At 68.7% G+C, this 54,715-nt stretch carries 60 protein-coding genes (2 of these 60 running past the window's edge); 38 read left to right on the top strand and 22 right to left on the bottom strand.

The window, feature by feature from the left end; all coding sequences use genetic code 11:
* On the top strand, positions 1–617 hold the 3' portion of the coding sequence (locus ACZ5BU_RS08340; RefSeq protein ID WP_465696733.1) for a TrmH family RNA methyltransferase. Its footprint begins 10 nt before the window's first position; 617 of the gene's 627 nt are visible here — the last part of the coding sequence; its start codon lies beyond the left edge, outside the window; the stop codon is at positions 615–617.
* Here the strand turns inward: ACZ5BU_RS08340 and ACZ5BU_RS08335 are convergent.
* Positions 599–1,021 carry a MarR family winged helix-turn-helix transcriptional regulator gene (locus ACZ5BU_RS08335; protein ID WP_465696611.1) on the bottom strand — a complete coding sequence of 141 codons (423 nt, stop codon included), beginning with the start codon at positions 1,019–1,021 and terminating at the stop codon, positions 599–601. The two genes, ACZ5BU_RS08340 and ACZ5BU_RS08335, sit on opposite strands and share 19 nt — an antisense overlap.
* A 289-nt stretch (positions 1,022–1,310) precedes the next feature.
* Between ACZ5BU_RS08335 and ACZ5BU_RS08330 the strand changes: the two genes are divergently transcribed.
* The 3 genes from ACZ5BU_RS08330 (at position 1,311) to ACZ5BU_RS08320 (ending at position 3,539) form a co-directional block, all read left to right on the top strand.
* Positions 1,311–2,096 carry an FUSC family protein gene (locus ACZ5BU_RS08330; RefSeq protein ID WP_465696609.1) on the top strand — a complete coding sequence of 262 codons (786 nt, stop codon included), beginning with the start codon at positions 1,311–1,313 and terminating at the stop codon, positions 2,094–2,096.
* Positions 2,086–3,258, top strand: coding sequence for an alpha-amylase family protein (locus ACZ5BU_RS08325; RefSeq protein ID WP_465696607.1), 1,173 nt, complete (start codon positions 2,086–2,088; stop codon positions 3,256–3,258). Before ACZ5BU_RS08330 ends, ACZ5BU_RS08325 begins: the two co-directional genes overlap by 11 nt.
* A gap of 134 nt (positions 3,259–3,392) precedes the next feature.
* Entirely contained in the window at positions 3,393–3,539 is a 147-nt protein-coding gene (locus ACZ5BU_RS08320; protein ID WP_465696605.1) for a hypothetical protein, read from the top strand.
* On the opposite strand, the gene ACZ5BU_RS08315 is transcribed toward ACZ5BU_RS08320, so the two are convergent.
* Genes ACZ5BU_RS08315 through ACZ5BU_RS08305 form a run of 3 tightly spaced genes read right to left on the bottom strand, consistent with a single transcriptional unit; the run spans position 3,528 to position 7,219 of the window.
* On the bottom strand, positions 3,528–5,258 hold the full coding sequence (locus tag ACZ5BU_RS08315; protein WP_465696603.1) for an FAD-dependent monooxygenase: 1,731 nt from the start codon (positions 5,256–5,258) through the stop codon (positions 3,528–3,530). The genes ACZ5BU_RS08320 and ACZ5BU_RS08315 overlap by 12 nt on opposite strands.
* Positions 5,255–6,094: an intradiol ring-cleavage dioxygenase gene (locus ACZ5BU_RS08310; protein ID WP_465696602.1), complete on the bottom strand. Its 840-nt coding sequence runs from the start codon at positions 6,092–6,094 to the stop codon at positions 5,255–5,257. Before ACZ5BU_RS08310 ends, ACZ5BU_RS08315 begins: the two co-directional genes overlap by 4 nt.
* A 9-nt stretch (positions 6,095–6,103) precedes the next feature.
* On the bottom strand, positions 6,104–7,219 hold the full coding sequence (locus ACZ5BU_RS08305; RefSeq protein ID WP_465696600.1) for a maleylacetate reductase: 1,116 nt from the start codon (positions 7,217–7,219) through the stop codon (positions 6,104–6,106).
* 64 nt (positions 7,220–7,283) lie between these two features.
* On the opposite strand from ACZ5BU_RS08305, the gene ACZ5BU_RS08300 reads away from it, so the two are divergent.
* Together ACZ5BU_RS08300 and ACZ5BU_RS08295 are read left to right on the top strand one after the other, a co-directional pair.
* On the top strand, positions 7,284–8,066 hold the full coding sequence (locus tag ACZ5BU_RS08300; RefSeq protein ID WP_465696598.1) for an IclR family transcriptional regulator domain-containing protein: 783 nt from the start codon (positions 7,284–7,286) through the stop codon (positions 8,064–8,066).
* 45 nt (positions 8,067–8,111) lie between these two features.
* Positions 8,112–9,260 (top strand): GNAT family N-acetyltransferase, encoded by a 1,149-nt coding sequence (locus ACZ5BU_RS08295; protein ID WP_465696596.1) that lies wholly within the window; start codon positions 8,112–8,114, stop codon positions 9,258–9,260.
* Between the two features lie 67 nt (positions 9,261–9,327).
* Here the strand turns inward: ACZ5BU_RS08295 and ACZ5BU_RS08290 are convergent, their stop codons facing one another.
* On the bottom strand, positions 9,328–9,744 hold the full coding sequence (locus ACZ5BU_RS08290; RefSeq protein WP_465696595.1) for a VOC family protein: 417 nt from the start codon (positions 9,742–9,744) through the stop codon (positions 9,328–9,330).
* 80 nt (positions 9,745–9,824) lie between these two features.
* Positions 9,825–10,871, bottom strand: coding sequence for an SIS domain-containing protein (locus ACZ5BU_RS08285; RefSeq protein ID WP_465696593.1), 1,047 nt, complete (start codon positions 10,869–10,871; stop codon positions 9,825–9,827).
* Between the two features lie 112 nt (positions 10,872–10,983).
* Between ACZ5BU_RS08285 and ACZ5BU_RS08280 the strand changes: the two genes are divergently transcribed.
* Entirely contained in the window at positions 10,984–11,703 is a 720-nt protein-coding gene (locus ACZ5BU_RS08280; protein WP_130388014.1) for a GntR family transcriptional regulator, read from the top strand.
* A gap of 216 nt (positions 11,704–11,919) precedes the next feature.
* Positions 11,920–12,945 carry a class II fructose-bisphosphate aldolase gene (gene fbaA / locus ACZ5BU_RS08275; protein WP_465696592.1) on the top strand — a complete coding sequence of 342 codons (1,026 nt, stop codon included), beginning with the start codon at positions 11,920–11,922 and terminating at the stop codon, positions 12,943–12,945.
* A 94-nt stretch (positions 12,946–13,039) separates the two neighbouring features.
* Here the strand turns inward: fbaA and ACZ5BU_RS08270 are convergent, their stop codons facing one another.
* Both ACZ5BU_RS08270 and ACZ5BU_RS08265 read right to left on the bottom strand, forming a co-directional pair.
* The gene (locus ACZ5BU_RS08270) at positions 13,040–13,987 is read right to left on the bottom strand and encodes a type IV toxin-antitoxin system AbiEi family antitoxin domain-containing protein (RefSeq protein ID WP_465696590.1); all 948 of its coding nucleotides are present in this window, start codon (positions 13,985–13,987) and stop codon (positions 13,040–13,042) included.
* Positions 13,988–14,090: 103 nt separating this feature from the next.
* Complete coding sequence (locus ACZ5BU_RS08265) at positions 14,091–14,540, bottom strand: HNH endonuclease (protein WP_465696588.1); 450 nt, start codon at positions 14,538–14,540, stop codon at positions 14,091–14,093.
* A gap of 143 nt (positions 14,541–14,683) precedes the next feature.
* Here ACZ5BU_RS08265 and ACZ5BU_RS08260 point away from each other — a divergent pair, with 143 nt between their 5' ends.
* From ACZ5BU_RS08260 to ACZ5BU_RS08250, 3 genes are all read left to right on the top strand, one after another.
* The gene (locus ACZ5BU_RS08260; protein WP_465696586.1) at positions 14,684–15,091 is read left to right on the top strand and encodes a DUF3151 domain-containing protein; all 408 of its coding nucleotides are present in this window, start codon (positions 14,684–14,686) and stop codon (positions 15,089–15,091) included.
* 43 nt (positions 15,092–15,134) lie between these two features.
* Complete coding sequence (locus tag ACZ5BU_RS08255; protein WP_465696585.1) at positions 15,135–15,893, top strand: 2-phosphosulfolactate phosphatase; 759 nt, start codon at positions 15,135–15,137, stop codon at positions 15,891–15,893.
* Between the two features lie 154 nt (positions 15,894–16,047).
* The gene (locus ACZ5BU_RS08250; protein ID WP_465696583.1) at positions 16,048–17,253 is read left to right on the top strand and encodes an MFS transporter; all 1,206 of its coding nucleotides are present in this window, start codon (positions 16,048–16,050) and stop codon (positions 17,251–17,253) included.
* On the opposite strand, the gene ACZ5BU_RS08245 is transcribed toward ACZ5BU_RS08250, so the two are convergent.
* Positions 17,240–18,058 (bottom strand): DUF6597 domain-containing transcriptional factor, encoded by an 819-nt coding sequence (locus tag ACZ5BU_RS08245; protein ID WP_465696582.1) that lies wholly within the window; start codon positions 18,056–18,058, stop codon positions 17,240–17,242. The two genes, ACZ5BU_RS08250 and ACZ5BU_RS08245, sit on opposite strands and share 14 nt — an antisense overlap.
* Positions 18,059–18,115: 57 nt before the next feature.
* On the opposite strand from ACZ5BU_RS08245, the gene ACZ5BU_RS08240 reads away from it, so the two are divergent.
* Together ACZ5BU_RS08240 and ACZ5BU_RS08235 are read left to right on the top strand one after the other, a co-directional pair.
* Entirely contained in the window at positions 18,116–18,601 is a 486-nt protein-coding gene (locus tag ACZ5BU_RS08240) for a VOC family protein (RefSeq protein WP_465696580.1), read from the top strand.
* A 304-nt stretch (positions 18,602–18,905) separates the two neighbouring features.
* Positions 18,906–20,186: an adenylosuccinate synthase gene (locus ACZ5BU_RS08235; protein WP_465696579.1), complete on the top strand. Its 1,281-nt coding sequence runs from the start codon at positions 18,906–18,908 to the stop codon at positions 20,184–20,186.
* A gap of 17 nt (positions 20,187–20,203) precedes the next feature.
* Here ACZ5BU_RS08235 and ACZ5BU_RS08230 read toward each other — a convergent pair whose 3' ends face one another.
* Positions 20,204–22,048, bottom strand: coding sequence for a serine/threonine-protein kinase (locus tag ACZ5BU_RS08230; RefSeq protein ID WP_465696578.1), 1,845 nt, complete (start codon positions 22,046–22,048; stop codon positions 20,204–20,206).
* Positions 22,049–22,138: 90 nt separating this feature from the next.
* Between ACZ5BU_RS08230 and ACZ5BU_RS08225 the strand changes: the two genes are divergently transcribed.
* The gene (locus ACZ5BU_RS08225) at positions 22,139–22,471 is read left to right on the top strand and encodes a DUF1330 domain-containing protein (protein ID WP_465696576.1); all 333 of its coding nucleotides are present in this window, start codon (positions 22,139–22,141) and stop codon (positions 22,469–22,471) included.
* Positions 22,472–22,508: 37 nt separating this feature from the next.
* Here ACZ5BU_RS08225 and ACZ5BU_RS08220 read toward each other — a convergent pair whose 3' ends face one another.
* Positions 22,509–23,210 (bottom strand): SDR family oxidoreductase, encoded by a 702-nt coding sequence (locus ACZ5BU_RS08220; protein WP_465696574.1) that lies wholly within the window; start codon positions 23,208–23,210, stop codon positions 22,509–22,511.
* An 87-nt stretch (positions 23,211–23,297) separates the two neighbouring features.
* Between ACZ5BU_RS08220 and ACZ5BU_RS08215 the strand changes: the two genes are divergently transcribed.
* Both ACZ5BU_RS08215 and ACZ5BU_RS08210 read left to right on the top strand, forming a co-directional pair.
* Positions 23,298–23,882: a TetR/AcrR family transcriptional regulator gene (locus ACZ5BU_RS08215; protein ID WP_465696572.1), complete on the top strand. Its 585-nt coding sequence runs from the start codon at positions 23,298–23,300 to the stop codon at positions 23,880–23,882.
* 171 nt (positions 23,883–24,053) lie between these two features.
* Complete coding sequence (locus ACZ5BU_RS08210) at positions 24,054–25,223, top strand: alginate lyase family protein (protein ID WP_465696570.1); 1,170 nt, start codon at positions 24,054–24,056, stop codon at positions 25,221–25,223.
* Here the strand turns inward: ACZ5BU_RS08210 and ACZ5BU_RS08205 are convergent.
* A complete protein-coding gene (locus ACZ5BU_RS08205) occupies positions 25,220–26,026 on the bottom strand; it encodes a siderophore-interacting protein (RefSeq protein WP_465696569.1) in 807 nt (268 codons plus the stop codon). The two genes, ACZ5BU_RS08210 and ACZ5BU_RS08205, sit on opposite strands and share 4 nt — an antisense overlap.
* A 114-nt stretch (positions 26,027–26,140) precedes the next feature.
* On the opposite strand from ACZ5BU_RS08205, the gene ACZ5BU_RS08200 reads away from it, so the two are divergent.
* From ACZ5BU_RS08200 to ACZ5BU_RS08190, 3 genes are read left to right on the top strand one after another with little or no spacing between them, the layout of a single operon-like run.
* Positions 26,141–27,208: a FecCD family ABC transporter permease gene (locus tag ACZ5BU_RS08200; protein ID WP_465696567.1), complete on the top strand. Its 1,068-nt coding sequence runs from the start codon at positions 26,141–26,143 to the stop codon at positions 27,206–27,208.
* Positions 27,205–28,242, top strand: a complete 1,038-nt coding sequence (locus ACZ5BU_RS08195; protein ID WP_465696565.1) for a FecCD family ABC transporter permease — start codon at positions 27,205–27,207, stop codon at positions 28,240–28,242. The genes ACZ5BU_RS08200 and ACZ5BU_RS08195 overlap by 4 nt, the downstream gene beginning before the upstream one ends.
* A gap of 18 nt (positions 28,243–28,260) precedes the next feature.
* On the top strand, positions 28,261–29,133 hold the full coding sequence (locus ACZ5BU_RS08190) for an ABC transporter ATP-binding protein (RefSeq protein WP_465696563.1): 873 nt from the start codon (positions 28,261–28,263) through the stop codon (positions 29,131–29,133).
* A gap of 13 nt (positions 29,134–29,146) precedes the next feature.
* On the opposite strand, the gene ACZ5BU_RS08185 is transcribed toward ACZ5BU_RS08190, so the two are convergent.
* Together ACZ5BU_RS08185 and ACZ5BU_RS08180 are read right to left on the bottom strand one after the other, a co-directional pair.
* Entirely contained in the window at positions 29,147–30,199 is a 1,053-nt protein-coding gene (locus tag ACZ5BU_RS08185) for a glycosyltransferase (RefSeq protein ID WP_465696731.1), read from the bottom strand.
* A 327-nt stretch (positions 30,200–30,526) separates the two neighbouring features.
* Entirely contained in the window at positions 30,527–30,898 is a 372-nt protein-coding gene (locus ACZ5BU_RS08180; RefSeq protein WP_465696562.1) for an FKBP-type peptidyl-prolyl cis-trans isomerase, read from the bottom strand.
* Between the two features lie 129 nt (positions 30,899–31,027).
* Between ACZ5BU_RS08180 and ACZ5BU_RS08175 the strand changes: the two genes are divergently transcribed.
* Together ACZ5BU_RS08175 and ACZ5BU_RS08170 are read left to right on the top strand one after the other, a co-directional pair.
* Positions 31,028–31,888: an alpha/beta fold hydrolase gene (locus ACZ5BU_RS08175; RefSeq protein ID WP_465696560.1), complete on the top strand. Its 861-nt coding sequence runs from the start codon at positions 31,028–31,030 to the stop codon at positions 31,886–31,888.
* An 11-nt stretch (positions 31,889–31,899) separates the two neighbouring features.
* Entirely contained in the window at positions 31,900–32,583 is a 684-nt protein-coding gene (locus ACZ5BU_RS08170; RefSeq protein WP_465696559.1) for a hypothetical protein, read from the top strand.
* Between the two features lie 17 nt (positions 32,584–32,600).
* Here the strand turns inward: ACZ5BU_RS08170 and ACZ5BU_RS08165 are convergent, their stop codons facing one another.
* Entirely contained in the window at positions 32,601–32,825 is a 225-nt protein-coding gene (locus ACZ5BU_RS08165) for a hypothetical protein (RefSeq protein WP_465696558.1), read from the bottom strand.
* 172 nt (positions 32,826–32,997) lie between these two features.
* On the opposite strand from ACZ5BU_RS08165, the gene purD reads away from it, so the two are divergent.
* Complete coding sequence (gene purD / locus ACZ5BU_RS08160) at positions 32,998–34,275, top strand: phosphoribosylamine--glycine ligase (RefSeq protein WP_465696556.1); 1,278 nt, start codon at positions 32,998–33,000, stop codon at positions 34,273–34,275.
* Between the two features lie 58 nt (positions 34,276–34,333).
* Here purD and ACZ5BU_RS08155 read toward each other — a convergent pair whose 3' ends face one another.
* On the bottom strand, positions 34,334–34,918 hold the full coding sequence (locus ACZ5BU_RS08155; protein ID WP_465696555.1) for a hypothetical protein: 585 nt from the start codon (positions 34,916–34,918) through the stop codon (positions 34,334–34,336).
* 260 nt (positions 34,919–35,178) lie between these two features.
* Here ACZ5BU_RS08155 and ACZ5BU_RS08150 point away from each other — a divergent pair, with 260 nt between their 5' ends.
* The 9 genes from ACZ5BU_RS08150 to ACZ5BU_RS08110 all read left to right on the top strand — a co-directional run bounded on the left by ACZ5BU_RS08150 (position 35,179) and on the right by ACZ5BU_RS08110 (position 42,748).
* Positions 35,179–35,667, top strand: a complete 489-nt coding sequence (locus tag ACZ5BU_RS08150; RefSeq protein WP_465696553.1) for a SigE family RNA polymerase sigma factor — start codon at positions 35,179–35,181, stop codon at positions 35,665–35,667.
* Positions 35,660–36,274, top strand: coding sequence for a hypothetical protein (locus tag ACZ5BU_RS08145; protein ID WP_465696551.1), 615 nt, complete (start codon positions 35,660–35,662; stop codon positions 36,272–36,274). Before ACZ5BU_RS08150 ends, ACZ5BU_RS08145 begins: the two co-directional genes overlap by 8 nt.
* A 24-nt stretch (positions 36,275–36,298) precedes the next feature.
* The gene (purB, locus tag ACZ5BU_RS08140) at positions 36,299–37,726 is read left to right on the top strand and encodes an adenylosuccinate lyase (RefSeq protein WP_465696549.1); all 1,428 of its coding nucleotides are present in this window, start codon (positions 36,299–36,301) and stop codon (positions 37,724–37,726) included.
* A 3-nt stretch (positions 37,727–37,729) separates the two neighbouring features.
* Positions 37,730–38,086 (top strand): hypothetical protein, encoded by a 357-nt coding sequence (locus ACZ5BU_RS08135; RefSeq protein WP_465696547.1) that lies wholly within the window; start codon positions 37,730–37,732, stop codon positions 38,084–38,086.
* A 1-nt stretch (position 38,087) separates the two neighbouring features.
* Positions 38,088–38,480, top strand: a complete 393-nt coding sequence (locus tag ACZ5BU_RS08130; RefSeq protein WP_465696545.1) for a hypothetical protein — start codon at positions 38,088–38,090, stop codon at positions 38,478–38,480.
* Positions 38,481–38,543: 63 nt separating this feature from the next.
* Entirely contained in the window at positions 38,544–39,761 is a 1,218-nt protein-coding gene (locus tag ACZ5BU_RS08125) for a bifunctional glycosyltransferase family 2/GtrA family protein (protein ID WP_465696543.1), read from the top strand.
* Positions 39,762–41,795, top strand: a complete 2,034-nt coding sequence (locus ACZ5BU_RS08120) for a glycosyltransferase family 39 protein (protein ID WP_465696542.1) — start codon at positions 39,762–39,764, stop codon at positions 41,793–41,795. It abuts the gene before it with no gap.
* A gap of 2 nt (positions 41,796–41,797) precedes the next feature.
* Positions 41,798–42,196: a hypothetical protein gene (locus ACZ5BU_RS08115; protein WP_465696540.1), complete on the top strand. Its 399-nt coding sequence runs from the start codon at positions 41,798–41,800 to the stop codon at positions 42,194–42,196.
* Between the two features lie 129 nt (positions 42,197–42,325).
* Positions 42,326–42,748, top strand: coding sequence for a hypothetical protein (locus ACZ5BU_RS08110; protein ID WP_465696538.1), 423 nt, complete (start codon positions 42,326–42,328; stop codon positions 42,746–42,748).
* Here ACZ5BU_RS08110 and ACZ5BU_RS08105 read toward each other — a convergent pair.
* Positions 42,732–43,304 (bottom strand): TetR/AcrR family transcriptional regulator, encoded by a 573-nt coding sequence (locus tag ACZ5BU_RS08105; protein WP_465696536.1) that lies wholly within the window; start codon positions 43,302–43,304, stop codon positions 42,732–42,734. The genes ACZ5BU_RS08110 and ACZ5BU_RS08105 overlap by 17 nt on opposite strands.
* A 53-nt stretch (positions 43,305–43,357) precedes the next feature.
* Between ACZ5BU_RS08105 and ACZ5BU_RS08100 the strand changes: the two genes are divergently transcribed.
* Together ACZ5BU_RS08100 and ACZ5BU_RS08095 are read left to right on the top strand one after the other, a co-directional pair.
* Positions 43,358–44,455 carry an FAD-dependent oxidoreductase gene (locus tag ACZ5BU_RS08100; RefSeq protein WP_465696534.1) on the top strand — a complete coding sequence of 366 codons (1,098 nt, stop codon included), beginning with the start codon at positions 43,358–43,360 and terminating at the stop codon, positions 44,453–44,455.
* Between the two features lie 135 nt (positions 44,456–44,590).
* Entirely contained in the window at positions 44,591–45,466 is an 876-nt protein-coding gene (locus ACZ5BU_RS08095) for a phosphoribosylaminoimidazolesuccinocarboxamide synthase (RefSeq protein ID WP_465696532.1), read from the top strand.
* Here the strand turns inward: ACZ5BU_RS08095 and ACZ5BU_RS08090 are convergent.
* The 5 genes from ACZ5BU_RS08090 to ACZ5BU_RS08070 form a co-directional block, all read right to left on the bottom strand.
* A complete protein-coding gene (locus tag ACZ5BU_RS08090) occupies positions 45,463–45,954 on the bottom strand; it encodes a hypothetical protein (RefSeq protein ID WP_465696530.1) in 492 nt (163 codons plus the stop codon). The two genes, ACZ5BU_RS08095 and ACZ5BU_RS08090, sit on opposite strands and share 4 nt — an antisense overlap.
* 79 nt (positions 45,955–46,033) lie before the next feature.
* Positions 46,034–46,654, bottom strand: coding sequence for a CDP-alcohol phosphatidyltransferase family protein (locus ACZ5BU_RS08085; RefSeq protein ID WP_465696529.1), 621 nt, complete (start codon positions 46,652–46,654; stop codon positions 46,034–46,036).
* A complete protein-coding gene (locus ACZ5BU_RS08080; protein WP_465696528.1) occupies positions 46,654–47,976 on the bottom strand; it encodes a hypothetical protein in 1,323 nt (440 codons plus the stop codon). Before ACZ5BU_RS08080 ends, ACZ5BU_RS08085 begins: the two co-directional genes overlap by 1 nt.
* On the bottom strand, positions 47,976–48,650 hold the full coding sequence (locus ACZ5BU_RS08075) for an ABC transporter ATP-binding protein (protein WP_465696526.1): 675 nt from the start codon (positions 48,648–48,650) through the stop codon (positions 47,976–47,978). The genes ACZ5BU_RS08080 and ACZ5BU_RS08075 overlap by 1 nt, the downstream gene beginning before the upstream one ends.
* The gene (locus tag ACZ5BU_RS08070; RefSeq protein WP_465696524.1) at positions 48,650–49,168 is read right to left on the bottom strand and encodes a helix-turn-helix transcriptional regulator; all 519 of its coding nucleotides are present in this window, start codon (positions 49,166–49,168) and stop codon (positions 48,650–48,652) included. The genes ACZ5BU_RS08075 and ACZ5BU_RS08070 overlap by 1 nt, the downstream gene beginning before the upstream one ends.
* Positions 49,169–49,282: 114 nt before the next feature.
* Between ACZ5BU_RS08070 and purS the strand changes: the two genes are divergently transcribed.
* The 5 genes in view from purS to ACZ5BU_RS08045 are tightly spaced (at most 55 nt apart) and all read left to right on the top strand, a layout consistent with a single transcriptional unit that may run on beyond the window.
* Entirely contained in the window at positions 49,283–49,534 is a 252-nt protein-coding gene (purS, locus tag ACZ5BU_RS08065; protein WP_141855837.1) for a phosphoribosylformylglycinamidine synthase subunit PurS, read from the top strand.
* Positions 49,531–50,199 (top strand): phosphoribosylformylglycinamidine synthase subunit PurQ, encoded by a 669-nt coding sequence (gene purQ / locus ACZ5BU_RS08060; RefSeq protein ID WP_465696522.1) that lies wholly within the window; start codon positions 49,531–49,533, stop codon positions 50,197–50,199. Before purS ends, purQ begins: the two co-directional genes overlap by 4 nt.
* Positions 50,199–52,292, top strand: coding sequence for a hypothetical protein (locus tag ACZ5BU_RS08055; RefSeq protein ID WP_465696520.1), 2,094 nt, complete (start codon positions 50,199–50,201; stop codon positions 52,290–52,292). The genes purQ and ACZ5BU_RS08055 overlap by 1 nt, the downstream gene beginning before the upstream one ends.
* Before the next feature lies 1 nt (position 52,293).
* Positions 52,294–54,555 (top strand): phosphoribosylformylglycinamidine synthase subunit PurL, encoded by a 2,262-nt coding sequence (gene purL / locus ACZ5BU_RS08050; protein ID WP_465696518.1) that lies wholly within the window; start codon positions 52,294–52,296, stop codon positions 54,553–54,555.
* Between the two features lie 55 nt (positions 54,556–54,610).
* On the top strand, positions 54,611–54,715 hold the 5' end (the start) of the coding sequence (locus ACZ5BU_RS08045) for a DUF1707 SHOCT-like domain-containing protein (protein ID WP_465696516.1). 390 nt of this gene lie beyond the right edge of the window; 105 of the gene's 495 nt are visible here — the first part of the coding sequence; its start codon is at positions 54,611–54,613; its stop codon lies off the right edge, out of view.

Raw genomic sequence — 54,715 nt, 5'->3', positions numbered from 1 at the left:
CGAGCGAGGTCGGCGTCGGGCCGTGGGCGGGCGACTGGCCCGACGACCCGCGGCTCGATCCCGAGCTGCTCGCGCAGGGGGACCGGCGGAATGTCGTCGACAAGTACCGGTACTGGAAACTCGAGGCGATCGTCGCGGACCTGGACGAGCAGCGGAACCCGTTCCACGTCGCCATCGAGAACTGGCAGCACGACCTGAACATCGGCTCCGTCGTCCGTACGGCGAACGCCTTCCTGGCCGCCGAGGTCCACATCGTCGGCCACCGGAAGTGGAACCGCCGCGGCGCGATGGTCACCGACCGCTACCAACATGTCCGCCACCAGCCGACCCTGGCCGACTTGGCTTCGTACGCCGCTGAGCTGTCGTTGCCGATCATCGGCATCGACAACCTGCCCGGCTCCGTGCCCCTCGAGACGTTCGACCTGCCTCGGGCCTGCATACTGCTCTTCGGTCAGGAGGGTCCTGGGCTCACAGACGAAGCCCACAAGGTCTGCACGTCTGTCCTCTCGATAGCCCAGTTCGGATCCACCCGCTCGATCAACGCCAGCGCGGCAGCAGCAATCGCTATGCACGCGTGGATCCGCCGGCACACCTTCGGTCAGCCGTCGAGCAGCTGATCCAAGATCCCCGCAGCCAGCTGCAACACGGCCTGCTCGGTGGGACTGAGCTGCTGGGCGATCGCCTCGGCGAGCCAGTCGTCCGAGCTCTTCATGTGCTCTGTGAGCAGCTCTCGACCTGCCGCCGTGAGTTCGATGGTGTGCCGACGACGGTCCTGGGCGTCTTGAGATCTTCTGATGAGGCCTTGTTCTTCAAGGCTCGCCAGCACTCGGGTGAGCGACTGCGGTTGCACCCGCTCGGCTGCCGCGATCTCCGTCGCCGTCAGACTGCCCCGCCGATGCAGCTGCCCCAGCACGGCGACTCCAGTACTACCGAGCCCGTCCCCGGTCCGCTCAGCCCGCAACCGCAACGCCAGCCGCGTACTGGCTCGCCGGAGCGCGACGGCCGTTTCATACGCTTCCACTTACTACTCCTCGGTCGACTGAGCTGAAGAATGCTAAGCTAAGCTTACTATGACCGTGCATGTCGTCCAGTGGTCCCGAGAGACACCAGTCCCGCCGGCTCGCCTGATCACCGCAGCTCTGGCCATGGCCGCCCCGATCACCTACGGCGTCACCACCAACCACCTCGCCCACGCCTCCTTCGCGGCACTCGGTGCCCTCGCCCTCGCGGTGCCTCCGCGACGGGACTTTGTGCACCCACCAACCGTTTTCGGGCGGCTTTCGTGGTTGGTGCGTGCACAAGGTGGCCTTGTGGGGCTTGGGGTGGTCGTCACGGCGGCCGCGCTCGGCGGGGTGTGGTTGGGAGGACACGGGTGGCCCGGCGCGGCGGGGGTGGTTGGGCTGGCGGCGGTTGCTGCTGTGGTTGGTGGGTTCAGCCGGTGGACGGCCGACGCGTCGACGCGTTTCATCACGTTTCTGGTGATGGCGACCGGGTTGGGTGGTGTGGACGCCTGGGAGGTCACCCGGTGGTTCGCGGCCGGCGTGTTGTGGGCGATGTTGCTCGCTCTGTTCACCACGGCCCCGCCACCTCGGGCGGCACCGACGTACCGGCAACTGTGGCGACGATGGCGGGGCAGGCTGCACACCTTCGACGGTTGGCAGTACGCCGTACACCTCCTGCCACCGTTGGCGGTTGCGGCGGCGATCGGTGAGCTCTGGCACCAGGAGAAGTCGTACTGGATCGCCCTCGCGGTGGTGATCGTGGTCCGCCGCCGTGGCGACTCGTTGCTCCGGGCAACCGAACGTTGTCTCGGCACCTGCGCCGGAGTGCTGATCGGCGGCGCCCTCGTGCTTTGGATACCGCCGTCCTGGGCGATCGTCGTCGTGGTGAGCCTGCTGGCAGGACTCCGCCCGCTGCTGAAGGAACGCAACTACGCCGCCTACGCCACGATCATGACCCCGCTGGTGGTCCTCCTGCTGGACCTGGGCCGTACGCCGGAACTCTCGACCGTCGGGTACCGCCTGGTCGACACCGTGCTCGGCTGTCTGCTCGCGATCATCCCTACCCTGATGCTGAGGAGGCGAAATGTGGCCTGACCACGCGATCTGGTGGCAGCTCTACCCACTCGGCTTCACTGGCGCCGAACCCACCGCGGTGCCGGCTGTCGTCCACCGCCTGCCCCAGTTGGAGAACTGGCTCGACTACGCGATCAACCTCGGCTGTTCGGGCCTGCTGCTCGGCCCGGTCTTCGCCTCGGAGACGCACGGGTACGACACGATCGACCACCTCCGGATCGACCCGCGGCTCGGTGACGACGCCGACTTCGACCGGCTGGTCGAGGCCGCGCACGCCCGCGGCCTGCGGATCGCGCTCGACGGTGTCTTCAACCACGTCGGCCGGTCGTTCACGCATCCGGAGTGGTTCCGCGGTGACGACACGTTCGAGGGACACGAGCATCTGGTCGCGTTGGACCACGGCAACCCCGAGGTCGCTTCCTATGTCGGCGACGTGCTGCGGTACTGGAACGACCGTGGCGTCGACGCGTGGCGCCTGGACGCCGCGTACGCCGTACCGCCGGAGTTCTGGCGCACCGTGCTGCCGCGGGACCGCGACGTCTGGTACTTCGGGGAGGTGATTCACGGCGACTATGCGGCGTACGTCGAGAAGAGCGGCCTGGATTCGGTCACGCAGTACGAGCTGTGGAAGGCGATCTGGAGTTCGCTGAACGACCGCAACTTCTTCGAGCTGTCGTACGCGCTCGGCCGGCACAACGCGCTGCTCGACACGTTCGTACCGCAGACGTTCGTCGGCAATCACGACGTGACCCGGCTCGCGACGCGTCTCGAGGACGAGCGGCACCTGGGTCACGCGCTGGCGATCCTGTTCATGGTCGGTGGCGTACCGAGCGTGTACGCGGGGGACGAGCAGGCGTTCCGTGGTCTGAAGGAGGAGCGGGTCGGCGGCGACGACGCGATCCGGCCGGCGTTCCCGGACGGGCCGGACGAGCTCGCGCCGTACGGGTGGCCGACGTACCGCCTGCACCAGGAACTGATCGGCGTACGACGGCGTCATCCGTGGCTCGTCCGCGCCCGGACGACGGTGGAGCACCTGACGAACTCCGAACTAGCCCTACGGAGTACGCACGGTGACGAGTGGGTCCTCCTGCTGCTCAACGTGTCGGACCGGGAGCGGCAGTTTCCGCTCGCCGACACGCCGGTGGTCCCGGCGAACGGATGGAAATTCTTGACGAGTTCGTAACCTTCGGCGGCGTGCTCCCGTTGTTCCTGGTGACAGAAGTGAGGCCTTCCCGTCGTCCTGCGTTGGTGACGGGGAACATGGGGGTTTTGTCGATGAACGCGTTATGGGACGAACTGATACATGAACTGGGCACCGTGCGCGCGCTGAGCGCGGCGGCGCTGGAGGCGCGCTCGGAGACGTCGCGGGTCGCGCTGATCACGCTCCTGGACGCCGAGACCGCGGAGATCTCGGCGATCCTGGACAAGCTCCTCCGCTCATCACAGGCGACGTCAGCGGCCTAGCAGCGCGCTGACTGCCTGTCGGAGCGTTGCGGTCGGGTCGTCCGGCTGCTCGAACGCGCGGTACGCGATGTGCGCATCCGGACGGACGAGCAGGCAGCCCGCGTCCGGGATTACGCGGACCCGCGCCCAGTCGCCGTACAGGTCATCCAGCTCGCGACCGGGCCCGATCACGAGCGGTTCGATCGGTAGGCCGAGCTGCTCGGACACGGACTGCGCCGCCTTCACCCACGCGTCGCCGCCGATACCGGTGAGCAACGTGAAGCGGCCCTTGCCGACCACGTCCAGCGTGCTCACGGCCTCGGATCCGCGGGTCAACCAACAATGCGGAATGCGCGCGCCCGGCCAGGTCGTCGGGTGGTAGTACAGCTCGGGATCCTGCTCGTACGGCGGTTCCGGCGTACCGTCCGCGACGACGGCCGACGACTGGTAGCGCTGGCCGAGTTCGACCCCGTGCGCGTTGAACTCGTAGTCCTTGAGCTCGATCGCCTTCCGGAGCTCCTCGCGTTGCGCGGCTCCGGCCGCTGTGTCGTCCTTGCGCGACTCGATCGTCCACCCGTCCGGCGCGTCCGGCGTCATCCCGAGTGCACGGAAGATCTGGCCGAACTGGTTCCGGCTCTTGTTGGCGCGGTCAACGATCTGCCGCGCGATCGGAGTCCGCTCCGCGTCGTAGCTGTCGAGCAGACCAGGCGCGGCCTGTCTCTTGACGACCAGGGCGAGCTTCCAGGCCAGGTTGTACGCGTCCTGGATCGACGTGTTCGAGCCGAGGCCGTTGCTCGGCGGGTGCCGGTGGATCGCGTCACCCATACAGAAAACGCGGCCCTTCGAAGCCTTCTCGGCGTACATGTGGTTGACGCTCCACACGGACGTGCCCTTCAGCTTCACGTCGATCGTGTCGTCACCCACCAGGTTGTGCACGATCTCGGTCGCCATCGCCTCGTCGACGACCGGCGCAGGCTGGGTGATGTCGTACCCCCAGACGATCAGCCACTCGTTCCACGGGCGCACCATCCGGACCAGGCCGGCGCCGATGCCGCCGATCTGCGCGCCGGGCTGCAGGACCCAGTACAGGACGCTCGGGCGATGGGCGACGTACCGGCTGAGGTCGGCCTCGAACACGATGTTCATCGATCCCTCGATGTCCATCGCCCCGGCCATCGGCAGTCCGAGGTCCTGCGCCACCTTGCTACGCCCGCCGTCGGCACCGATCAGGTACTTCGCCCGGATCTGGTACGTCGTGTCGCTCAGCCGGTCGCGCACCGTCGCGGTGACGCCGTCATCGTCCTGCTCCAGGCTCAGGTACTCCGTGTTGAAGCGGAGACGCGCGCCGCGGGCGGCCGCCGTACTGACGAGAATCGGCTCGAACAGGGTCTGCGGGAGGTCCATCGGCAGACAGGGACTCGCCTCGGTGTAGTCGGCGAGGCGGCGCGGATGCGTGCCCCAGGTGCGGATCCGGCCGATCTCCTCGCCCGCGAGGCTGGTGCAGAACGCCGTCTGGCCCATCAGGTGGTGGGCCGTGCCCTTGCCGGTGACCTCGTTCTCGATGCCCATGTCGCGCATCAGTTCGACCGTGCGCTGGTTGGTGATGTGGGCGCGGGGCGTGTTGGCTGTCCAGCCGTACCGGGTGAGGACGAGGTTGTCGACGCCGTACGTGGACAGGAACAGCGAGGCTGCGCCGCCGGCGGGGCCGCTGCCGACGATCAGCACGTCCGTCGTGATCATTGCCGGGCCTCCTCGTCGGTCGCGAGTACCAGGTCGTAATCGACTGTGTAGAAGGTCTTTCCGTCTTCCTGGTGTTCGATGAAGTCGGCGATCAGGGACTGCTTGACGCCGAAGACCGCGTCCGTGTCGAGGTAGGGGTCGCCGCTGGCGAACACATGCGTGATCAGGCGGGCGTATCCGGGTGCCGTGACCATGAAGTGGATGTGCGCCGGGCGCATCGGTCCACGCTCACCGGCGCGCAGCAGTTCGCCGACCGGGCCGTCGTCCGGGATCGGGTACGCCACCGGCTTCACCGACCAGAACCGGTAGTTGCCGTCGGCATCAGTTGTCAGGTGCGCCCGGTTCTGCGGCTCGTCGAGCTCCTTCTGTACGTCGTAGAACCCGTCCTCGTCGGCCTGCCAGGTCTCCACCAGAGCGCCGGCGACCGGCTCGCCCTTGGTGTTGAGCACCCGCCCACTGACCAGACACGGCTGTCCCGGCGCGCCGTTGGAGATGTCGTCCCCGAGCTGCACCTCCGGCGACCCTTCGACGAAGAACGGCCCGAAAACGGTGGACTGCGTAGCCGCTGCCGGCTTCCTGTTGCCCAAGCCGACGGTCAACATCGACAACCCGAGGACGTCGGCCAGCAACACGAACTCCTGCCGGGTCCCGGTGGAGATCTGCCCGGTCCGGGTCAGGAAGTCGATGGCGGTGAAGTACTCGTCCTCGCTCAGGTCCACGTCCCGCGCGAACGCGTGCAGATGCCGCACCAGGCTCCCCATCACCTCCCGATACCGCGTACTGCCACCGAAGCTGCGTACCACCGCATCAGTCAGGTCATCACCCTGCAGATCCATCCACCCTCCTCAAGGCCGCACACCGTCCAACGCCCGCCGCAAGATCTCCCGAACCTCTTCCTTGCCCACCGCGACCGGATTCGCCACCACCGAGAACCCAGCCGCAGCCTCGTCCGCCTGCCCCTCCGTCAATCCGAACTCCCGCAGACTGACAGCCACGCCGGCCCCCTGAAACAGGTCGAACAGCTGCGCCGCGAGCCCTGCGTCCGTTGCCGCTTCGTCGGATCCGGCCAGTGCGGCCGCCAGGCGCGCGGCGCTCTCCGGGACTGCTGGGGCGTTGACTCGTACTACCTGCGGAAGCACTGCGGCGTGGGTCTCCGCATGTGGGAGGCCGTAGGTGCCACCAAGCAAATGGCACAGCTTGTGATGCAATCCGGTCCCCGCCGTCGCCAGCGCCGACCCCGCCAGGCAGGCCCCGTACAAAAGCTTGCCTCGAGCATCTAAATCCATCGGGTCCACCAGCGCCGCCCGCAGACCGGCGCTCAGCGCCCGCAACCCGTCAACCGCAACCAGCTCGGTGATCGGGTCGGCCTTCGGCGTCCAGACCGCCTCCACGCAGTGCGCGATCGCGTTCGCCACACTTGCGGCAGTCACCTTCAGCGGCAGGTGCTGCGTCAGCACCGGGTCGTACACGACCACCCGCGGCAGCACCCGCGGATCCACTCCGGTCGTCTTGCCCCTGCCGGCGGTCTCGCCCCAAACCGGGGTCATCTCCGAGCCCGCGTACGTCGTCGGCACCGCAACGATCGCCAGGTCCCGCTTCATACCGGCGGCCTCTGACGTCAAGGCGACGGCCTTCGCTAGCCCGACGGCCGACCCGCCGCCGATGGCCACGATCCCGTCGGCATCGGCGTCCCGCGCCTTGGTGCGCGCGTCGTCCGCGACCTCGGTCGGCACGTGCTGCGCCACTCCGTCGATCCGCCCGGCGAACCGGTCACCCAGTTGCAGTTCGACCAGATCGGCGGCATCCCGCGCGGAGTTGGTCGCGATCACCAGAACTCGCCGTACGCCGAGCGCCGCGACCTCGTCGGCCACCCGCTCGAGCGCACCGGCCCCGAACACCACCCGACCCGGCCAGAACGTGTGCACGAACGAGTCCGGCGAACGGTCGTCTGGACGAGGCATCGGCTGCTCCGCTACGATTTCGCTCAGCGAATAGTTCTTCTTTCAACGAAAAGCAGGCTAGTCGATGCCGGGTGACGCGTCTACGGGCACGTTTCTGCAGGGGCTCGAGCGCGGCCTCGCGGTGATCCGGGCGTTCTCGGCCGAGGCGCCGACGCTGACGCTCAGCGAGGTGGCTCGCGCGGTCGGCATCACCCCCGCGACGGCTCGCCGGATCCTGCTGACGCTGGAGGAGCTGGGCTACGTACGCAGCGACCAACGCCGCTTCTCCCTCACTCCGCGGGTGCTTGCCCTCGGCTGGGCCTACCTGTCCTCGCTGGATCTCGGCGAACTCGCCGGCCCGTTCATGGAGGAGCTGAGCGCGAAGACCCGCGAGTCCTGCTCGATCGCGACCCTCGACCTGCCCGACATCGTGTACGTCGCCCGCGTACCCACGAGCCGGATCATGACGGTCGCCCTCGGTGTCGGCGCCCGCCTCCCGGCGTACCCGACCTCGATGGGCCGCGTACTGCTCGCCGGCCTGCCCGACGACGAGCTCACGTCGTACCTCGACTCCCTCCGGGCCGAAGCGCTCACCGACCGCACGCTCACGTCCGCCGCCGACCTCCACGCAACGATCACCAAGGTCCGCACCGACGGGTACGCCTTGGTCGACCAGGAGCTCGAACTCGGCCTCCGCTCGATCGCCGCTCCCATTGGCAACTCGCGCGGCCGTGTCATCGCCGCCCTGAACGTCTCCGCGCATGCCTCCCGCTCGACCCCGGCCTCACTCTGCGAGGAAGTCCTGCCGCCGCTGCGCGCGGCCGCCGACCAGATCACCCTTGCGCTGACCCAGCGAGGCCATCTCTGAGTTTCCGGAAGCGGTTCTTCCGGAATCAGGTCTAGCGTCGAATCCATGGACCATACGTTCGCCGGCGAGGTCATCGAGTGGCGCGGCCCGGCGCCGTACTACTTCCTGACCGTCCCGCCCGAAACCGGCACCGCTCTCCGAGCTGCTTCCTCCGCGGCCGGCGGGTCCTGGGGCACGGTCCCGGTCCGGGCCGTGCTCGGAGGTACGGAGTGGACGACGTCGCTCTGGTCTAGGGACGGCGACTACCTGCTCCCGTTGAAGGACGCAGTACGCAAGCCCGCAGGTCTTGCTGTGGGTGACACGGTGGAGATCCACGTCAGCTTCCAGCCGCGCAAGCAGAGTCGCTCACCACAGGCGGACCGGGTGCGGTCGCGGCGGGTGCCGGCGAGGCCGATGCCGCGGACCGCCGGCTCCCGTGAGCCCGTGACACCTTCGCAACTCACCATCGTGCCGGCGAATCGGGCGACCTGGGACGACCTGGAGGCGGTCTTCGGCACAACCGGCGCTACCGGCAGTTGCTGGTGTCAGCGGTTCCGCATGCTCCCGAAGGAGTCCTGGGCGTCCGAAGGCCCCGAAGAACTCGCCGCCCGCCTCCGAGACCAAACCGCCTGCGGCAAACCGCGAGCGACCATGACGACCGGCTTGATCGCCTACCTCGCAGACACAGACGCAGACCGAGACGCCGATGCCGACGCCGGTGCCGGTGCCGGTGCCGGTGATGAAGCCGGCGCTGATGCCGGTGCTGAAGCCGACGCCGACGCCGGTGCCGGTGCTGGTGGTGGTGCCGGCAATGCCGGGGGCGGTGGCGGTGGCGGTGGCGGTGATGCTGGTGCTGGTGCTGGTGCTGGTGAGCCTGTGGGGTGGTGTGCGGTGGCGCCGCGAGCGGGGCATGCGCGGTTGCTCCGCGACTATCGGGTGCCTTGGCTGGGACGGAACGAGGACAAGACGGACGCGTCCGTCTGGGCGGTCACGTGCTTCGTCACTCGGGTAGGTTTCCGCCGGCGCGGGATCAGCAGGCTGCTTGCGCAGGCCGCCGTCGAGTTCGCCAAGGAACGCGGTGCGGGCGCGATCGAGGGGTACCCAGATCTTGTCGACGGCGGATCCGTCGGAACCGTCGCCACCTTCGCCGATGCCGGGTTCGCCGAGGTGAGCCGGCCCGGCAACCGCCGCGTCGTCATGCGCATCGACTTCTGAGCCCCTCCTGACGGCTACGCGGACCTCGGCAGTCGTTGAACGGGAACCGGGAGCGGGCGCGCCGCCCTCAGGCCTTCAGCTCTTCGAGGACCTGCAGGTAGTGCGGGTTGTTCATGACACCGAGCAGGTTCCCGAACGGATCCACCACCGACGCCGTACGGAATCCCGTGTTGTTGCCACGGTCAACGATGTTCTCGTTGACCGTCGCGCCCAACTCGATCAGCCGCGCCAGCGTCGCCTCCAGGTCGTCGACATGCCAGTACGTGATCGCTCCCGCGCCGGTCCCGACCTGATGCGGCGCGTACCTGGCGTCGATGATGCCCAGCTCGCACTGAAGATCCCCGAACCGGAACTCGACGTACGCCGGAGCCTCCACGCTCGGCACCGCGTAGTACGCCTCGATCCCCAGCAACTGCTCGTACCACTCCCGCGCCGCCTTCACATCCGCGGCGTAGAAACTGACGGTCGCAAATCCTCGCAACATCGTGGTGGCCCTCTCTCGGTCGTTCCCGGTTGACGACCACCACGATTCCACCCAAAGTGCTCACCGAATGAGCACTTTGTTCAGTCGGTCTGGGTGACCTTGCGGAGGCCTCGTGGGGCGTCCGGGTCCAGGCCGAGTTTGCGGGCCAGGAGTTCGATGGCTCGCTGGGCGGGGATGACGAGTGCGAGCGGGGCCAGCGTCTCGGGGAGGTCCGGACCGGCGAGGTTCACGTCGCAGCGGGAGGCGAAGGCGGGGTCGCCGCCGATGCCGAGGATCTTGCTGCCCTTCTCGCGGACAATGCCGGCCAGCTCGGTCATGCCGGGCAGCGCGGGGCCTTCGCCGGCCGCGACCAGGATCGTCACCAGGTCGGAGTCGACGACCGCGATCGGGCCGTGCTTGAGGTCGGCGTACGAGAGGCCGCGGACCGGCTGCAGGCAGGTCTCCTCGAGCTTGAGGGCGACCTCGAGCGTCGTGCCGAAGGTCAGGCCGCGGCCGCTCGCGAGTACGTCGTGAGCGCCCGCCAGCAGGTCCGCCGCCGCCTCGACCGAACCGGACAGCATCTTGGTCGCCGCGTCCGGAACCCGGGCGATGTCCGCGTCCAGCGTCCCCGGCCGCGGCGCGAGCGCGTCCACGGCGACCGTGATCGCGGCCAGCTGGGTCGTGTACGTCTTGGTGGCCGGTACGGCGAGCTCCTTGCCCGCCTGCGTGATCAGCGCGACGTCGGCCGTCGACGCCAGCGGGCTGTTGCCGTCGTTCGTGATGCCGACGATCGCGGCGCCGTTCCGCTTCGCCCACTCGGCGGTGTCGACGATCTCCTGGGTCGCACCGGACTGGCTGACCGCCACGACCAGCGAGTTCGAGAGGTCGAGGTTCGCGCCGTACAGCGTGGCCACCGACGGCGCCGCCAGCGACGCCTGCCGGCCGGCGTGGATCTCGGTCAGGTACCGCCCGTAGACGCCCGCGTTGTCGGAGGATCCGCGGGCCACGAAGATCACGTTCCGCCGCCCGGCGGCCAGCCGGGTGATGTCGTGCCGCAGCGGCAGGACGTGCTCGAACGTCGCGGCCAGGGCGGCCGGCTGCTCGGCGATCTCGGCCGCCATCCGGGTTTCCTGGGTGGGGACAGACACCACTGGGATCACTGGTCCTATCTGGTCTTAACAGGTATGCTGCGCACGATAGCAGTGAGCGGCGCCCCGGGGCACCCCCGAGGCCCGCCCAGGTCTGGAGGATCGAGATTCCATGGTGGCGACCAAGCGGGCCCAGGTCCGATCGGTACTGGAACGGCTGATCGACGTCGAACTGCATCCCGGGGACCCGATCCCCTCCGAGCGGGCCCTGGTGGACAAGCTGAACGTCTCCCGGGTGACCGTCCGGCAGGCGATCAGCGACCTGGTCGAGTCCGGCGCCCTGGAACGGGTGCACGGCAAGGGGACCTTCGTCACCGGGCCCCAGGTCGACTCGCAGCTGCACCTCACCTCGTTCTCCCGGGAGATGCGGGCCCGCGGGCTCGAGCCCGGGACCGTGGTGCTGTCGGCGAGCGAGATCGAGGCCTCCGACGAGACCGCGAAGGGACTGCGGGTCGCCAAGGGCACCAAGGTGATCCGGGTCGAGCGGCTCCGCACCGCCGACGCGTCGCCGATGGCGTACGAGGTCGGCTACTACCCGTCCGCGCTCTTCCCAGGCCTGCTCGGCCGTGAGCTCGGCACTCTGTACGACGTCTTCGCGAGCGAGTACGACGTCGTCGTCACCTCCGGTGAACAGACCGTCCGGGCGGACAACGCCGACGGTCATGTCGCCCGGGTGCTCGGCGTGGCCCGGCGGGCACCCCTGCTGGTCCTCGAGCGCACCACGTTCGCCGGCCGCAAGGTCGTCGAGCTGTCCTGGTCGGCGTACCGCGCCGACCGCTACCGGCTGCACATGGCCCTGACCCCGCGCGGCCCGCGAACCGGGTCCGCCTGACCTGCCCCGGTGAACCGGCCGCTCCGTCAGCTCCTGGCGGAAACCAGGACGCAACGAACTGGATCGGTCCTGTTCATCAACTGGTCTGCATCCCTGCCGATCGCTCCCCGGCCACCGGGCCGGTTCGGCAGGTGGGCCGCTGGTCACGACGAAGTGCCCGGCGGCAATACTGGAGCCGAACCCACAAGAACTGTGTTGTGAGGAGTACCGCGAGACATGCCTATTGCAACCCCTGAGGTCTACGCCGAGATGCTGGACAAGGCCAAGCAGAACCGCTTCGCCTACCCGGCCATCAATGTCAGCTCCTCGCAGACGCTGAACGCCGCGATCCGCGGTTTCGCCGAGGCGGGCTCGGACGGCATCATCCAGGTCTCCACCGGTGGTGCGGAGTACCTGTCCGGTCCGACGATCAAGAACATGGTGACCGGCTCGGTCGCACTCGCCGCCTACGCGCACGAGGTCGCCAAGAACTACCCGGTGAACATCGCGCTGCACACCGACCACTGCCCGAAGGACAAGCTGGACGGCTTCGTCCGGCCGCTGCTGGAGATCTCGGCCGAGCGCGTTAAGCGCGGCGAGACCCCGCTCTTCCAGTCGCACATGTGGGACGGCTCGGCGGTGCCGCTGACCGAGAACCTGGAGATCGCCAAGGAACTGCTGGCCAAGACGGCCGCGGCCAAGATCGTCCTGGAGATCGAGGTCGGTGTCGTCGGTGGCGAGGAGGACGGCGTCGCCAACGAGATCAACGAGAAGCTCTACACCACCGTCGAGGACGGCCTGGCCACGGTCGAGGCGCTCGGCACCGGTGAGAACGGCCGCTACCTGACCGCGCTGACCTTCGGCAACGTGCACGGCGTCTACAAGCCGGGTGCGGTCAAGCTGCGTCCGGAGATCCTGGCCGAGATCCAGGAGCAGGTCGGCGCCAAGCTCGGCAAGGACCGTCCGTTCGACCTGGTGTTCCACGGTGGCTCCGGCTCGACGCTCGAGGAGATCCGGGCCGCGGTCGACAACGGCGTCATCAAGATGAACGTCGACACCGACACGCAGTACGCGTTCACCCGGCCGGCAGCGGTGCACATGTTCACGAACTACGACGGTGTGCTGAAGGTCGACGGCGAGGTCGGCAACAAGAAGGCCTACGACCCGCGCGCGTGGGGCAAGGCGGCCGAAGAGGGCATGGCGAAGCGCGTCGGCGAGGCGTGCGAGAACCTGCGCTCGACCGGTACGTCGCTGAACGCCTGACTTTCCGAAAGCTGTTCCGAGCAGGCCCGTCCGGGGGAGTTTCCCTGGGCGGGTCTGCTTGGTGTTGTGGGGGTGCATGGGGGACTCCTTCTCGTCAGCGCACCCTGGCCTGGCTGAAGTGCCGGACGCCGGTGCGGCGGGCTGCTCGGGCGAACGTGGTTCGGATGCGGTCGGCCACGGTCGCCGGGTCGTTGAGATCGGTCCAGGAGATCCAGCAGTGCTCTACGGGATGCGGTCCTTCGAAGGTTGACGGGTCGGGCAGCGGGTCTTCGGTGGAGGGCTCTGATTCCTCGCTGTAGAAGGGGAATCGCGGTTCGAACTCGACCACGGTGCGGTCTTCGGGGAACCACAGCGCCTCGGCTGCGACGTCGTCGGGATCCGGTTGGTCGAGGTTCGGTGGCGGGTATGGGCTGGGCGCGGGAAGGCCCGCAGTGGCCAGGATGTGACGCAGGCGGGACTCGGCGATCGACGCGGCGCCGGTGAGCTGCTCGAGTACGTCGAGGGCGCGCTTGTGGCCGTGGTCAAGGAACGTGATCGCCTGCTTGAGGGCGCGGCGGTCGACTGTACCGGTGTAGAGCGCGGCGTCGGCGAGGACGACGGCCGGCATCGGCGGCGCGGTCGCGGCCACCTCGGCGATCGCGCGGGCGGGGGAGACCATGCGGAGGTTGTTCCACAGCTGGAGCCCAGGGCCGACTGGATCGCGAATGTGGCGGTGGACGCCGCGTAGCCGGCCAGATCGCCCGTCCGGCGCGGTCACGTGGACCCGCATGAGGTCGAGACCCCAGACCGGCAGGGCATGCAGAGCCGCGGCGGACTGGTGGCTGGCGAACACGTTCGGACCGCTCGCGCGCAGCACGCGGTAGATCCGCCGGAGGTGCAGCACCTCGTCGGTCACCAGCCTCAGTGACCGCTGAGCGGCATACGTCCCGCGCCGGATCCGGCGCCACCGCCCGGACCCGAGCAGCGCGTCGATATCACCGTCGGCGTACCCACAGGCACGCGCGTCGGCCCGGGTGAACACCCCACCCCGAATCGACGCCATCACAGCAAGCTGAGGATTCATGCCCTAGAACTTGCCGCGTTTCGACTGTTCCGGAGACGCTGATTTCAGATCTGTGGAGAACTCCGGGCACAAAAAAAGCTCGTCATCTTTCTATGACGAGCTCGGCGCGGGTTGGTATCCAGGGTTGCCAGAGGAGGGGCATGCCGGCCTCGGACGGGGTGCGGTTGCCTTTGCGTTCGTTGCAGGACGCATGGGCGGCGACGGCGTTGAGCCACTCGGTGCGGCCGCCTCTGGACCTGGGTTGGACGTGGTCCATGGTGTCGGCGTTGTCGAGGCCGCAGTACGCGCAGCGGAACTTGTCGCGGCGCAGCACGCCGTGCTTGCTGTACTTCATCCGGCCGGCCGCGTAGCGCCAGTGCGTGACGACGTAGCGGACCAGACGGAGGACGCGAGGGACCGGGAACGGGCCGATTGTTCGCTCTCCGTGCGCCTCTTCGACCACTGCGACCTCGCGAACCAGCATCCGGATGGCGTGCTGGATCGAGACGGTGTGCAGCGGTTCGTACGACGCGTTCAGGACGATGACGCTCATCCGGTGCCTCCTTCCGGCCGTAGCTGGGAACCACGGCGGTTGACGCAGGGTCTCAAGCATCCGTGGCCGCCGGGTGAACGGTCAACGGATTTCGTCAGACGGTCACGTGCCGGTACGGCTGCGTGATCGGCGAAGATGTGCTTATGGAATTGAACAATCTGCTGTCCGGTCCACCCGAGACACTACTACCGGTCGACCCCGCCGCGGCGGAACTCGCCGACGGGGCCGCTCCGGCGGACGTCGCGGCGAAGTACCCGACGTCCTCCCTGGCCTGGGCGGTGCTTGCCGAAGGCGCCCTCGCGGACGGCCGGACCATCGAGGGGTACGCGTACGCGCGCACCGGCTACCACCGGGCGCTGGACCTGCTCCGGCGCAACGGCTGGAAGGGCCACGGGCCGGTCCCGTGGGAGCACGAGCCGAACCGCGGCTTCCTCCGCGCGCTGGCCGCGCTCGGCAAGGCGGCCGCCCTGATCGACGAGAAGGACGAGGCCGAGCGTTGTGCCACGTTCCTGCGTGACAGCTCGCCGACGGCTGCCGACGAACTGAGCTGAAACCCGCTTGTGGGGCCGGTTTCCCGGCGGGATGATCTGCCGGGTGACCAGCCCTTACGCGCAGGCCGGATTCGCTGCCGGGTTCGACTGGGGACCGGTCGGCGCCGAGGTCGTTGCCGGTGACATCGTCGCGGTCGTCGACGTGCTGTCGTTCACGACAGCGGTGACGGTGGCGGTGGATCGGGGCATCGACGTGTACCCGTACCGGTGGCGCGACGAGACGGCGGTCGCGTACGCCGAGGAGTGTGGCGCGACGCTGGCGGTCGGGCGTTCCGCGGCCGGTCCGGGCGAGGTCAGTTTGTCGCCGGCGTCGATCCGTGGCGTGACCGGAATCACCAAACTGGTTCTGCCCTCGCCGAACGGGTCGACGATCGCGAAGCAGCTGAGCGACAGCGGCGCGACAGTGATCGCGGTGTCGCTGCGTAACCGGCTGGCCGCTGCGGACTGGGTCACCAAGCAGGCCGCGGACGGCGCTGACGAGGGGCGGCGGCCCAGGGTGGTCGCGATCGCGGCGGGGGAGAGATGGCCCGACGGGTCACTCCGGCCGGCCGTTGAGGATCTGTGGGGCGCCGGCGGGTTCCTCAGTGCGCTCGGCAGCGACGATCTGTCGCCGGAGGCGCGGGCCGCCGTGGCGGCGTACGAGGCGACAAAGGACGAGCTGCCCAAGTACCTGCACGAGTGCGCCGGCGGCCGAGAGCTCACGCAGTACGGCTTCGCGGAGGACGTTGCGATTGCGGCCGAGGTGGACGAGAGCGAGGTGGTCCCGGTGCTCGTGGACGGTAGACTGTTCCGGTCAACCTGAAGCACTCGAGGTTTCTGCCCGTTGACAGTGCCGGCAGGCGGCGAGCGTCCCCGCTTCTTGCCGAACATGGACGGTTCTAGGCGGACGGACAGACCGGCGAAGCTGGACGCCCACGGTCGGGTCCCCGTCCCTTCGGGCAGCGGAAGGTAACACCGTGCCGGCTCTCACCGGACGGATCCCCGCGCCCAGCAACGCCTACACGGCGGTACTGCGTACTCCCGGCGCGTGGAAGTTCTACTTCGCGGCGGCCCCGGCCAAGGTCGGGATCGCGATGACAGGTCTCGGCATCGTCTGGCTGGTGCACGGATCGACCGGCTCGTACGCGGCCGCAGGTACGGTCACCGGCGGATTCGCGGTGGCCGAGGCGGTCGGTGGGCCGCAGGTGGCGAGGTTCATCGACCGTTTCGGTCAGACCCGGATGCTGCCCGTCACGCTGCTCACGCACGCCACGATGATGGCGCTGCTGATCGGGCTCGCGGTCGCCAACGCGCCCCTGTGGTCACTCGTAGTGGCCGCTGTGCTCGCGGGTGGATCGCTGCCGCAGCTGGGTGCGCAGACAGGAGCTCGCTGGGCGTACGCGCTCCGTGAGAGTCCACTGCTGTCCTCGGCGTTCACACTCGAAGCTCTCAGCGTCGGCGTCGCGTTCATGGTCGGCCCTGGTCTCGTAGGCATTGTGAGCTCCTCCAGCAGTCCTGCAGCAGGCTCGCTACTCGCTACAGGCCTTCTGCTGGCCGGGGGCTTCTTGCTTGCAGTACAACGAGGCACGGCACCACCACCGGCAGCACCTGGTCGGCGCGGCGAATCGAAACGCCTGCTACACAAGCGATTCGTAGGCCTGGTCGGTACGAACGTCGGCATCGGCCTGTTCTTCGGCAGCATGCAGGTGTCCGTCACAGCCTTCGCAGTCTCCAGAGGTACGCCAGGACTCGCCGGACCGCTGTACAGCATCACCAGCTTGGTGAGTCTGATCGCCGGATTCGCCTACGGTGCAAGGCGTTGGCGGACCGCTCCGGAGACGCAGTTCGTCATCGCGTTCAGCTGGTTGGCGGTGAGTTGCCTGCCGCTGATCGCCGTACACACGCCGCTGACCGCAGCGCTCGCGTTGACGTTGCCCGGTCTTGCGATCGCCCCGTTCCAGACGTTGTCCGCCGTACTGACCGAGTCGGCGGTCGACTCCGCCGTACTGACGCAGGCCTTCACCTGGCTGAACTCGGGTGGTGCGGCAGGTATCGCGCTCGGCTCCGCGTTCGCCGGGTGGGTCGTCGACGGGCACAGCGCGCAGTACGGCTTCGTGGTCGCACTCGCCGCCGCAACGACTGCTCTCGCGATGGCTGTGACGGTGAAGCTCAGCGATAGGTGATCTGGCGCTCGGCCGCGGCGCGGGTGGCGTACTCCAAGGGGGTCAGGCCGATCTGCTGCTTGAACTCCTTGGAGAAGTGGGCCTGGTCGAAGTAGCCGAGGGACGCGGAGAGATCGGCCAGCTCGGCGACATCGCCCTGGGCCAGCAGTTCGGCGCCGTCGTGGAGGCGGAAGCGGCGGAGCACCCATTTGGGACCTACCCCCACATAGCGGCGGAACAGGCGTTGGAGCGTGCGGATCGGTACATCGAACCGCTCGGTGATCTCGTCGACGCGGGCGACGGAGCGGTCCGCCGCCATCGTCGACACGATCTCCCGGACCAGCTCGTACGACGGGTCGGGCGGAGCGACGTGATCACGCAGGAACGCCTCGAACACCGCGCGCCGCCGGACGTCGGACTCGGCCGCGAACACCAGGTCCGCGAGCCGGTCGCCGTCCGGGAACACCGCGGTCAACGGCAGCACCTCGTCCCGGAACGAGCCGACGTCCAGCCCGGTGATCGCCCCGAACCCGCCGGCCCAGAACTTCACCCCGAACACCCGCCCGCGCCCGCGCAGCTCGCGCGCGAACTTCCGCGTGGAGACACCGTTCACGAACGCACCACCCGGCTGCTCGAACGTCACGTTCACGGCCGGGAACGGCAGCACCTCCGCGGTGTACGGCTCGTCGAGGTCCCACTCGACGATCCAGTACCACTCCACGAACCGGCCGGCCTCCGACCCCGGCGCGAGCCGGCTCAGCGACCGGTGCCGGGCCTGCTCCCGCGGGTGCAGGATGCCCTTCTCGCTGTCGGGTGGATGGGTCAACTCCGGCTGTCGCTTTCTTACAAGACCGCTCGGCGGTCGGCGGATTGACTAGGAGGCATGACGACGAACACCGTAAACCCCGTCCCGGACAGTTATCACTCGCTGACCCCGTTCATCGCCGTCGCGGACGGTGCGAAGGCGATCGACTTCTACACGTCGGTGTTCGGCGCCGAGGTGATCAGCCGGCAGGACCTGCCGGACGGCCGGGTCGCGCATGCCGAGCTGAAGTTCGGTAACTCGATGCTGCAGCTGAGTGACGAGATGCCACAGATAGGGCTGCGCGCGCCGACCGGTGAATGGGTGCACTCGTCGCTGGTGCACTACGTGCCGGACGTCGACACCACGTACGCGAAGGCGATCGAAGCCGGTGCGAAGCCGGTGGAGCAGGTGCAGACTTTCCTGACAGGCGACCGGTTCGGCACCGTGATCGACCCGTTCGGGCACCGCTGGGCGATCATGACCCGGGTCGAGGACGTCTCCCGCGAGGAGGCCGAACGGCGGATCAACGACTGGCTCGCATCGGGTGCCGCGGGGATCGATTAGCCCGGGCATGAGGAAGCGGCCCGCCGGAACCGTCCCCTGCGGCAGTTTCGGCGGGCCGCTGACTAAGAGTGTGCACGTGATCACGCAAAATGGCAACCCGTCAGTTGATGAAACAGTGACTTGAAACGGTCGCTGGAAGGTTGTGGACAGGCCCGAAACGGCCATGCCCGTCCTCCGGTAGGCTTTGGTCGCAAGAGCCTGGATGCATCGCCGGATGAACGACCGGTGAATGTCTCCGGGCTTCACCGTTTCCAGCACCGACCGCCACGGGGTGTGAAGTTGGTGCGTGAAGAGGAGGGCTGAGATGCCCGCAATCGTGCTCGTCGGCGCCCAGTGGGGCGATGAGGGCAAAGGCAAGGCGACCGATCTGCTCGGCAACACGGGCGAGGTCATCGACTACGTGGTGAAGTTCAACGGCGGCAACAACGCCGGCCACACGGTCGTGATCGGATCCGAGAAGTACGCGCTGCACCTGCTCCCGAGCGGCATCCTCACACCGGGCGTGACGCCGGTGATCGGCAACGGGGTCGTGGTCGACCTCAGCGTGCTGTTCGAGGAGCTCGACGCGCTGCAGGCGCGCGGAGTGGACACCTCCCGGCTGGTGATCAGCGCGAACGCGCACGTGATCCCGCCGTACAACCGGACCCTCGACAAGGTCGCCGAGCGGTTCCTCGGCAGCCGCAAGATCGGTACGACCGGACGCGGTATCGGCCCGACGTACGCCGACAAGATGAACCGCATCGGCATCCGGATCCAGGACCTGTACGACGAGAAGATCCTCGAGCAGAAGGTCACCGGCGCGCTGGAGCAGAAGAACCAGCTGCTGGTGAAGGTGTACAACCGGCGAGCGGTCGAGATCCGCGAGGTCCTCGACGAGCTGCTCGCGTACGCGGACCGCCTGAAGCCGATGGTCGCGGACACCAGCCTGCTGCTGAACAAGGCGCTCGACGACGGCAAGACCGTGCTGATGGAGGCGGGTCAGGCCACGCTGCTCGACGTCGACCACGGCACGTACCCGTTCGTCACCTCCTCGAACGCGATCTCCGCCGGCGCCTGCACCGGTACCGGCATCCCGCCGACCCGGATCGATCGCGTGATGGCCGTCGTGAAGGCGTACACGACTCGCGTCGGCGAGGGGCCGTTCCCGACCGAGCTGCTGGACGCGGACGGCGAGTGGCTTCGTCAGCAAGGCTTCGAGTTCGGTACGACGACGGGCCGGCCACGGCGCTGCGGCTGGTACGACTCGGTCATCGCCCGGTACGCCGCTCGCGTCAACGGCGTCTCGGACTTCGTACTGACCAAGCTCGACACCCTCACCGGCCGGGAGAAGATCCCGGTCTGCGTCGCGTACGAGGTGAACGGCGTCAGGTACGACGAGATGCCGATGACGCAGACCGACTTCCACCACGCGGTCCCGGTCTACGAGGAGTTCGACGGCTGGGCGGACGACATCTCCGGCTGCCGGACGTTCGAGGACCTGCCGAAGGAGGCGCAGTCGTACGTGCGCGCCGTCGAGTCGCTGAGCGGAGCGCGGATCTCCGCGATCGGTGTCGGCCCGGAGCGCAGCCAGATCGTCCAGCTCTGACCCGGTGGACCTCCCCGTCAGCGACCGATGACGGGGAGGTCCCGGATGAACGGTGCGTTCCGCAGGTCGCCGATGGTCGGACGGTGGATGTTCGGCGTCTCGATCGGCTTTCGCGCCCAGTCCGCGCCGCCACCCTGCGCGGCCCGGAAGAACAGGATTCCGCCGATCACCAACAGGACAACGGCGACGAGCGCGGACAACCAATGCGCGCGGAAGGTGTTGCGCGCGGCGATGTGAGCACCGCGGCGTAGTGAGCTGCCACCAGGGCCCCACCAGCTGCAGAACAGTGCGGTCAACGCCGCCGTACCGAAGCCGACCGCGGACAGGGGCGTCCAGCCGAGTCCGTACGTCGACGCGGCAACGCCTGTGACTACTCCGCCGACCACTACTGCTGTGAGTAGCGGCAGGATCAGGCAGGGGACAGTGATGAGCGCCGCCGTGGCCAGCTGCACTGGGCTGGCTGCCGCGGCTACGAGACCGTCGGACTTGCCCGAGCGGCCGCGGATCTGACGCCGTCGCATGAGCGCAGTGCTCGAGCGGTCCACCGTCCGCGCGAGCACCAGCAGGATGATGGCAACAGTTGCACCGAAGCCTGGCATGAAAGTGACCAGCCCTGTCAGCAGCAGCATGAAGCCGACGATGACCGCCGTACGACGACCAGTCGGCGGAGACTTGACCGGCGCCTGGACGGGCGGCTGGACGGGCTGGACAGGTGCCGGCGGAGACGGTTGCTGGTACGGCGCCGGAACGTAGGGGTTCGCTGCATAAGGAGTGAAGGGCTCCGCGGGGTACGGCGTCTGCCCGTACGGGGGCGGGGGTTCCTGCTTCTTCGCCGTGGCTTCGCGGAGCTTGTCGCGGATCGGGGCGAACGCGGACAGCGGCGGAATCACCGGCGGTACCAGCTCGGCCACCTGGGTCGGTGTCGGCCCGTCGTCGACCTCAGGTCCCACCGACGGCATCAGCTTCGTCACCAGCCTGGTCGGCGGTACGGCGGCCATCGTCGGGGCCTCACGCGGCGGGAGCGCGTCGCGGCCCTCCGCGTACCGGCTGAGGCCCGTCATGATCTCGTCCTGTGTCGGCCGGTCGGCCTTGTCGGGCGAGAGCGCGGCAGCGAGCAGCGACTTCAGTCGCGGGTCCAGGCCGTCCAGGTCGGCCTGACCGGAGTGCACGCGCGCCAGCACGGCCTCGAACGGTCCCTTGCCGAACGGGCGGCGTCCGGTCGCGGCGAACGCCACCGTGGCGGCCCAGCCCCACCAGTCGGCGGACTGCGACACCATCTCGCCCGCGATGAGCTCCGGCGCCAGGTAGCCCGGCGTACCGATCACCAGGCCGGTCTGGGTGAGCCGCAGGTCGTCGGCGGCCTGGGCGATGCCGAAGTCGATCATGATCGGCTTGCCGTTGCACATCATCACGTTGCCGGGCTTGAGGTCGCGGTGGATCACTCCGGCCGCGTGGATCGCCTGCAGCGACTCGGCCAGGCAGCCGGCCAGCGGGAGCCACTTGCGCGGAGTCAGTGGGCCGCGTTCGTCCACCTGCTCGTCCAGCGGGCGACCAGGGACGAAACGGGTCACCAGGTACGGCTGGTCGCCCTCCAGGTCGTGGTCGAGGATGCCGGCCACGCCGGGGTGGTTGACCTTCTGCAACGTGGTGGCCTCACGCTGCAACCGGGCCCGCGCGATCGGGTCGTGCGCGACGTGCGACCGCAGGACCTTGAGCGCGACCTCCTGACGCTCGGGTCCCTCGGCGAGGTAGACGACCCCCATGCCGCCCTGCCCGAGCCGCCGGATCAACCGGTACGGCCCGACCCGCTCCTCCTCCACCTCCTCTTCGTGGGTGGAAGGCGGTCCCCCTGTGACTGACATGCCATCTACGGTACGTCCCCGGCAGACCAAGCAATCCCGATGACGTCAGAGGTAATCGTCTGTATTCACCGCGTCTCCGAAGCTGGAGCCATGGGACAGAGAATGAAGGCTTACGCGATCGCCTACCTGCGCAACGTCCGGATGGGCGCGGACATCGTCGAGTACCTCGAACGCATCGACGAGACCCTCGCTCCGTACGACGGTCACTTCATCGTGCACGGCGCGGCGCCCGAACGGATCGAGGGCGAGTGGGAGGGTGCGCCGATCGTGATCGAGTTCCCCGACTACGACCACCTACGGGACTGGTACGAGTCCCCGGAGTACCGCGAGATCCTGCCGCTACGGACCGAGAACTCCGACGGTGTGGTGATCTTCGTCGAAGGAGTAGACCGCACCCACAAGGCCACCGACGTACTTGCCTGACCCTGTTGGCCGGATCCTCGCGAGGAGAGGTCCGCGGTCAGCCGGCCAGTTCGGGGTAGAGGGCGGTCAGGTCGCCGGAGACTGCTGCCTTGGCGCCGCGGGCGGTGTCGTCGGCGAGGACCTCGTACGTGCCGGTCTCGATGCCGTCCAGGGCGGCCTTCGCGATGTCCTCGGGGCGGGCCTTCGGCGCGGTCACGCCGGTCGTCATGTCGGTGTCGACGTACCCCATGTGCAGGCCGGTGACGCCGATGCCACGGTTCAGCAGCTCGAGCCGGATCGCGTTGGTCTGCAGCCAGAACGCGGCTTTGGTAGCGGCGTACGCGCCGCCCCGGGCGACCCAGGACAGGGCCGAGTGCGCGTTCAGGATGTGGCCGCCGCCGTTCTTCTCGATGATCGGGACGAACGCCCGGGTCAGCTGCAGAGGTCCGAAGAAGTTCGCGTCGAAGACCGCGCGGACGTCGTCGATCGTGCTGTCCAGGTAGGTGGCGGGCGAGCTCGCGCCGGCGTTGTTGATCAGCACGGTGACGTCCGGCGCGGCCGCGGCGAGCGCGTCGATCGACGTCTGGTCGGTGACCTCGAGCGGCAGCGGTACGACCCGGGGGTCGTCACTCGGCTTCGGGTCGCGGGCGGTCGCATACACCTTCGCGACACCGCGGGTGAGCAGGTCGTCGACGATCGCCTTGCCGATCCCGCGCTGCCCGCCGGTGACCAGGACGACTGCGCCTTCGAGTGTGGTCATGAAAACTCCTCAGAGGAAACTGATCTGTTTCCATCACCGTAAACCGATCGGTTTCTCATTTCAAATCCAGCCGGTACCCTCGATGCCATGAGCACTTCCGCGACTCCCCGTGAGCGGCTTCTGGACGCCGCGGGCGAACTCTTCTACCGCGACGGCGTCAACATCGGAGTGGACGCGCTCTGCAAAGCGGCCGGGGTGTCCAAGAAGTCGATGTACCAGCTGTTCCGGTCGAAGGACGAGCTGATCGCGGAGAGCCTGGCGAGTCGCGGCCCGGCGTACCAAACGTTGCTCCAACCGGGCGCGGAGGACGAGCAGTCGCCGCGGGAGCGGATCCTGACCGTGTTCGAGCGGCAGGACGCGATTGTTGCAGCGGGCAACTACCTCGGCTGTCCGCTGGTGAGTACCGCGGTCGAGCTGAAGAACCCGGAGCACCCGGGGTCGGTGGTCGCGCGGCACTTCAAGCAGCAGCTCACCGACTCCTTCCACCGCGAGCTGGTCAAGGCCGGCGCCGACGACCCGGCCACGCTGGCGATCCAGCTGACGATGATCTTCGACGGCGCCAGCGCTCGCGCGGTCGTCCGCGCCCAGCCCCTCGGCGGCATCGGCGCCGCGACCGCCGCCGCCCTGCTGGATGCCGCCGGGGTCCGCGCCGCCGAGCTGGCCCTGCACTGAGCCCGCGTACCCGTGGGACGGAATCGCCTTTTGTTCCACGGGAAATGGGACAGTCACGCGATCTGTTCCACTGAAGTTCCGGTACCGGCGAGGTCTTGACCCTGGTCGTCGTACGTCGTGACACTGCGTGGAAACCGCTGTCCTACCGCCCCCGAAGACAGGACACCGCCCATGCGAAAGCTTCCTCTTGTCCTGGCCGCCGCGCTGCTCGCCGGGACCCTCGTCTCTCCAGCCGCGCAGGCCGCCGATGCCCCGGCAACGTTCACCCATCCCGGCGTCGGGGTGAGCCAGGCCCAGCTCGACTTCGTCCGGGCCAAGGTGCAGGCCGGCGCCCAGCCGTGGACCGACGCGTTCAACCAGGCGAAGAACAGTTCGTACGCCTCCTTGTCCCGTACGCCGAAACCGCGCGCGATCGTGGAGTGCGGCCCGTACTCGAACCCGAACTACGGCTGCACCGACGAACGCGAGGACGCGATCGCGGCCTACACCGACGCCCTGCTCTGGTACCTCACCCGCGACGACCGCTACGCGCAGAAGTCCATCCAGCTGATGGATGCGTGGTCGGCGACCATCCAGGACCACACCAACAGCAACGCCCCGCTGCAGACGGCCTGGGCCGCGTCGTCCTGGCCGAAGGCCGCGGAGATCATCAGGTACGAGTACGGCAACTGGCCGAACGCGGGCCGCTTCGCGACGATGCTCCGCAACGTCTACGTACCGAAGATCATCAACGGCTCCAACTCGAACGGGAACTGGGAGCTGAGCATGACCGAGGCCCTCCAGGGCATCGGCGTGTACCTCGAGGACAAGACGATCTACGACAAGGCGATAGCGCTGTACAGGCTGCGGGTGCCGGCGTACGTCTACCTCGAGTCGGACGGTGCGCTGCCGAAGACCGTGCCGAGTCAGAACCTCGACACCCGCGACAAGATCGTCAGCTACTGGCAGGGCCAAGGGACGTTCGTCACCGGTCTGACGCAGGAGACGTGCCGCGACTTCACTCACACGGGCTACGGCATCTCCGCGATCTCACACGTGCTGGAGACGGCCCGTATTCAGGGCGTCGACATGTACCCGGAGTTCGGCGAGCGGCTACGGCAGGCGCTCGGTTTCCAGTCCAAGTGGGAGCGCAACCTGGAGCCGGTGCCTTCTTGGCTCTGCAACGGCACGCTGAACCGGGGGCTCGGTCCGATCACCGAGGTGGGCTACAACGCACTGCACACCCGCCTGGGCATCGCGATGACGAACACACAGGCCCTGACCGAGTCACGCCGTCCGGCAGGCTCCAACAACCTGTTCGTTGCCTGGGAGACCCTGACCCACGCAGAGAACCCGTCCTAGCAGTGTGCTTCGCCGCGCTTCCAGTAGCCCTGGAACGAGATGGCCGACTTGGGCATCCCGACAGCGTTCACGAGGTGGCGGCGTACCTCTTTGATCATTGACGACTCACCGGCGACCCACGCGTAGTCAGGGTCGAACGGCAGCGCTGCTGACTTCACTGCGTCCAGTAGGGATCCCTCGGTGACCCACGTGACGTCAGCAGCACCCGCCAGAGGGCGTACGTCGGCCACATCCGGTACGGCGACGAAGACGGTGGCATGTACTCCAGCCGGAAGCTCTTCCAGGATCCCGGCCAGGGCGGGGAGTGCGGTCTCGTCCGCCACGAGCACCCGGCGAACACTGGTTGCCGGCGGCACGTAGTCGACGCCGGAGTGCAGCAGGCCCTTCGTGCTGGTCATATCGACCGCGAACGGCAGCAGCAGACCCACCTGGCCGCCTGGCTTCGCTGAGCTCGCCCAGGCCGACGCCGGCCCGTTCACCCCGTGCAGGACGAACTCGACGTCCAGTTCGGCCACCTCGGGCCGGAGCGCGCGCACGGTGTACGTCCGCATGATGAAACGCTCGTCGACGGGCTGTGCGCACCAGTCGGCGTACCACTCGGGTCCTGAGGGCAGCCGGATCGTACTGCCGTTCGGAGGAGTCAGGAGGACCTTGATGCGCTGGTCCGGGCCGGCCGTGACCGCCTCCTTGATCCGCGGTGCGACGAACGTCACGCGACGCAGGTGCAGGCTCAGATCGTCGACCGCTGCCACGGTGGCCAGGAGCGAGTCGAAGACGATCGGGCGCTCGAGCACAGTCGTCATGGCTTTGGTTTCTCCATAAACTTCGCAGGGGGAGGAACGTGCGGACCCGGGGGCGGCCGGGTTAAGGTGAGGCGTCTAAAGGTTAGCCTTACCTAAGAGGATCCCGAAAGTCCAATGCCCCCGCCCACTGCCACGGCCGAAGCCGGCCCGGACAGCGCTGCCCCGTCGCGTCCGCGCCGGGCCCGGCGGACCACGCTCGTGCTCGGCCTGATCGGTTGCGTCGTCCTGCTGGTGCTGGTCTGTCTGCTCAGCATCGCGGTCGGCTCCAAGCAGATCCCGCTGTCCACCGTGGTCGATGCCCTGCGCCACTACAACGAGGCGGACACCGACCAGGTGATCGTCCGCTCGCTGCGGGTGCCGCGGACCCTGATCGGGTTGCTGGTCGGCGCCGCGCTCGGGTTGTCCGGGGCGTTGATGCAGGGCGTGACCCGGAACCCGCTGGCCGATCCCGGCATCCTCGGCGTGAACGGCGGTGCCGCGCTGTTCGTTGTCGGCGGCATCTACTGGTTCGGGATGTCGTCGTTGACGTCGTACGTCTGGCTCGCTTTCGTCGGTGCGGCCGCGGCGTCGGTCGTGGTGTACCTGCTCGGGTCGCTCGGCCGGGAGGGCGCGACGCCGGTGAAGCTCGCGCTCGCCGGGGCGGCGCTGACCGCGATGCTCGGGTCGCTGACGACCGCGTTGCTGATCGGCGACGTCGACACGTTCGACCAGTTCCGGTTCTGGTCGGTGGGATCGTTCGCCGGCCGCGGTCCGGACATCGCGCGACAGGTCGCGCCGTTCATCCTGGCCGGGATCGTGCTGGCGATCTTCTGCGGGCGGCTGCTGAACGCCCTGTCGCTGGGAGACGACGTGGCCAAGTCGCTCGGTCAGCGGGTCGGGTGGGCGCGCGCGTTCGTCGCGGTCGTCGTCGTCCTGCTCTGTGGCGCGGCGACCGCCGCGGCCGGTCCGATCGGGTTCGTCGGGCTGACGATCCCGCACGTCGCGCGGCTGGTCACCGGGCCGGACTACCGCTGGATCCTGCCCTACTCCGCTCTGCTGGCGCCGATCCTGCTCCTCGGATCGGACGTGATCGGCCGCGTCGTCGCGCTACCAGGTGAACTCCAGGTCGGCATCGTCACCGCGGTACTGGGCGCGCCGTTCTTCATCATCCTCGTCCGGCGGCGGAAGCTGGCCGACCTGTGACGGCTCAGGCGGTACACCTCGTCGCGCGGGCGCGCGTAGCCCGGCAGACCCGTTCGCTGGTCGTGATTGTCGTACTCGCCGTTGTGGTGTTCGCGGTGTTCTGCGTCTCGCTGTCGCTGGGCGACTTCAAGATCCCGGTGATGGACGTGGTGAAGACCCTGTTCGGTGGCGGCGACCACGCGACCGAGTTCATCGTCAACAAGCTTCGGTTGCCCCGGGCACTGACCGGGCTGCTGGTCGGCGCGGCGCTCGGCCTGTCCGGCGCGATCTTCCAGAACATCGCCCGCAACCCGCTGGCCAGCCCGGACATCATCGGCGTGACGTACGGAGCCAGTACGTTCGCGGTGCTCGGGATCGTGACACTCGGTCTGACCGGGGTCGCGGTGTCGGCGCTCGCGATCGCCGGTGCGGTGCTGACCGCGTTCCTCATGTACGTGCTCGCCTGGCGGCACGGGGTGTCGAGCTACCGGCTGATCCTGATCGGGATCGGCATCGGCGCGATCGCGACCAGCATCACGTCGTACCTGCTGACCAAGGCCCGGGTGGAGATCGCGCAGCAGGCGCTGGTCTGGCTGACCGGGAGCCTGAACGGGCGGGACTGGTCGAACGTGCGGTCGCTGGCGATCACGTTCGTCGTACTGCTGCCGTTCCTGGTGTTCCTGGTGCAGCAGCTGCGGATCCTGCAGCTCGGCGACGAGACGGCGTACGGGCTGGGGCTGCGGGTCGAGGCGTCCCGGCTCGGGCTGATCGTGATCGCCGTACTGCTGGCCGCGGTGGCGACGGCGGCGGCCGGGCCGATCGGGTTCGTGGCGTTCGTGGCGCCGCCGATCGCGCGCCGGCTGACCCGGTCGTCGGGGCCGGCGATGATCGCGTCCGGGCTGCTCGGGGCGCTCGTGGTCGCGGTGTCGGACCTGATCGCGCAGCACGCGTTCGGAGAAACGCAGTTGCCGGTCGGTGTGGTGACCGGCGTGGTGGGTGCGCCGTACCTGATGTTCCTGCTGGCCCGGGCCAATCGTGTCGGGAGTGGTGGCTGAGAGATGGAGGAGAACTTCGTGGACCACAGCTTGGCCGCCGACGGTCTTGCGGTCGGTTATGACCAGCGGGAGATCATCCACGACCTGTCGGTGCGGATCCCGACCGGGAAGATCACCGTCATCGTCGGCGCGAACGCGTGCGGCAAGTCGACCCTGCTGAAGACGCTCGCCCGGCTGCTCAAGCCGTCGCGTGGATCGGTGCTGCTGGACGGGAAGAGCATCCAGCAGATCCCGACCCGCGAGGTGGCGACCAAGCTCGGGCTGCTGCCGCAGTCGCCGACCGCGCCGGAGGGGATCACGGTTGCGGATCTCGTCGGTCGTGGTCGGTACCCACGGACCCGGTGGATCCGGCAGTGGTCGCGCGCCGACGACGAGGCGGTCGCGGAGGCGATGACCTCGACGGACGTGCTGTCGATCGCGGACCGGCCGATCGACGAACTGTCCGGCGGTCAGCGGCAGCGCGTGTGGATCGCGATGGCGCTTGCCCAGGAAACCGGCATCCTGCTGCTCGACGAGCCGACGACGTTTCTGGATCTGACGCACCAGTTCGAGGTGCTCGACCTGCTGGTCGACCTGAACAAGTCCGACGACCGGACGATCGTCCTGGTCCTGCACGACCTGAACCAGGCCTGCCGGTTCGGTGACCACCTGATCGCGATGAAGGACGGCGCGATCGTTGCCGAGGGCAACCCGTCGGAGGTGATCACCGAGGACGTCGTGCAGGACGTGTTCGGGCTGGCTGTCAAGATCGTCCCGGATCCGGTCGCCGGTACGCCGATGGTGGTACCGATCGGCCGGCACACCACCCGTACCGCGGTGTCGAGTCCCGCGGCCGCCGCACTCGCCGCCAGCGCCGCAGCGAACGGAATCTGCCGCCCCACCGACCGCTGACTGTGGACAGTGGTTATCGGCCGGTCGACTGAGCCTTCTCGATCAGGAGCTTGGCGGCGACCGTCGCGCCGTCGGCCTTGATCTGGCCGCTGATCTCCTTGGCACGTGGTGCTGCTGCCAGTGCGGTACCGAGCGCGGCCGACAGCGAGTCGACAGTCGGCGCCGGGCCGTCGTGCGCGGCGCCGATGCCCAATGCGGCGACGCGGGAGGCCCAGTACGGCTGGTCGGCGACGAGCGGTACGACGACCTGCGGTACGCCGGCCCGCGCCGCGGTGGTCGTCGTACCGGCGCCGCCGTGATGTACGACCGCCGCCATCCGCGGGAACAGCGCCTGCTGGTTGACCTCGTCGACGACGAAGCAGTCGTCGGCTGCGAGTTCGGACCAACCACGGCTCAGGAGCACCCGGCGGCCGTAGGCCCGGGCCGCTTCGATGGCTGTCCGGACGACGTCCTTCGGTGCGTGTGCGGACATGCTGCCGAAGCCGACGTACACCGGTGGCTCGCCGGCGTCCAGGAACGCCTGCAGGTCATCCGGAAGCGGACGGTCATCGGGCAGGATCCACGCGCCGGTCTGTACGAGCTCGAGATCGGTCATGCCCGCCGACGGGCACAGCGTCGGATCCGCGGCGAGCCACGGGTGGTCGGTGAACACGTAGTCGCGGACGTTCTCGACCGGCGGCAGCCCGATCGCGGCCCGCTCGGCGTTGAGCGCCGGACCGTACAGCTCGTTCACGCGGCGGGCGTCGTATTCCCATTGGATGCGCCGATCGGTCACGTCCGGCGGTGTCGGCGTACCCGGCCGGGCTCCGGGGGAGGAGTGCTGCGACGGGATCCCGCCGAAGTGGAAGCCCGCGAGTACGTAGCCGATGCCGAGCTTGTCGGCGACATCCCGCGCGCCGGCGGGCATCAGGCCGGTCGCCACGATCGCGTCGGCCCCGGGCGCGACCCGCCCGAGCGTCTCGAACCGCGCCGCCACCAGCCGCGGCGCCAAGGCGAACGCCGGATGCACACCCTCCTGCTTGGGCGCGGTGACCACGTCGCGCACCGACGGGCCTAACGGCTCCATCGGCACGCCGGCCCGCTTCAACAGTTCTTCGAACTCAGCCTCCGGTGGAACACATACCGTCGCCTCGGCACCAACCCCCTGAAGCGCCACCGCAAGCCCCGCCAACGGCTCCACGTCTCCGCGCGATCCCCAACTCGTCAACACAAAACGCACTGCTCAGCTCCGTTCCCCGACTCGGAAAGACGCCCATTCTCCGAGAAAAAGGGGGGCTTGCGGCAAGTCCCCCCATCCGCTATACGTTGAAACTAGAGGGGCTTTCGCGAAGTACAACTACGTGAAACGAAACAGCCGGCGGCGACCACCTGGGCGCCGCCGGCTGTTGTCTGCTCAGCTGACGCTGATCAGGTCCACGACGAAGATCAGGGTCTCGCCCGGCTTGATTGCGCTGCCGGCGCCGCGGTCGCCGTAGCCCAGGTGCGGCGGGATGACCAGCTTGCGCCGGCCGCCGACCTTCATGCCCTGGACGCCGGTGTCCCAGCCCTGGATGACCTGGCCGACGCCGAGCTGGAACGCCAGCGGGGCGCCGCGGTTGTACGACGCGTCGAACTCCTCGCCGGTGGAGTGCGCAACGCCCACGTAGTGCACGTTCACCCGCGAGCCGGCCTTGGCCTCGGCGCCGTCGCCCTCGGTGATGTCGGTGATCTCGAGATCCGCCGGCGGCGGACCGTCCGGAAAGTCGATCTCTGGCTTCTCAGTCATGTCTTCAGCTAAGCAGAAACGGCCGGGAAAGTTCCGATTGGGTTCCTGTTGGAGGCGATCGAGGCGGTCTAGGCTCTCGAATACGAGGTCGACCAATGGGGGTGGGCCGGAGCTACGAGGAGTTCGACGATGCCGGAGCCCGTGACCCAGACCCTCGACGTCCCCGGAGCCACCCTGACGTACGACGTCCGCGGTGACCTGGCGAACCGCCCGGTGCTGCTGATGATCGGCTCGCCGATGGCCGCGAGCGGATTCCCGACCCTGGCCTCGCACTTCGAGGACCGCACTGTGGTGACGTACGACCCGCGCGGCGTCGAGCGCAGCAACCGCACGGGCGAGCTGACCGAGCTCTCGCCAGAGGACCACGCGTCGGACCTCGCCGCACTGATCGAACACCTGGACGTAGGTCCGGTCGACCTGTTCGCGAGCAGCGGTGGTGCGGTGAACGCGCTGGCCCTGACCGCCCGCCGTCCGGACCTGGTCAACACTCTGGTAGCCCACGAGCCACCGCTCGCCGCAATCCTCCCGGACAGCGAGAGCGCCCTGGGCGCGGTCGCCGACATGTACGAGACGTACCAGCGCGACGGGATGGGACCCGGGATGGCGAAGTTCATCACGCTGGTGATGTACGACGGGGAGATCCCCGCCGACTACACCCAGCAGCCCGCACCGGACCCGGCGATGTTCGGCCTGCCCGCGGAGGACGACGGGAAGCGCGACGACGCCCTGCTCGGCCAGAACCTGCGCGGCTGTACGTCGTACCAGCCGGACTTCGACGCGCTGGACAAGGCGAAGGACCGGATCGTCATCGGCGTCGGCGAGGAATCGGCGAACGCCCTCGCGGGACGCGGCGGCCAGGCGGTGGCCGAACGGCTCGGTCTGACGCCGGTCGTCTTCCCGAGCGGCCACGGTGGCTTCCTCGGCAACGAATACGGCCAGCCGGGCAAGCCGGTCGAGTTCGCGGCCAAGCTTCGCGAGGTCCTTGGGTAGCCTAGCTCTCTGTGATCAAAGCCTTGGTCTTGGTGATCGGCCTGCTGACGTCTCCTACGCCCGAGACCTATGCGCAGTACTCGTTGATGTTCGAGAAGTCCGCCGGTCAGTACTTCGCCGGCGACACGGCGGCCGGGCAGTGGGCCTGGACGCCCCTGTCCGCCACCGAATCCGACATCTCCTGGGGCGACCCCAAATCCTGGCCGCCGAAGTCCGCCGAGCACTTCATCCACGACGGCGACTGGGTCCTGCTCGACGGCTACAACGACGGAGCTGGCCGCCCCCTCACCCAGATCCAACGCGTCACCACCGAAACCCTCGGCGACGCGGACTGCGACAACATGCAGCCGATCCCGTCAGCCGACGGCCGCCAGCACTACGTCCAGTGGAACATCCCGACGAAGGGCTACTGCCTGGACGCCACCGGCACCATCAAACCCCCGAACGGCTCCACCACCGTCCACTTTCGCCACCTGCAGAAGTGGCTCCCACCCCATCCCTGCAGCAACCCGTACTACTCAGCCCAAACCTGCATCACGCAGTACGAGCAGTGGTGGGACGACAACCAGCACGCGTACTCGCTCCAACTCTCCCGCACCGTAGAACTTGCCAAAGGCAAGGGCATGGCCTTCACCAACCACACCACAGTCCCCCTGGAGTGGAACGCCGACGGCCGCTACTACTGGCACTACTGACCCCAGGCCGACGGATGTCAGCTTGAGCGCGCGTACCGCGTGACCAACAAGCCGGCCCCCAACGACACTTCGAGCACCAAGGCGACAAACAGCAGCGGGTTGTCGGGGTTGATGGTGCTACCCGGCATAGCCAGCAGCAGTAGTCCCCCAGCCACCATCGCCGGCGGAACAACCAACAGCCACCACCGCCGGATCAACACTCCGGCACCCACCGCGCCCGCGACCAGCAGCAACAACGTCATGCAGCCAGAGTGAGCCGACGACCCCCTCTCGGCAACAGCACAGCGCGGGTGGGTGGGAGCGCGCGTAGCGGGCGCGGTGAGGAGCGACGAGGCAAGCGCTCGCCTGGCAAAGCGGGGCTTGTCACTGTCCGCTGGGTGGGCAGTCTCTGCGGGCACGCTAGGCTGATGGCCCGTGAAGGTTTTGGTGATCGGGTCTGGTGGGCGGGAGCATGCTCTGGCCTGGGCGTTGGCTCAGGATTCGGAGGTTGTGCAGGTCGTGGTGGCTCCGGGGAATCCGGGAGTCGCGGCGTTGCGGCCGGTGTACGACGGGCAGACGGTCGAGTGCCGGGCGGTGGACGTCGAGGACCATGACGCGGTGGTCGCGCTGGCCCGCGAGCTGGAGTCGGACCTGGTAGTGGTCGGACCCGAGGCGCCGCTGGTGGCGGGGCTTGCGGATCCGCTCAGGGATGCCGGGATCGCCGTGTTCGGCCCGTCCCGGGACGCCGCGCAGATCGAGGGCTCGAAGGCGTTCGCGAAGGACGTGATGGCCGCCGCGAGCGTGCCGACCGGGCGCGCGTACGTCTGCACCACCCCCGAGGAGGCGGCGACCGCGATCGACGCGTTCGGCCCGCCGTACGTCGTGAAGGACGACGGCCTCGCCGCGGGGAAGGGCGTCGTCGTCACCTCCGACCGGGAGGAGGCGCTCGCCCACGCGGCGCAGTGCGAGCAGGTGCTGATCGAGGAGTTTCTCGACGGCCCCGAGGTCTCGCTGTTCGCGATCACCGACGGTACGACGGTGCTGCCGATGCAGCCGGCGCAGGACTTCAAGCGGCTCGGTGACGACGACGAGGGCCCGAACACCGGCGGCATGGGCGCGTACACCCCGTTGCCGTGGGCGCCGGACGATCTGGTCGCGGAGATCACCGAGAAGGTGCTGCAGCCGACGATCGACGAGCTCCGGCACCGCGGTACGCCGTTCAGCGGCCTGCTGTACGCCGGTCTCGCGCTGACGTCGCGTGGTGTCCGGGTGATCGAGTTCAACTGCCGCTTCGGGGACCCCGAGACGCAGGCGCTGCTGCCGATGCTGAAGACCCCGCTCGGCGGTCTGCTGTACGCCGCCGCGACTGGCAAGCTGGCGGACCAGGGCGACCTGAGCTGGCGGAACGCGTCCTCGGTCGCGGTCGTGGTAGCCGCGAAGAAGTACCCGTCGAGCCCGCGCAAGGGTGACGTGATCGCGGGAATCGACCAGGCCGAGAGCGACGACGTACGCGTCTTCCACGCCGGTACGGCGATCGACAACGACGAGCTGGTGACGTCGGGCGGCCGGGTCCTCGCGGTCAGCGCTGTCGGCAAGGACCTGGCCGAGGCCCGGCAGCGCGCGTATGCCGCGGTCGGCCAGATCCGGATCAAGGGCTCGCAGCACCGTACCGACATCGCCCTGAAGGCGGAACGCGGCGAGATCACGGTCTGACCTGGGACGCGACAGAACCGCCGGCCCAGGCGCGGTCGGCGGTTCGGTCTGTCCGGGGTCAGGCGGTGTGGGGAGCCGCTGCAGCCAACTTGGGCATGACCTCGGCGTTCGCGGGCACGGTGCGCAGGTGCGCGTACCCGAGGACCGAGAGGATCAGGAGCAACCCGGCGGCCGCGAAGGCGGCGATCGCTGCGATCAGCGCGATCTGGCCCATCTTCCAGAATGCGTACGCGTTCAGCAGCAGGCCGCGCAGCGTCTCACCGCGGAACACGGTCTGCACCTGGCCGGCCAGCTTGGCGTCGTTCGGGTTGGCGAGCGCCTCGGACGACAGCTGCGAGTACGTCTTGCCGCCACCGATCGACTGGATGTGGACGGCGATGAAGTGGTTGGCGTACGCCTCGGCCTGAGCGCCGTTGACCAGCTGCTGGCCGGCGTACTGCGACAGGTACGGCTTGACCGCCGGGTCGTTCAGCGACTCGCTACCGGCCTTGGGGAAGAAGATCTGCTGGGCGGCGAGCTGGTCGTGGACCTGGTTGTCGACGAAGTTGTGCGCCCACAGCAGCAGAGCGCCGGCGGCGACCATGACGATCGCGAGAACCAACCCGGCGGAGGTGAGCAGCGCGTCGAACGTCTTGCGGCGCATAGTGGTGTCCTTTCGGCTCGCGGTCTTCGAGGGCCGCGGAGTGTGGATGGCCTGTACTTCGAGTGTTCGGCAGCGACAGGCGTCACCAACAGGCACCGAAAGACCTCCACCGGTAGGCCTAAGTGCCCGGTTCCACAGGACTCAGTAGCCCGCACTCCCGGTCCCGGCGGACAGATCCGGCTGTTCGTGGTTCTGTGAGAAGGTCGGAATTCGCCACAATTCGATGGAACCGGATCTAGGGGTCAGGGGTGTAGGTGGGTATGGAGACGGAGGGGCTGCGAGAGTTCTACAGCGCCCACCAGCCGCGGCTGGTGGGCGTCGTCTCGTTGCTGACCGGGTCGCGCGCCGAGGCCGAGGACATCGTCCAGGAGGCGTTCGTGCGGTTGGTGCCCCGCTGGGAGAAGGTGTCACGGTACGACTCACCGGAGGCCTGGGTGCGGCTGGTCGCGATGCGGCTCGCCGCGAACAAGCACCGGGACGGCAACCGGGTCAGCCAGCTGTTCCACCGGCTGCCGGCCGAGCACGTCCCGGACCATGCCGACGGGTATTCGGGTGACCTCGAGCAGGCTCTCGCCGGCCTGCCGATGCCGACCCGGCAGGTCGTCGTCCTCCATTACGTCTGCGACCTGAGCGTGGCTCAGGTGGCCGACACCCTCGGAATCGCGGAAGGCACGGTCAAGTCGCGCCTCTCCCGCGCCCGGGACACCCTGTCCGATTCTTTGCTGTTGAGGAGTGACGACCATGCCTGAGCTGCAGGAAGACCTGCAGGCGCTGGCCGACCGCCGCGCCGCCGAGTCCAGCGGGGACTTCGAGTCCGTGCTGGTCGCGGCCCGTACCCGTAAGCGCCGCCGGACCGCCGGCCTGACCGTGATCGGAGCAGCCGCGGTGGTCGCGGCGGTTGCCATCGTCCCTACGCTCCGCCCTGCTTCTAGCAACGCACCCGTGGCAGGTAGCCCGGTGCCCACCAACGCGGTCGCGCCGCCGGTGGTGGAGACGCAGCCGTCCGCCTCGGCGCTCCCGAAGGTCGCCGGCCCGCTGGCGCTGCGGACGTCGACGGTGGCGTCCGGTGCCCAGTTCGTGGTCGCGTTCCCGGACAAGGCGGTCCGCGCGGCGACGTTCGCGCTGTTCTCCGCCGCGAAGCCGGACGAGCAGCTGTACACGCTGGTCGCGAAGGTCCCGGGCGACGCGATGACGCCGTACTCGTTCAAGCTGGCCGGTGAGATGGGCGTCGGGCTCCCGTCGTACACAGGCGCCGGGCCGTACACGCTGGCCATGCCGAAGGGCCTCCCCGCCGGTGCGTACCAGGTCTGCACCCTGACCGGCGCCCGCCTCTGCAGTCCTCTGACCGTCAAGTAGGCACCGTCTGGGAGAATGGGGTTCGTGACCAAACCCCGGATCCCCAACGTTCTCGCCGCGCGCTACGCCAGTCTCTCGATGGCGGAGCTGTGGTCGCCGGAGCACAAGATCGTGCTCGAGCGGAAGCTCTGGGTCGCCGTACTGAAGGCCCAGAGCGCGCTCGGGGTGACGGTTCCGGACGGGGTCGTCGAGGACTACGAACGGGTGATCGACCAGGTCGACCTGGCCTCCATCGCCGACCGTGAGCGGGTCACCCGGCACGACGTGAAGGCGCGGATCGAGGAGTTCAGCGCGCTCGCCGGGCACGAACACATCCACAAGGGGATGACGAGTCGTGACCTGACCGAGAACGTGGAGCAGCTCCAGATCCGCGCCGGGCTCGAGCTGGTCCGCGACCGGGCGGTGGCGACCGCCGCCAAGCTCGGCCAGCTGGCCGCCGACAACGCGGCGCTGGTGATGACCGGGCGTTCGCACAACGTCGCCGCGCAGGCCACCACGCTGGGCAAGCGGTTCGCGTCGGCCGCGGACGAGCTGCTCGTCGCGATCGCGCGGGTAGAGGAGCTGATCGAGCGGTATCCGCTGCGCGGCATCAAGGGCCCGGTCGGTACGTCGCAGGACATGCTCGACCTGTTCGGCGGCGACGCGGACAAGCTCGCCATGCTGGAGACGACGATCGCCCAGCACCTCGGCTTCAACCACTCGCTGACCAGCGTCGGCCAGGTGTACCCGCGGTCCCTCGACTACGAGGTCGTGTCCGCGCTGGTGCAGCTCGCGGCCGGGCCGTCCAGCCTGGCGACGACGATCCGGCTGATGGCCGGGCACGAGCTGGTCACCGAGGGCTTCAAGGAGGGCCAGGTCGGGTCCTCGGCGATGCCGCACAAGATGAACACCCGGTCCTGCGAGCGGGTCAACGGCCTCGCGGTCGTCCTCCGCGGGTACGCGTCGATGGCGGGTGAGCTCGCCGGCAACCAGTGGAACGAGGGCGACGTCTTCTGTTCCGTCGTACGGCGGGTGGCGCTGCCGGACGCGTTCTTCGCACTGGACGGGCTGTTCGAGACGTTCCTGACCGTACTCGACGAGTTCGGGGTCTACCCGGCGGTCGTCGCGCGGGAGCTCGAGCGGTACCTGCCGTTCCTGACCACGACCAAGGTGCTGATGGCCGCGGTGAAGAACGGCGTCGGCCGGGAGACCGCGCACGAGGTGATCAAGGAGCACGCGGTCGCCACCGCGCTCGACCTCCGCAAGGGCCTCGCGGCGAACGACCTCTTCCACCGCCTCGGCACCGACGGCCGGCTCGGCCTCACCGAGGACCAGATCATCGGCATCGTCGGCGAGCCCTTGTCCTTCACCGGCGCGGCCGTAGCCCAGGTCGGTACGGTCGTCGCCAAGGTCGACGAACTCGCGAAGCGCCACCCCGAAGCAGCCGCCTACACGCCGGGTGACATCCTCTAACCCGTGTTCGCACCGCTCACCTGGTTTCTCGTTGCGCTGTCGCTGGCTGCGATGGTGTACGCCGTCGTGCTGGCGGCTCGGAACAAGCGGATCGACTGGACCGTGCTCGGCGCGGTCGGGGTCATCGAGGTCGGACTGGTCGCGCAGCTGGTCGTGGGGATCGTGCAGCTGAGCGGGACCGACCGGGACGTGTCCGGGCCGTTCTTCGTCGGGTACCTGATCGGGTCGTTGCTGATCCTGCCGATCGGTGCGTTCTGGGCGCTGGCCGAGAGCAGCCGCTGGGGTGCCGGTGCGTTGGCGATCGCGTGCGTGGTGATCCCGATCCTGGAGCTCCGGCTGCACGACGTGTGGACGGCTTGAGATGACCGATCCGGCAGCCACCAAGCACGGTCCCGGGCGGATCCTGATCGCCGTGTACGGCGTGTTCGCGCTGGCCGCGACCGCGCGGGCCGGCGTACAGATCGCGACCAAGTTCAGCGACGCACCGATCGCGTACGTGCTGTCGGCCGTTGCCGCGGTCATCTATTGCGCGGCGACGTACGCGCTGGCCAAGGCGACCGCGGTGTCCCGCAAGGTCGCCGCGATCGCGATCGCGATCGAGTTGATCGGCGTGCTCTCGATCGGGGCGTTCAGTTACGCCGTACCGGACGACTTCCCGGACGCGACCGTCTGGTCGCACTTCGGCCAGGGCTACGGCTTCGTACCGGTGGTGCTGCCCGTGCTCGGGTTGCTCTGGCTTCGTCGCACCCGGTAGCTGCCAGGAAACTGCCAGCCAGGCGGAGGGGCTGCCTCAGGTTCACCGGACAGCATCGGTGGCATGGAGATTCCAGGTCAGCCTCGGGTCGAGATCGTCGTACCCGTCAAGAACGAGGAGAACGACCTCGGCCCGAACATCCGGCGGCTCCGTGAGTTCCTCGACACCGCCTTCCCGTTCCCGGCCGAGGTCTGCATCGCGGACAACGGAAGTACGGACGCAACCTATGAGATCGGCATGCTGCTGACGAGCGAGCTGCCCGGGGTCCGGATCGTCCGGCTCGAGCAGTCCGGTCGCGGCCGTGCGCTGAAACAGGTCTGGTCCGGCAGCACCGCCGAGGTGCTCGCGTACATGGACGTCGACCTGTCCACCAACCTGAACGCCCTGCTGCCGCTGGTCGCGCCGCTGCTCGCCGGGCACAGTGACGTTGCCATCGGCACCCGGTTGGCGAAGGCCTCCCGGGTGGTCCGGCGGCCGAAGCGGGAGTTCATCTCGCGCTCGTACAACCTGTTGCTACGGGCAACGCTGAGTGCGCGCTTCTCCGACGCTCAGTGCGGGTTCAAGGCGATCCGGGCCGACGTGGCGCGGGAGTTGCTGCCGCTGGTCCAGGACACCAGCTGGTTCTTCGACACCGAGCTGCTGGTACTGGCCGAGAAGGCCGGGCTGCGGATCCATGAGGTGCCGGTGGACTGGGTCGACGACCTGGACTCGCGGGTCGCGATCGCGAAGACGGTCGGCGAGGACCTGCGCGGGATCGCCCGGCTGATGCGCGGCCGGGTGGATCTGGAACCTGTCCGGCAGAAGTACGGACGGCCCCAGGTCCTTGATCCGCGGACCGCGTTGGCCGCCCGGGTGCTGCGGTTCTGCGCGATCGGCGTACTCAGTACGGCGGCGTACGCACTGCTCTACCTCGTCCTGCGCCAGGGAATGCCGGCCCAGGTCGCGAACCTGCTGGCCCTGCTGATCACCGCGGTCGGCAACACCACGCTGAACCGGCGGATCACCTTCGGCGTGACCGGCGTGGCAGGCCGTTGGCGGCACCAACTCCGCGGACTGGTTGCCTTCGGCATCGGCTGGAGTCTGACCGCGGCGTCACTCTGGCTGCTGCACACCGCAGTCGCCGCACCGCACCAGGCGGTGGAGATCACCGTCCTCACCGTCGCGAACCTGGCCGCCACCGTGGTCCGGTTCAGCCTCTTCCAGACGTGGGTGTTCGACGACGACGCCCCCACGATCCCCACCTTCGAACCGCCGGTTCTCGAGAACACCCGGAGCAACTGAATGGCCACGATTTCCGATCCCGTCCGGGCAACCCGGCCGCGCGCGATCACCACGCAGTACACCCTCAGCCGGGACAGGATGCTGTACGGCGGCCTGCTGGCCCTGACGGCGATCGCGTACCTGTGGGGGCTGTCCAAGAACGGGTACGCCAACGAGTACTACGCGGCCGCCGTCCAGGCCGGGTCGAAGAGCTGGAAGGCCTGGTTCTTCGGGTCGTTCGACTCGTCGAGCTTCATCACCGTCGACAAGACCCCGGGCTCGCTGTGGGTCATGGGGTTGTCCGCGCGGATCTTCGGGTTCAACAGCTGGAGCATGCTGGTGCCCCAGGCGCTGATGGGCGTCGCGAGCGTCGGCTTCGTGTACGTGTCCGTACGCCGCTGGTTCTCCGCGAACGCAGGCCTGCTGGCCGGGGCGATCCTCGCGCTGACGCCGGTCGCCGTACTGATGTTCCGGTTCAACAACCCGGACGCGCTGCTGGTCCTGCTGCTCTGCGCCGGTGCGTGGGCGGTGACGCGGGCGATCGACTCCACCAAGTACGCGGCGCGCTGGATGATCCTGGCCGGTGCGCTGGTCGGCTTCGGGTTCCTGACGAAGATGTTGCAGGCGTTCCTGATCCTGCCGGCCTTCGGTATCGCGTACGTGGTGGCCGGCAAGCCCAAGCTGGGAAAGCGGATCCTGCACCTCGTACTGGCGACCGTCTCGCTGATCGTCAGCGCCGGCTGGTGGGTCGCGATCGTCGAACTGCTACCGGCGTCGGCGCGGCCGTACATCGGTGGCTCGCAGAACAACAGCATTCTCGAGCTGACGCTCGGCTACAACGGTCTCGGCCGGCTCAACGGCAACGAGACCGGGTCGGTCGGCGGTGGAGGCGGCAACGGCGGTGGCGCTATGTGGGGCGGTGCGGCCGGCGTACAGCGGCTGTTCGGTAGTGAGTTCGCCTCCCAGATCGCGTGGCTGCTGCCGGCTGCTCTGCTCGGGACCGTCGTACTGGTAGTTGCTGCCGGCAAGGCTCCGCGGACGGATCGGAAGCGCGCGTTCGCGCTGTTGTGGGGCGGCTGGCTGCTCGGTACCGGGCTGGTCTTCAGCTACATGCAGGGCATCATCCACAGCTACTACATGATCGCGTTGGCGCCGGCCATCGGTGCCGTGATCGGCGGGGCGATGTCGGTGCTCTGGAAACGCCGTACCGAATGGTTGCCGCGGGCAATCCTGGCCGGCGGGATCCTGCTGACGGCCGGATGGAGCTTCGCCCTGCTGAACCAGACGTCGTCGTGGCGGCCATGGTTGCGTTGGGTGGTGCTGTTCAGCGGCGTACTCGCGGCGGGGCTGCTGCTGCTCCTCCCGGAGTTGAAGCTGAACCGTACGACTGCTCGGCGGGCCGGGTTGTTCGCGGCCACCGTGATGACGGTGAGCGCGCTGGCGGGACCGACGGCGTACTCCGTCGCGACGATCAACACGGCGCACACGGGTGCATTGCCCTCGGCCGGTCCCGGTGGAGCCGGGATGGGGCGGATGGGTGGTGGTGGCTTCGGTGGCGTGCGTGGTGATGGCGGCATGGGTATGCCGCCGGGGCAGACCGGCACGGGCACCGGAACCGGTACCGGAACCGGCGCGGGCGCAACCGGCACCACGCGGGGCGGCGGCGGTGTCGGCGGGTTCCTCGGTGGTGGCGGGACCAGTGGGGTCTCGAGTGAGCTGATCGCGCTGCTGCAGCAGGGCGCGAAGGGGTACACCTGGGCCGCCGCGGCAGTCACCGCGAACGGAGCCGCTCCGATGCAGATCGCGTCCGGCGAACCGATCATGGCGATCGGCGGGTTCAACGGCACCGACCCGGCGCCGACGCTGGCCGAGTTCGAGAAACTCGTTGCCCAAGGCAAGATCCACTATTTCGTCGGAAGCGGTGGCGGGATGGGCTTCGGTGGTGGGCGGAACGGTACGTCCAGTGAGATCGCCACCTGGGTGAGCGAGAACTTCACGGCCCAGACCGTTGGCAGCACCACCGTGTACGACCTCTCCACCGGAAAGGGAGCATGAATATGACGCAGTCCCCAGAAGCACAGTTCCAGGCAGCCAGAACCGCCCAACAGCCTGACGCCGAACAGCACGCACCGGAGGCCGGTGCTGGGCAGCAGGCGGTGGCGGCAGATAGTAAGCGGCCGAGCAATCTGATGCTCGCCGGGGCCGGGTCGCTTCTCGCGGTGCTGGCCTTCCTTGGCGGGATGGCGGTCGGGCATTCGTGGGACGGGACCAGCAACCAGCAGGGCCAGTTCGGTGGGCCCGGTGGTCGCGGTGGTTTCCCGGGGGGCGGCCAGGGCTTCGGCCCAGGCCAGAACGGCTTCGGGCAGGGGAGTCAGCAAGGGAACGGGACCCAGCAGGGGACGCTGCCGGGGAACGGGACCCAGCAAGGAACGCAGGGGCAGACACAGACCAACTGAACCTCGCCTGAACCAGAGCAGCCCGGCGGGCCCCGAGCGGACACTCGGCCCGCCGGGCGCGGTTGTCTGGACAACCGTCAAGTACGCAAGAGGGTTCATCGCCCCACAGGGTGGGGTAAGGATCGGTTCGTGGAATGGTCGAACGTCACCTGGTTCCTGACCGCCCTCGGGGCCGTCGTCGTACTGATCACGCGCGTCCGGCTCGGTGGCACCGTTGTCGACGGCACCGGTCACGGCGCCGGACGGCACGGGTATTCGGCGATCCTGTTACGCCTGCACACGATCGTCGGCATCGTCACGCTGATCGGCTGGGTAGTTGCCTTGATCACCGGTCGCCGGGAGCTCGCGCTGATCGTACTGGCCGGCTGGTGGGCACTGACGGCGGTCGGACTGTTGCTGCTGGCCCGTTGGTTGCCGAGCGGTGGCAAGCATTCCGAGGATGCGCAGAGTGACTCCTGGGGTTCCGGCGCGGGACTGTCCGTGCTCGGCCACGTCGGCATGCTGATCGGCGTCTGCTACTTCACGTTCGTGGCGGTCACCGACCGTCTCTGAGCCCACCGATCAGCGCGGTCACGGACCGTCGTACGGCAGCCTCGAACGCTTCTGGTGAAAGCGTTGACCCGGCCCCCGCGACCCGGTCGTACAGCAACCCGTCCAGCATCGCGGCCACCGGCCACGCCGCGGCCTCCGGTTCGGGTACGCCGATCCCGTCGAGCAACTGCGCCAGCATCGTCCGCAACTGCCGCCCGCCCTCGTCGATCGCGACCCGCAGTTCGGGCTGACGGCTCGCCTCCAGCGACAACTCGTACCGCGCGACCAGGTCGTCCGGCCGCTCCCGCGCCAGCCCGGCCGTCATCGCCACCATCAGCTCGACCGGATCCGCCCCGGGTGGCGGCATGCCGGTCACGTCCCGCGCGAGCATCCGCCGTACGCAGGCGGTGAGCAGGGCGTTCCGCGTGCGGAGGTAGTACGACGTGGAGCCCGGAGGCAGCCCCGCCTCGGCGTCGACCGCGCGGTGGGTAAGGCCGCGCAGCCCGCGGGTCGCGACGAGGTGGATCGCGGCATCCGCGATGGCGTCCTGCCGGTCCGCCCCCCGTGGCCCTGTCACGCCGCACAGTCTCGCACTTCCCAGCCGTACTCTACAGATGTAGAGTCGGAGGCATGGGTACGGCGATCGTGGTCGGGGCGGGTATCGGAGGGGTCAGCGCGGCGGTCGCGCTGCAGCGATCCGGGTGGCAGGTGACGGTGCTCGAGCGGGCGCCGGAGCTGGGCGAGGTGGGAGCCGGGATCTCGGTCTGGCCGTCGGCGGTCGCCGTACTCGAGGAGCTCGGCGTGAAGGGAGTCGAGAAGTCGTCCGTACAGTCCAAGCCGGCCGGGATGCGCCGGCCGGACGGCCGCTGGGTGGTCAGTGCGCCACAGCTCGGCGTGGACCTGCCGGTGATGATCCACCGCGCGCAGCTGCACGACCTGATCACGGCCGAGCTCGGCCCGGCGGTGACGGTCCGGACCGGGTACGACGTACGCACGGTGACGCAGGACGCGGGCAGCGTCATGGTCAACGACGAACTGCAGGCGGACCTTCTGGTCGCCGCGGACGGGATCCGGAGTGTGGTGCGCGGCTTGTTGTACCCGCAGTACGCCGGTCCGCGGTACTCCGGGTTCACGGCGTACCGGGGGATCGCGAACGTCGACCTCGACGACGGTGGCGGGGAAACCTGGGGCCGTGGGCAACTGTTCGGGTTCGTACGGCTGATCGACGGGCGGTTCTACTGGTACGGAACCGCGAACCAGCCGGCCGGGACGACCAGCGAGCCGACCGTGTTCGAGAGCTGGCACGATCCGATCCCGCGGCTGATCGCGGGCAGCGAGAAGATCTTGCAGAACGACATCCTCGATCTGACGACGCCGCTGATGCCGTTCGCACAGGGCCGGATCGTGCTGCTCGGCGACGCGGCGCACGCGATGACGCCGAACCTCGGCCGCGGCGCCTGCTCCGCGATCGAGGACGCCGGCGCCCTGGCCAGGCACCTCCGCGACGGCGCTGTGGGCAGCCACCCCCGCGAGGGCGACCTCCGCGACGGCGACCTGCGCGAAGCGCTGGCGGCGTACGACGCTGAGCGCCGCCCGGCCACCACCAAGCTGGTGAAGCGCTCCCGCGCCCTCGGCCGCCTCGCCCAGACCGAGAACCCGTTGGCCTGCACGCTCCGCGACGGCGCGTTCGCGCTCGGCGGGAAACTCCTGAAGCTCCGGCAGCGATAGAGGCGGACCTGCACCACTCATCAACCCGCCGGGACGGCGGGCGGGCGCGCTCAACCACGGTCGGCGGCGGGCCGATCGCCGAGCTTGGTGAGTGCTGCGCGTCCGCCCCTCGGCGGCGGATGGAACAATCCAGCTGTGATCACACCCCCGCAGGCTCCCGAGATTCCCGGTGCGAAGCATCTCCACTCCGGCAAGGTCCGCGACCTGTACGAGCTGGAGTCGGGCGACCTGCTGATGGTCGCCAGTGACCGGATGAGCGCGTTCGACTGGATCCTGGACACGCCGATCCCGGACAAGGGCAAGGTGCTGACCGCGATGAGCCTGTGGTGGTTCGAGCAGCTCGACGTGCCGAACCACATCGTCTCCACCGATGTGCCCGAGGAGGTCGCGGGCCGCGCCGTGGTCTGCGAGAAGCTCGCGATGTACCCGGTCGAGTGCGTCGCCCGCGGGTACCTGAGCGGCTCCGGCCTGCTCGACTACAACGCGACCGGCGCGGTGTGCGGGATCCCGCTACCCGGCGGACTGGTCGAGGGGTCCCGCCTGGAGACCCCGATCTTCACCCCGGCGACGAAGGCCGAGATCGGCGAGCACGACGAGAACGTCTCGTTCGACGCGGTGGTCCGGACCGTCGGCGCCGAGGCGGCGGAGGCGCTGCGGAGCACCACGCTGGACGTCTACACCAAGGCGCGGGCGATGGCCGAGGAGCGCGGGATCATCCTGGCCGACACGAAGTTCGAGTTCGGCGCCCGGGCTGACGGGACGATCGTGCTGGCCGATGAGGTGCTGACGCCGGACTCGAGCCGGTTCTGGCCGGCCGGGCAGTGGGAGCCGGGCAAGCAGCAGCCGTCGTACGACAAGCAGATCGTGCGGGACTGGCTGCAGTTCGAATCGGGTTGGGACCGCACGTCGGGCGAGGCGCCGCCGCGGTTGTCGGACGAGGTCATCGAGCGCACCAGGTCGGCGTACATCGACGCCTACGAGCAGCTGACCGGCCGCAAGTTCGAGGGCTAGAAAGCACTCACACCGAGCGCGAGCAGGATGAAGCGCGCGCCGCGGCCGACCAGGACGGACAGGGTGAACACCCACGTCCGCATCCGGGAGGCCCCGCCGATCAGCGCCACACCGTACAGCGGGGGAATGCCGACGAACGCGCTGAGCAGTGTCACCGGCGCGCCCCAGCGGCTGTCGCTCATCGCGTCCAGCAGCCGCTTGCTGAGATCGCGGTTCCACTGGACGAAACGGCCCCAGCGCGTGTCCAGGTTGACCGGTTTGGGTTCCTTCTTGGTCTTGCGGGCCGCGTAGCCGGGGCGGTAGCGGACGGCGAGGAACATCGCGACCTTGCCGATGGTCTGCCCGATCGTGACGCCGACCGCGGCGACCACCGGGTTCAGCGCGTGGGTGGCCCCGAGCGCGAGGACGTACGCCTCCGCGTTCATGAACGGTACGACGGCGGACCCGATGCCGAAGCCCACTGCCAGTACCAGTTGCCACACCCACATACCTTCGAGGCTAAGCGTCATCCCGGCCGTTGCCATGGAACCCAGGCCTACTTCGGGGAGGGACCAGGGGTACTACCCATCAGTGCCCCTCTCCTGGTACGGCGGCCCGGCGGCCGCTGATGATCGTGATCAGCCGGTACGACGAGACGATCTTCACCACCAGGGCCGCGACCGCGACCGTGTACGGCAGCCACTGCGCGCCGGTCCGATCGGCCACGACCAGCGAGATCACTACGGCCGCGGTGTTCAGCGCCTTCGCGGGCTTGGACCAGTTCCACAGGTAGATCGGCCGGTCGACCTTGTAGAAGTAGTTCGGGCTGAGCATCCACGGCCAGAGCAGGAACGAGAACGTCAGCATCGTGTCCAGTACGCCGAACTGCACCAGGTAGATCGCCAGCGGCCCGATGGTCGCCGGGTACGTCGCCATGAACGCGGCCGCGAGCAGGAACGAGCACGCCCGGTCGCAGACGATGTCGAACACCGCGCCTGACAGCGACTCCTCGTGCCGGCGGCGGGCCACCCAGCCGTCGAGGCTGTCGCCGAACCAGTACGAGAAGTAGCCGACCACGAGCCAGGTCAGGTCGCCGGTGCGGAACGCGTACGTCGCGACCGCCATCGCGATCACGGTCCGCACCAGCGTGATCCGGTTCGGTACGCCGAGCAGCAGCGCCGGGCGGATCGCCAGGGGGAGTGTGGTCATCAGGCCGCCCTCAGATTCTCGGGATCGAGTGCGTCCCGCAGTTGGTTGCGAAGCAGGAAACCGGCGACCGCGCCGCCGAGCTGGCCGAACACCCAGCCGGCGGCGGTCAGGGCCGAGGCGAGGACCAGCGTGACGGGGTTGAACGGGCCGATCGCGCCGCCGGCGATCTGGTTGATGCCGATCACCGTGCCGGACAACAGGCCGGTCGCGAGCGCCGGCCCCGCGACGGCGGCCAGCTGGCGGCGGATGACCCGGCGCAGGAACGGCAGGTCGACGCCCAGCGCGGTCAGACTGGCGAACTGGCGGCGCTGGTCGACGAGCTGGTCGGCGACGCCGACGATCAGCGCGGCCATCGCGGTCAGTACGACGATCAGCAGGCCGACGATGACGAGCCCGAAGCCGGTGTTGTAGAACGCGCCGGACGCACTCATCTGGTCGTCGCCGAGAACGCTGGCGATCCCGCCGGCCATCGTGCCGACGAGGAAGCCGCAGCAGCCCAGCAGCACGCTGATCCGGGACGACGGACGGCCGTCGGCGATCAGGCGGACGCCCGCCAGCAGGTCGGCCGGGTCGCCGGACCGCTGCATCCGCCGCCCGAGCCACTTGATCCAGACCGTCGACAGGCCGAGGAAGAGCAGGGCGATACCCGCCAGGGCGACGGTCGTCGCCACGTAGCCCAGGTACGGCGCGGTGAACAGGCCGAACACCAGCAACACCGGCCCGACGATGATGCCGGTACGGCGGCCTGTGACGGGCTGTACTTCGTAGGTCGGCCCGTCCCGGTGCAGCAGGCTGCCGATCACCGCACCGGCGGCTGTGGTCATCACGACCACGAACACCCACGAGACCGCGTCCAGCACCTCTGCACCGGGCAGCACTCGCGCCATGCGGGGCAGTGCGCCGAAGAGCAAGCTCAGCACCAGGTAGGTCGGGCCGGCGAACAGCCCGCCCGCCAGACCGGCCATGGCTGCGTCAGCCACGGTCAGCTGCCGCAGCTGCTTCCGGGAGGCACCTGCCAGACGCAATGCGGTCAGCCGCCGCTCGCGGGCCGCCGTACCCAGTCTTAGTGCCTGCACGGCAAGACCGCCGATGAGGACGGCAAGGATGACGAGGATCGCGATCAGGCCCGACCGGAGACCGCTCTCGGCGATGTAGTTGCTGTAGACGCCTTCGTCGAGGTCACTCTCGCCCATGCGTGCGATACGCAGCGCACCGAGCAGGACCGCGCCGCTGAGCGCGAGAGCGGCCGTGGCGAGCTGGACCCGCCCACGGTCCGCGGCGGTCCGTGAGCGCGCCAGCCGGACCAGGGTCTCGAGTGTCATCAGAGCGCTACCTCGTGTTGGATCAGGCCGTCACGCAGCCTGATCTCACGGTCGGCCGACGCAGCAACCAGGTTGTCGTGCGTCACCATCATCAGCGCCGACCCCCGGTACCTGGCTGCCTTCAGCAGCACCTCGAGCAACTCCTGACCCGCCCTGCTGTCCAGACTGCCTGTTGGCTCGTCTGCGAGCACCACAGAAGGCCCTGTGATCAAAGCACGCGCAACAGCTGCACGCTGAGCCTGTCCACCGGACAGCTCCGCCGGTACGGCATCAGCGTCCTCTGCGATCCCCACCTGCTCCAGCCATTCCATGGCCGATACATGCGCCTCCCCGCGCTCGTGGCCGCTCAGTAGAAGCGGCAGCGCCACATTGTCGATCAGCGGCAGGTCCGGCACGAGTTGCCCGAACTGCAGCACGATGCCGATCTTTGTACGCCGGAGGGCCGCGCGCCGCTCTTCCGGCAGCTCGGCCAGGTCCTGACCGTCGACCTGTACCGCGCCCGCGTCCGGCGTGAGGATGCCGGCCGCACAGTGCAGCAGTGTGGACTTGCCACAGCCGCTGGCGCCGGTGACGGCGACGACCTCACCCGGCTGGAGTTGCAGGGTGACACCGCGGAGCGCCGGGTTGCGGCGGTACGAGTACTCCACTTTGTCCAGGGCCAGGGCGGCGTTCATCAGCGAGTCCCCCTCTGCTCGGCGACGCGGTCCAGTGCGCTGTCCAGCCAGCGCAGGTCGGCGTCCAGGTGCGCCACGATGTACTCGCGGACCAGCGGCGACGTCGGGTCGTCGTCGGCCGGCGTCTCGCGCAGCTCACGGATCCGGCGCAGGTGGCTGGCGCGCTGCCGGGCCAGGAACGCCGCCGCGTCGCTCCCGGTACGGATCGCCGCGACGAGCTTCCGCAGTACCTCGTCGGCGCTGCCCCAGGCCGGTGGGACCGGGTCGTTGAGCCAGTCGGTGAGGTGGTCGCGGCCTTTCGAGGTGAGCGCGTAGACGGTCCGGTCGGGCCCGCCGCCGGAGGTCTTGTCGACCACCTCGACCAGGCCGTCCCGCTCCAACCGTCCGAGCGTCGTGTACACCTGCCCGAACGCCAGCGGACGGCTGTCCGGGAACCAGGCGTCGTGGCCGCGCTTCACGTCGTACCCGTGGGCCGGCCCGGCCGACAGCAGCCCGAGAACGAGCTCCGCAGTGGCCATGTGCAAAACTATACATCGCGTGTATGTACTGAGTGAATAGTCCGCGATGCAGGACTTCCCGCCGCCGGTCGGTAGGATTCAGGCGTCACCCCGCAACGAAACCTGGAGTAGTCAGTGGCTCGCGTTGTCGTCGACGTCATGCTCAAGCCCGAGATCCTCGACCCGCAGGGCAAGGCGGTGCACGGCGCGTTCGGCCGGCTCGGCTTCGACGGTGTCGCGGATGTCCGGCAGGGAAAGCGCTTCGAGATCACCCTGGACGGTGAGGCGACCGAGGAACGGGTCGCCGAGATCCGCAAGGCCGCGGACACGCTGCTGGCCAACCCGGTGATCGAGGACTACGCCCTGCACGTGGAGAACGACCAGTGAAGATCGGGGTCGTCACCTTCCCGGGTTCGCTGGACGACGCCGACGCCCGGCGGGCTGCCGCGGTGGCCGGTGCCGAGGCGGTCGCGCTCTGGCACGGCGACGCGGACCTGCACGGCGTGGACGCGGTCGTCCTGCCCGGTGGGTTCTCGTACGGCGACTACCTGCGCGCCGGTGCGATCTCCCGGTTCGCGCCGGTGATGGAGACGATCATCGCGAAGGCCGGCCAGGGGATGCCGGTGCTCGGTATCTGCAACGGCTTCCAGGTGCTGTGCGAGTCGCATCTGCTGCCCGGTGCGCTGATCAAGAACCACCATCGCAAGTTCGTCTGCAAGGACCAGCCGCTGCGGATCGAGAACAACCGCACCGCGTGGACCAGCGACTACGACGCGAACCACGAGATCACCATCGTGCTGAAGAACCAGGACGGCTCGTTCGTCGCCGACGAGGCGACGCTGGACCGGCTGGAGGGCGAGGGTCGGGTGGTGGCCCGCTACCTCGGCAACCCGAACGGTTCGTACCGCGACATCGCGGGCATCAGCAACGAGCGCGGCAACGTGGTCGGCCTGATGCCGCACCCGGAGCACGCCGTCGAGACACTGACCGGCCCGAGCACGGACGGCCTGGGCTTCTTCACCTCGGTGCTGAAGGCCGTCGTCGCCTCCTGATGAAGTCGTCGGGCGCAGGGCGGGCCTGGCCCACCCGCGCTATGTTCCGGGCCGCAGCGGTCGCGACCGCGACGGTTGCCGTTGCGATCGGAGCGGCCGGGACCCCGGCGAACGCAGCGCCCGCGGACGGTCCGAGTTCGACGGCGAAGGTCGTCGTGATCGGCGTGGCCGGGCTCACCTGGCACGACGTACAGGGTTCGCCGGAGCTGACAGCCCTGGTGAATCGCGCGAACGTCGCCTCGATGTCGGTGAAGACCGCCGGCCGGCGCACCTGCCCGATCGACGGCTGGCTGACGATCAGCGCGGGCAGCCGAGCCTGGGGGACTGGGTCGGAGCAGGAGTGCAGCGACCTGCCGGCGGTGACGGGCGGCAAGGTCGAGGGCTGGCAGACGTACGTCGACCGTCAGGCGCAGCACCACACGGGCGCGCCGATCGGTCGCCTCGGCGTCAGCCGGAACGGCGTCTGCGGCTTCGGGCCCGGTGGAGCGATCGCGGTCGCGAAACCCGACGGTACGGTGGCCAACTGGTCGCCGGACTTCGACGCCACCAAGCTGGCGAGTCCAACCTGTCAGGACGCGATCCTCGACGGCGGTGTACTGCCGCTGCGCGAAGGTCGTACCGAAGCCCTGCTGAAGGTGGCTGATCTGGTCGCGAAGGCCCAGGCGGCCGGGGGTTGGGTGCTGCTCACCGGAGTGGGCCAGGAGAGTATGACGTCGCACCTGCAGACGCTCGTGGCGCTGCAGTTGCCGCCTGCCAACGGTGCTCGCTGGCTGACCAGTGACTCGACCCGGCGGCCCGGTCTGATCCAGTTGGCGGACATCACCGCCACTGTGCTGCGCGGCCAGGCCGCGTCGGTGGACCCGGCCGGGGAGGCGAAGGCCGGACCGCTGGGTGGTAGCGAGCTCTATCCGACCGGCGACGTCCACACTGACGCGGCCGCGGTCATCGAAGACAGGTTGGACGCCAACCAGCGCTATGAGCAGCCGCGTCCGGTGCTGAAGGCAGTGGCAGCCACCTTGGCGGCCGGCATGGTGCTGTCGCTCGGCTGGTTCCTGATCCGGCGCAGCAGCCGGTGGGCCCGTCGTACGGCGATCTTCGCCCTGTTGACGCAGGCAGGGTTCTTCGTCGCCGTCTTCCTGTCCACTGCGACCGTCTGGTGGCGGTGGCCCTCGCCTGGCCTCGCCCTGTACGGCGTGACGATCGGCATCAGCATGGCCTCGGCAGCGCTGTCCCTGCTGCTTCTGAAGCGCTACGCGTACCTAGGTCTGTCGCTGGCTGTCTACCTGGTGCTTGTGGTGGACGCGGTCCTCGGTACGCCGATGCAGCTCGGCAGCATGTTCGCCGACGGTCCGGTCATCGGCGGCCGGTTCTACGGCTTCGGGAACTCGACCTTCGCTGCCTTGGCCGTGGCCGCGCTGGTGCTGGCCGGATGGGCCGCGCAGAAGTTGCTGCACCGAAGCCGCGCGCTGGCCGCACTCGCTGTGCTGGCCATCGGTGGCATCGCGCTCGTCGTGGACGGAAAACCAGGGTGGGGCACGGACTTCGGCGGCATCCTCGGTCTGACGCCGGCGGTGTTGCTGATGGCCTGGATGACCTGGCGCGGCAGCGTGTCCTGGCGGGCATTGCTCAGTGTGGCCGTGGGCGGTGTGCTGGCTGTGTCCGCGGTCGCTTACCTCGACTACCGGCGCCCTCCGGAACAGCGCAGCCACTTCGGCGCCTTCGCGGCCCGGGTGATCGAGGGCGACGTCGGCGATGTCCTGGTCCGCAAGCTGCAGGCTGCGCTGGCCGTTTTCCACAGCCCGGCCGGCTGGGTCCTGCTGGTCGCTCTCGTCCTGTGCATGCTCGCGACCGTGCTGCCGGAGCGCGTGCCGATCGCGTCCTACCGGACGTTCTACTTCAGCCGTCCGATGATCCGTACGACCTTGGTGGCGCTGACCGTGTGCGGTGTTGCGGGCAGCCTGCTGAACGACGTCGGCATCATCGTGGCCGGAATCATGGCCGGCTTCGCCGTTCCGATGCTGGTCGCGCATCTGATGGATGTGCCCCGGCCCGCTACCGTTTCACCTGAGTCCCACCTAGTGCAGGAGTCCTGAAGTGTCTACCGACACCGTTAGCAATGCGACCGACACGCCTGAGGTCGAGCAGCCGTGGGCTGAGCTCGGCCTGAAGCCGGACGAGTACCAGCGGATCCGGGACATCCTGGGCCGCCGTCCGACCAGCTGTGAGCTGGCGATGTACTCGGTGATGTGGAGCGAGCACTGCTCGTACAAGTCGTCCAAGGTGCACCTGCGCAAGTTCGGCGAGATCCCGCAGGAGACGCCGGCCGGGAAGATGCTGGCCGGGATCGGCGAGAACGCCGGCGTGATCGACATCGGCGAGGGGTACGCGGTCACCTTCAAGGTCGAGTCGCACAACCACCCGTCGTACGTCGAGCCGTACCAGGGCGCGGCCACCGGGGTCGGCGGCATCGTCCGCGACATCCTCGCGATGGGCGCCCGCCCGGTCGCGGTGATGGACCCGCTGCGATTCGGCCCGCTGGACGCGCCGGACACCAAACGCGTACTGCCCGGGATCGTGTCGGGCGTCGGCGGGTACGGCAACAGCCTCGGCCTGCCGAACATCGGCGGCGAGGTCGTCTTCGACCCGACGTACGCCGGCAACCCGCTGGTGAACGCGCTCTGCGTCGGCGTCATGCGGCACGAGGACCTGCACCTCGCGAACGCGACCGGCCTCGGCAACCAGATCATCCTGTACGGCGCCAAGACCGGCGGCGACGGCATCGGCGGGGTCTCCGTACTGGCGAGCGAGACGTTCGCGGACGGTGGTCCGACCAAGCGGCCGGCCGTCCAGGTGGGCGACCCGTTCATGGAGAAGCTGCTGATCGAGTGCACGCTCGAACTCTTCCAGGCGAATGTCGTCGAAGGCATCCAGGACCTCGGTGGCGCGGGCCTGTCCTGCGCGACCTCCGAGCTGGCCAGTGCGGGTGACGGCGGTATGCACGTCTCGCTCGACAAGGTGCCGCTGCGGGACGCCTCGCTCGCGCCGGAAGAGATCCTGATGAGCGAGTCGCAGGAACGGATGATGGCGGTCGTCACGCCGTCGAATGTCGAAGCGTTCTTGAAGATCTGTGCGAAGTGGGACGTACAGGCCGACGTGATCGGTGAGGTCACCGACAGCGGGCGGCTGGAGATCGACTGGCACGGCGAGCGGGTGGTCGACGTACCGCCGCGCACCGTCGCGCACGAAGGACCGGTGTACGAGCGTCCGTACGAGCGACCGTCCTGGCAGGACGAGCTGCAGGCGGGCGGCGCCGAGAAGTTGCCGCGGGCAACCAGCGGTGCGGAACTGCGGGACACCCTGCTGCGGTTGGTGGCGTCGCCGAACCTCTGCGACAAGTCCTGGGTGACCGACCAGTACGACCGGTACGTACTCGGCAACTCGGTGCTCGCGCAGCCCGAGGACAGCGGGATGATCCGGGTCGACGAGACCAGCGGCCTCGGCGTCGCGGTGTCGACCGACTGCAACGGGCGGTTCGCCAAGCTCGACCCGTACACCGGCGCGAAGCTCGCACTCGCGGAGTCGTACCGCAACGTCGCGACCACGGGCGCCCGTCCGGCAGCGGTCACCGACTGCCTCAACTTCGGCTCGCCGGAGGACCCTGCGGTGATGTGGCAGTTCACGGAGGCTATTCGCGGTCTGGTCGACGGCTGCAAGGAGCTGGGCATTCCGGTCACCGGTGGGAACGTGTCGTTCTACAACCAGACCGGTGAGACCCCGATCCTGCCGACGCCGGTGGTCGGCGTGCTCGGCGTGATCGACGACGTCACCCGTCGTACGCCGATCGGGTTCACGGCGGAGATGGAGGGCCACCAGCTGTACCTGCTGGGTGAGACCGAGGAGGAGCTGTCCGGGTCCGAGTGGGCGCACGTTGTCCACGGTCACCTCGGCGGGCGGCCGCCGGCGGTGGACCTGGAGGCCGAGAAACAGCTGGCCGACATCCTGATCAACGCGTCCCGCGACGGGCTGATCGACGCCGCTCACGACGTCAGCGACGGCGGTGTCGCGCAGACCCTGGTCGAGTCGGCGCTGCGTGGCGGCGTCGGCGCGCGGGTCTGGGCGCCGGACGGGCTGGACCCGTTCCTGTTCCTGTTCGCGGAGTCGGCCGGCCGGGTGGTTGTCGCCGTACCGCGGACCGAGGAGGTGCGGTTCACCGACATGTGCACCGCGCGCCGGTTCCCGCACGCGAAGATCGGCGTCATCACCGGGGACACCCTCGACGTCCAGGACCAGTTCGAGATCGCGCTGAACGAGCTGCGCGAGGCGTGGACGGGGACGCTGCCGGCTGCCCTGAGCTGATCCAGAGCTACCACCTGGATGGCACACTCGGAGGGACGAGGGTGAGGTGAGGCGGATGGCCGAGCGACGACCGGTGAAACCGGCCGACCTGATCGGGTTTGCGACTGCGGCCGGTCAGGAGGCGCGGGAGGTTGCGGCCCGGCGGCGGATGGTGAACATC

It is taken from the genome of Kribbella sp. NPDC031520 (assembly GCF_055580825.1).
Note: the sequence above shows the minus strand (reverse complement) of the source record. Positions and strands in the feature narration are given on the sequence as shown.

Coding starts and splice junctions, on each gene's coding strand:
- ACZ5BU_RS08080 (WP_465696528.1), bottom strand. CDS start 47,976: ATGACACTCGAGACCCTGGTCCGGCTGGCGCGCTCACGGACCGCCGCG.
- ACZ5BU_RS08325 (WP_465696607.1), top strand. CDS start 2,086: ATGTGGCCTGACCACGCGATCTGGTGGCAGCTCTACCCACTCGGCTTC.
- ACZ5BU_RS08270 (WP_465696590.1), bottom strand. CDS start 13,987: ATGGCGTCGATTCGGGGTGGGGTGTTCACCCGGGCCGACGCGCGTGCC.
- ACZ5BU_RS08175 (WP_465696560.1), top strand. CDS start 31,028: ATGCCGGAGCCCGTGACCCAGACCCTCGACGTCCCCGGAGCCACCCTG.
- ACZ5BU_RS08260 (WP_465696586.1), top strand. CDS start 14,684: ATGGAATTGAACAATCTGCTGTCCGGTCCACCCGAGACACTACTACCG.
- ACZ5BU_RS08115 (WP_465696540.1), top strand. CDS start 41,798: ATGACGCAGTCCCCAGAAGCACAGTTCCAGGCAGCCAGAACCGCCCAA.
- ACZ5BU_RS08145 (WP_465696551.1), top strand. CDS start 35,660: ATGCCTGAGCTGCAGGAAGACCTGCAGGCGCTGGCCGACCGCCGCGCC.
- ACZ5BU_RS08305 (WP_465696600.1), bottom strand. CDS start 7,219: ATGCCTCGTCCAGACGACCGTTCGCCGGACTCGTTCGTGCACACGTTC.
- ACZ5BU_RS08185 (WP_465696731.1), bottom strand. CDS start 30,199: ATGGAGCCGTTAGGCCCGTCGGTGCGCGACGTGGTCACCGCGCCCAAG.
- ACZ5BU_RS08100 (WP_465696534.1), top strand. CDS start 43,358: ATGGGTACGGCGATCGTGGTCGGGGCGGGTATCGGAGGGGTCAGCGCG.
- ACZ5BU_RS08075 (WP_465696526.1), bottom strand. CDS start 48,650: ATGAACGCCGCCCTGGCCCTGGACAAAGTGGAGTACTCGTACCGCCGC.
- ACZ5BU_RS08070 (WP_465696524.1), bottom strand. CDS start 49,168: ATGGCCACTGCGGAGCTCGTTCTCGGGCTGCTGTCGGCCGGGCCGGCC.
- ACZ5BU_RS08155 (WP_465696555.1), bottom strand. CDS start 34,918: ATGCGCCGCAAGACGTTCGACGCGCTGCTCACCTCCGCCGGGTTGGTT.
- ACZ5BU_RS08265 (WP_465696588.1), bottom strand. CDS start 14,540: ATGAGCGTCATCGTCCTGAACGCGTCGTACGAACCGCTGCACACCGTC.
- ACZ5BU_RS08230 (WP_465696578.1), bottom strand. CDS start 22,048: ATGTCAGTCACAGGGGGACCGCCTTCCACCCACGAAGAGGAGGTGGAG.
- ACZ5BU_RS08235 (WP_465696579.1), top strand. CDS start 18,906: ATGCCCGCAATCGTGCTCGTCGGCGCCCAGTGGGGCGATGAGGGCAAA.
- ACZ5BU_RS08310 (WP_465696602.1), bottom strand. CDS start 6,094: ATGGATCTGCAGGGTGATGACCTGACTGATGCGGTGGTACGCAGCTTC.
- ACZ5BU_RS08085 (WP_465696529.1), bottom strand. CDS start 46,654: ATGACCACACTCCCCCTGGCGATCCGCCCGGCGCTGCTGCTCGGCGTA.
- ACZ5BU_RS08055 (WP_465696520.1), top strand. CDS start 50,199: ATGAAGTCGTCGGGCGCAGGGCGGGCCTGGCCCACCCGCGCTATGTTC.
- ACZ5BU_RS08120 (WP_465696542.1), top strand. CDS start 39,762: ATGGCCACGATTTCCGATCCCGTCCGGGCAACCCGGCCGCGCGCGATC.
- ACZ5BU_RS08125 (WP_465696543.1), top strand. CDS start 38,544: ATGGAGATTCCAGGTCAGCCTCGGGTCGAGATCGTCGTACCCGTCAAG.
- ACZ5BU_RS08165 (WP_465696558.1), bottom strand. CDS start 32,825: ATGACGTTGTTGCTGCTGGTCGCGGGCGCGGTGGGTGCCGGAGTGTTG.
- ACZ5BU_RS08280 (WP_130388014.1), top strand. CDS start 10,984: ATGGTGGCGACCAAGCGGGCCCAGGTCCGATCGGTACTGGAACGGCTG.
- ACZ5BU_RS08180 (WP_465696562.1), bottom strand. CDS start 30,898: ATGACTGAGAAGCCAGAGATCGACTTTCCGGACGGTCCGCCGCCGGCG.
- fbaA (WP_465696592.1), top strand. CDS start 11,920: ATGCCTATTGCAACCCCTGAGGTCTACGCCGAGATGCTGGACAAGGCC.
- ACZ5BU_RS08315 (WP_465696603.1), bottom strand. CDS start 5,258: ATGATCACGACGGACGTGCTGATCGTCGGCAGCGGCCCCGCCGGCGGC.
- ACZ5BU_RS08215 (WP_465696572.1), top strand. CDS start 23,298: ATGAGCACTTCCGCGACTCCCCGTGAGCGGCTTCTGGACGCCGCGGGC.
- ACZ5BU_RS08290 (WP_465696595.1), bottom strand. CDS start 9,744: ATGTTGCGAGGATTTGCGACCGTCAGTTTCTACGCCGCGGATGTGAAG.
- ACZ5BU_RS08300 (WP_465696598.1), top strand. CDS start 7,284: ATGCCGGGTGACGCGTCTACGGGCACGTTTCTGCAGGGGCTCGAGCGC.
- ACZ5BU_RS08130 (WP_465696545.1), top strand. CDS start 38,088: ATGACCGATCCGGCAGCCACCAAGCACGGTCCCGGGCGGATCCTGATC.
- ACZ5BU_RS08220 (WP_465696574.1), bottom strand. CDS start 23,210: ATGACCACACTCGAAGGCGCAGTCGTCCTGGTCACCGGCGGGCAGCGC.
- ACZ5BU_RS08205 (WP_465696569.1), bottom strand. CDS start 26,026: ATGACGACTGTGCTCGAGCGCCCGATCGTCTTCGACTCGCTCCTGGCC.
- ACZ5BU_RS08150 (WP_465696553.1), top strand. CDS start 35,179: ATGGAGACGGAGGGGCTGCGAGAGTTCTACAGCGCCCACCAGCCGCGG.
- ACZ5BU_RS08225 (WP_465696576.1), top strand. CDS start 22,139: ATGGGACAGAGAATGAAGGCTTACGCGATCGCCTACCTGCGCAACGTC.
- ACZ5BU_RS08090 (WP_465696530.1), bottom strand. CDS start 45,954: ATGTGGGTGTGGCAACTGGTACTGGCAGTGGGCTTCGGCATCGGGTCC.
- ACZ5BU_RS08295 (WP_465696596.1), top strand. CDS start 8,112: ATGGACCATACGTTCGCCGGCGAGGTCATCGAGTGGCGCGGCCCGGCG.
- ACZ5BU_RS08210 (WP_465696570.1), top strand. CDS start 24,054: ATGCGAAAGCTTCCTCTTGTCCTGGCCGCCGCGCTGCTCGCCGGGACC.
- ACZ5BU_RS08240 (WP_465696580.1), top strand. CDS start 18,116: ATGACGACGAACACCGTAAACCCCGTCCCGGACAGTTATCACTCGCTG.
- ACZ5BU_RS08200 (WP_465696567.1), top strand. CDS start 26,141: ATGCCCCCGCCCACTGCCACGGCCGAAGCCGGCCCGGACAGCGCTGCC.